This is a genomic window from Kribbella sp. NPDC051936, assembly GCF_040680955.1.
Classification (GTDB): domain Bacteria; phylum Actinomycetota; class Actinomycetes; order Propionibacteriales; family Kribbellaceae; genus Kribbella.
The window spans coordinates 1-57,671 of record NZ_JBFAXS010000004.1 but is presented as its reverse complement, the minus strand read 5'-3'; the positions used below and the strand labels follow the sequence as shown (position 1 = coordinate 57,671).

The window sequence follows — 57,671 nt, the reverse complement described above, 5'->3', positions numbered from 1 at the left end:
ATGCGTGACAACGGATTGACGGCGACGTCGTACACGTCGCTCGGGGGGATCGACCCGCTGGTCGCCGAGCCGGTCCTGGACGCGCTCGCCGCGGCCGGCATCGCGGCGTACTGCGAGAACCAGAACGAGGCCCGCACGCCCGAGGAGGCCGAGGACGCGCCGGCCCGGATCCCGGTCGGGTACGACGAGATCTTCGTCGACGCCGAGGCGGTGGACCGGGCCCGCCCGGTGATCGACCGCAGCACCGAGGACGCCGAGTGGCGGTCGCTGGTGGAGCAGTTCAGCAAGCCGTCCGCGCCGGGGCACGACGGCGGCGAGGACCCGGTGCCGCGCTGGCCGGTCAGCGAGGACGTCGACGACAAGTACGAGCCGCTGATCGACGTACCGGCCGGTCTCACCGTCGAGGAGAAGGCCGAGGACGACGAGGAGCCGCCGGCCAAGAAGGCCGACGACCCGCACGACCACTACGTCCCGCCGGAGCCGCCGCGCGGCCCGCGGCTGGACTGGATCAGCCGGCTCGCCTGGCTGGGGCTGCTCGGCGGGCCGCTGCTGCTGATCGCGGCCGCCCTGCTGGACTTCGGCACCGGCCGGATCACCACGCTCGCGGTCGCCGGGTTCATCGGCGGGTTCCTGACGCTGGTGTTCCGGATGAAGGACCGGCTCCCTCCCGGCGACGGCGGCGACGACGGGGCCGTCGTCTGAGCTAGAGTGCGGATCGTCGGACAATCCGACACATCCGATTCGATTTGGGGAGGGCGCCCCGTGCAGGTCACCGAGACCGTCGAGATCACCGGCCACCTGATGGACACCGGGCTGCTGTCCCGGGTCCTCGACGACATCCGCGGGTACGGCGGCGAGTACACACTCGACAAGTTCGACCTCGGCTACGACAAGGACGACCCGTCCACCGTCCGGATGACGGTCGGCGCCGAGGACGAGGAGGCGCTGCAGCGGCTGCTGATGCGGATCCAGACCAAGGGCGCGAACCTGGTGAACCCGGGCGAACCGGAGATCACCGAGGTGGCGCAGGACGGCGTCTTCCCGGACGGCTTCTACTCGACCACCAACCTGCCGACCAACGTGCGGCTGGGCGGGCACTGGGTCGAGGTCCGCAACCCGGAGATGGACTGCGGGCTGCTCGTCGAGGGCGACCCGGAGCCCAATGCCGTGCGCACCATCCCGATGTCGGAGGTGCGGGCCGGGATGAAGATCATCACCAGCGCGCAGGGCGTCCGGGTGATCCCGCCGATCAGCGAGTCCACCGAGGGCGGGTTCGGCTTCATGGAGTCGGACGTGTCCAGCGAGAAGCCGCAGCGGGTGCTGGTCCGGCAGGTCGCCGACGGGATGCGCGAAGCCAAGGCGAACGGCCTGAAGGTGCTCTGGGTCGGCGGGCCGGGCATCGTCCACACCGGGGCCGCGCCGGCCATGGTGGCCCTGGTCGAGGCCGGCTTCGTCGACGTGCTGTTCGCCGGGAACGCGCTGGCCACGCACGACATCGAGTCGTCGCTGTACGGTACGTCGCTCGGCGTCGACCTGGACCGCGGCCGCGGGGTCGAGCACGGGCACGAACACCACATCCGGGCGATCAACACGATCCGCAAGGCCGGCTCGATCGCGGCAGCCGTCGAGCAGGGCGTGCTGACGTCGGGCGTGATGCACGCCCTGGTGAAGAAGGGCAACCGGTTCGTGCTGGTCGGGTCGGTGCGCGACGACGGCCCGCTGCCGGACGTCTACACCGACGTCCTCGAGGGCCAGCGCGCGATGCGGGCCGAACTGCCGGGCGTCGGGTACTGCCTGATGGCCGCCACCATGCTGCATTCCGTTGCTACTGGCAACATTCTGCCCGCGTCGGTCCCGCTGACCTGCGTCGACATCAACCCGGCCACCGTCACCAAACTGGCCGACCGGGGATCGTCGCACGCCCGCGGCATCGTCACCGACGTCGGCCTGTTCGTCGAGCACCTGGCGCGTGAGCTGTCTCCCACCTACGCCGACGGCAAGTGACCCCGCCGGAGTAGAGGCTGGAGTCATGAACCAGGACTTCGAAACGTTCCTGCGACGGTTCGAGGAGGCCAACACCGCGTTCGTGAACGGCGATCCGTCGCTGTGGTTGCCGTTGGTGTCACGCAGCGAGCAGAGCTCGATCTTCGGCGGTTTCGGCGGCCAGGAGGTCGGCTGGTCCGAGATCGGGCCCCGGTACGAGTGGGCGTCCTCGCAGTTCCGCGACACCGGCGGGACGGTCGACTTCGAGTACCTCGACACCTACGTCGGCGCGGATACGGCGTACACGGTCGCGATCGAGCGCTGCACCGTCCACCACGCCACCCAGCCCGCCCCGGTCCCGCACGAACTGCGCGCCACGATGATCTTCCGCCTCGAGGACAACGAGTGGAAGATCACGCACCGGCACGCCGATCCACTGAGCCCCAGGACCTCCCCCCCGGGGCCGTAAGGATGTTTGGATGACGGCATGACCGAACTCGTGCACCTGGACGTCGCCGGCGGTGTGGCCACGATCACGTTGGACTCGCCGCACAACAAGAACGCGCTGTCGCAGCAGTTGACCGGTGAGTTGCTGGAGGGGTTGGCGGCGGCGGGGGCGGACGATGCCGTGCGGGTGATCGTGGTTCGGTCGGCGCTGGACGTGTTCTGCTCGGGCGCGGATCTGTCGGAGGCGACGACGGTCGGGATGGGCGTCGGGGCGCAGCGGATGGTCGACGTCCAGCGGGCGATCGTGGCGAACCCGAAGCCGGTTGTCGCGCGGGTGGCCGGGCCGGTGCGAGCCGGCGGGATCGGGATCGTGGCGGCCGCGGACATCAGCGTGGCCGGGGAGAGCGCGACGTTCGCGCTCACCGAGGTCCGGCTGGGCCTCGCGGCAGCGACGATCTCGCTGACGGTCCTCCCCCGGCTCACGGACCGCGCCGCGGCGTACACGTTCCTCACCGGCAACGGCTTCGACGCGCTCGAGGCCGCGCGGCTCGGGCTGCTCACCCTGACCGTGCCGGACGCCGACCTGGACAGCGCCGTCGACACCGTGCTGACGTCGCTGCTGAAGGGCGTCCCGCAGGGCCTGCGCGAGACCAAGAAGCTCGTCAATCGCGAGCTCCTCGCCGACATCGATGCCCGCGGCAAAGACCTCGCCGAACTCTCCGCTTCCCTGTTCGGCTCCCCCGCCGCCCAGGAAGCCATGCTCGCCTTCCTGAACCGCAAGAAGAGCTGACTACCCGACGCTGATCTCGATCAGCATCGGGAGGTGGTCGGAGGCGGCGGCCAGGTCCTCGGCCGACGCGGGTAGCGGGAGGATGCGGCCCTGGAGTGTTGGTGACAGGTGGGCGCCGTCGATGCGTTTGTGGGGGTTGGTGGAGCTGAAGGTGGGACCGGCGTCGGCGCCGAGGTCGGTGAGGCCCTCTTCGGTGAGGCGTTTCCAGACCGGGCCGTCGGGTTCCTCGTTGAGGTCGCCTGCCAGCAGGTACGGCGTGCCGAAGGTCCGGCAACGGCGCAGGATCTGCTCGAGTTCACGCCGGCGGCCGAGGATGTGCAGGCCGAGATGGCAGCAGACGACCGCGAGCCGGGTGGCGCCGACGAGGATGTAGCCGCCGACGGCTCCGCCGGGGAGCTGGGTGGCGATGAAGTTCAGCCGGCGGCGGACGAACGGCCGCCAGATCCGCCACTGCAGCGGCTCGGCGAACTCGATGCCGTCGGCAATCAGGATCGCGTTCCGGGCGGACGCCGCGACGTACCGCAGGCCGAACGTCGCGGCCATCGCCCGCCGTTTGCGCCGCGTCCCGAACCAGGTCGGCGCCTCCTGGACCAGCATCACGTCCGGCGCGCACGCCCGCACCACCCGCGCCAGCGCCGCACGGTCGTCACCCCAGCGGTGCACGTTGTACGACAGCACCCGGAGGGAGCCGTCGGTCATGCGTCGGGGTCGGCGTGGTGCAGGTCGTGGTCGGACGCGGCGGCACGCATCCCGGTACGGCGTCCCGCGGACTTGCGGGCGGCCCGTTCCAGCCGCGTCGAGCGTCCACGCGCCGCGGCCGTCTTCGCGGTCACGGCCGTGGTCTTCACCCGCACCCGGCGCAGCCAGGTGGCCTCTTCACGGGCCAGGTCGGCCGCGCCGACGAGACCCGCTTCCGGACCGAGCACCGCGCGGACGATCCGGGCCTCCGGGCGGAACCCGCGACCGGTCAGCGTCCGCTTGAACGCCTCCCGCGCCGGCGCCAGCAGCAGCTCGCCCGCGTCGGACACGCCGCCGCCGATCACGAACGTGCCCGGGTCCAGCGCGGCGGCCAGGTTCGCAAGGCCGACACCGAGCCAGCGGCCGACCTCCTCGAGCAGCTCGACCGCGACCGGGTCGCCGTCCTTGGCCAGCTCGGTCACCATCGGGCCGTTGATCTTGCTCGGGTCGCCGCCGGCGGCCCGGAGCAGGTTGTGCGCGACCGGCGAACCGGACAGCGCCAGCTCCCGGGCCTCCCGGGTGAGCGCGTTGCCGGACGCGTACTGCTCCCAGCAGCCGCGGTTCCCGCACTCGCAGCGGTGGCCGCCGGGGACCACCTGCATGTGCCCGAACTCGCCCGCGATCCCGAACTTCCCGCGCTGCAAGGCGCCGTCGTTCAGGATCGCGCCGCCGATGCCGGTGCCGAGCGTGACGCAGACCAGGTGGCTCTCGCCCTGGCCGCCGCCGAACCGCCACTCCGACCAGGCGGCCGCGTTGGCGTCGTTCTCGACCACGACCGGCAGGCCGAGCCGGCGCTCCACCGCGTCCCGCAGCGGCTCGTGCCGCCAGGCGAGGTGCGGCGCGAACAGCACCGACGACCGGGTGCCGTCGACGAAGCCGGCGGCGCCGATGCCGACCGCGATCACGTCGTGCCGCGACTCCAGGTCGTGGACGATCTCGGCGATCGCGTCCTCGGTCTCCTTGGGGTCCTTGGTCGGCGTGTCGCGGCGCAACCGGTCCAGGATGTTGCCTTCGGGGTCGACCACTCCGGCGGCCACTTTGGTCCCGCCGATGTCGATCCCGATCGTCAAAGCCTGCGTCAAAGCCAAGGTTCGACCCTTCTCGCGACCCCCGCCGGACAGCCTCCAGTATCCCAGGTCAGGACAATCATCGGGACGTCACCGGCACCGCGGCCGGCTGCCGGGCCAGGTCGGCGGCACCGATCAGGCCGGCGTCGTTGCCCAGCTCGGCGAGGGTGAAGGGTGCGTGCGGGCGGTTCGCCTTGGCGGGCAGCACCCTCTCGAACGCCTGCACCGCGGACTTCATGATCAGGTCCTTCGCCGCGCTCACACCGCCGCCGACCACGACCAGGGTGGGGTCGAAGATGGTCGCCAGGCTGGCCACTCCCTCACCGAGCCAGCGGCCGAGGTCCTCGAGCAGCTCGACGGCGCACGGGTCGCCCTGCATCGCCGCGTCGGTGATCATCGGGCCGGTCAGCTCGGCCGGGTCGGCGATGCCGCACACGCTCAGCATCTGCACCGCCGCCAGCGAACCCGACTCGGCCTGGGCCCTGCCCTCACGCACCAGCGCCTTGCCGGAGGCGTACTGCTCCAGGCAGCCGCGGGAACCGCAGCCGCACCGGTGTCCACCGGGGACGACGCGCATGTGGCCGAGCTCGGCCGCCACGCCGTTGGCGCCGCGGAGCAGCTCACCGTCCACCACGACGCCGCCGCCGATCCCGGTGCCGACCGTGATGCAGACCATGTGCTCGACGTCCTTCGCGGCGCCGAACGCGAACTCGCCCCAGGCGGCCGCGTTCGCGTCGTTCTCGACCACGACCGGGATGTTCAGCTCCGCGGCGACCCGCGCGCCGAGCGGCTCGTCGCGCCAGGCCAGGTTCGGCGCGAACAGCACGGTCGATCGGTCCGACGAGACGAACCCGGCGGCGCCGATCCCGACCGCCTCCACGGCGTGCGCCGCGATCAGCTCGGCGGCCGCGTCGCAGATCGCCGCCGCGGTCGCGTCGGTCGAGTCGGCCGGGGTGTCGCGTTGCGTCCGCGCGATGATGGCGCCGGTCTCGTCGACCAGGCCGGCGGCGATCTTCGTACCGCCGACATCGATGCCGATCGTCAGTCCCATGGTTCGGGGTCCTCACTCACGTCGATCCGGTCCACCCGGGACCGGGTCGCTTCTTGGGCCGGTTCCTCCTCCGCTGCGGAGGACCGCGACGCTGCGTCCTCCCGCGCCTGCCGGGCCGCGTCCGCGGCGGCCTCCAGCAGAGATCTCAACGAGCCCAGCACGTGCGCGGCAGCCGTCGACAGCTGCTCGACCGTCTCCGGGCTGGTGTTCCGCACCCGGTGGATCAGCTGACACACGGGACACCACACACAGTCCGGCCCCAGCTTGTGCTCGTGCTCGTGCTCGGCGGCATTCTCGTCAGCGGGCGGGGCGTCCTTGGCAGCGTTCTGCAGGACGGCGAACAGCTTCGCCGCCTCCTCGGCGACCGAGCCGATAGGTTCTTTGCTCACCGCGCGGCCTCGTGCCGGCTCAGCTGCTCGTGGTACTCGGCGGTCAGGCCCTGGGCCAGCTCCTGCGCCGACTCCAGCGGACCGGATCCGCTCGGCATCTCGGGCGCGGCCGGCCGGGCGGTCTCCCGCGGCGAGAACCGCACCTGCAGCCGGCCTTCGTCGAGGCGGGCGCCCGCGACCACGCCGCGCGCCAGGGCGGCCGGCAGCGGCAGCACGCGGCGGTACGACCCGACGGTGATGATCAGCTCGTCGCAGTGCCGCGCCAGCTCCAGCTCGTCGGCGGATGCCAACGGCAACGGCATCGTCAGCGTGTACGTCCGGCCGTCGGTGTCGATGTGCCGGTCCACCCACAGCGACGTGTCGGCGGTGGCCCGCGCGAACGGGTCGTCCCCGCCGTACATCTCGACCGCGAACGCGGCCAGCTCCTCGACGCCGACCGGCTCACAGACCCGGTACGGCGACTCCCAGATCGGCAGCGGGCGGAACGAGTCCGCGACCTCCTCGAGGATCCCGCGCTGCGCGGCGACCCACTGCCGGCGCCAGCTGTCGGCGCCGGCGGCCGGGAACACCCGGTTCGCCACGACGCCGTCGACGCGGTACCCGTACAGCGACAGCCGGGTCAGGGAGCGCCGGGCCTCGGCGACCACGACCGCCTCGGGCGTCAGGACCAGCCGCACCGAGGCGTCCGGGCCGGCCAGCAGCGTGCGGATGTCCGACAGGTCGGCCTGCAGCCGCCGCAGCGCGTCGAAGACGGTGTCGTCCGGCACCGGGATGCTCGAGCCGCGGTTCAGGAACGGGCGGAAGGTGCGCATCATCTTGCGCTCGGCGTTGAAGATCCGCTCGAGGTACCAGTTCAGGGCCTCCGGCAACGCCAGCAGCCGCAGCGTCTCGGCGGTCGGCGCGCAGTCCACGACGATCACGTCCCAGCGGCCGGACCGGACGTGGTCGCGCACCTCGAGCAGCGCGAGCACCTCCGCGGCGCCGGGCAGCACGGTCAGCTCCTCGGCCTCGATCGGGTCCACCCCGACCGTGTGCAGCACCGACCGCAGGTAGCTCTGGATGTCGCCCCAGGAGCGCTCGAACTTGCGCTGCGCGTCGATCTGCTGGACGAACAGCAGGTCGTCGATCTCGGTCGGCTCCGGCCCGACCTCGGAGTCGAACGCGTCCGACAGCGAGTGCGCGGCGTCCGTCGACAGCACCAGCGTGCGCAGCCCGCGCAGCGCCGCGAGCGTGGCCGTCCCCGCGGCGGACGTGGTCTTGCCCACGCCGCCCTTACCCGTATACAGCAGAACCCGAGTCACTGGCTTACGACTCGACGCGCTTCTTCAAGCCCTTCAGGGCCGTGTCGATGATGACCTTCTCGGCCTTGCGCTTGAGCATCCCGATCATCGGGATCGCCACGTCCACCGCCAGCCGGTAGGTCACCTCAGTCCCCTCTGCACCCAGGTCCTTCAGGACGTAGGCGCCGTCCATACCCTTCACCATCTTCGCCTCGACCAGCGTCCAGGTCACCTCGTTGCGGGACCAGACGTAAGCCAGCGTGTACTCGTCGGAGATCGCGCCGGCGTCCACCTTGAAGCGCACCTTGTTCGGCCGGCCGGCCTCGTCGGTGGACAGCACCTCGGTCTCCCGCATCGAGTCGGCCCATTCCGGGTACGCCGCGAAGTCCGCGATCACCGCCATGATCTCTTTGGGGGTCGCGTTCACCTGGATGGTCGAGGTGGTCTGTTCCGCCATCGATTCACCTCTTCGCCGGTCGGGTCTGGTGCGAGGGACCGGCCGGTGGGCCGATGTCCTCACCGGAGACTATCGCGGGATCGGCCCCGGGACGGCGTTCGCCCGCCGCGCGGCCCGCTTCGGCTTCGTCCTTGAACGCCCACAGCCGCTTCCGGTACGCCGCGACGTACCGCTCCTTCAAACGTTCGGCCGCGCGGCCGCGGACCGGTTTCGCGGGGTCGACCCGCAGGTACCAGTGCACGACGACCCCGTCGCGGACCGCCTCCAGCCACCACTCCGCCGTACCAATCGCGGCACCGGTGACGGCCCACCGGACACCCTCCAGGCCGCGCCGCTCGGACGGCGTCAGAGTCAGGTCCGGCCACCACTCGCGCCAGAGGGTGTCCGAACCGAGCCGCTCGGCGACGTAGGCTGGATCAGCAACGACCAGGTCGTCGCAACTGATGTCGAGCAACGGCATGGCTAGAAGCTAGTCCATAGTTCCGTGGGTCACATAAACCTGGCTACTTGTGGGTAGGTGACTGTAGCGTGCGCCGGAAGTCGACAATTCGTGACCGACTGAGGAGACGCGGATGCGTGAGTACACCGTTCCTGCTGTGACAGAAGCGCCCAGCGGGAGCCTGAGCGACCCGGTGTGGGCGAACGCGTCCTCGCATCCCGACACCGCCGTGTTCAGCCGCCGCACCGGCACGACCTGGACCGACATCACCGCGGCCGAGTTCGCGCGGCAGGTGACGAGTGTCGCGAAGGGCCTGATCGCCGCCGGCGTGAAGCACGGCGAGCGGGTCGCCCTGCTCAGCCCGACGCGGTACGAGTGGACGCTGGTCGACTACGCGATCTGGAGCATCGGCGCGGTCACCGTGCCGATCTACGAGACCTCGTCGCCGTCGCAGGTCCAGTGGATCCTGACCGACTCCGAGGCGGTCGTCGCCGTCGTCGAGAACGCGACCCACGGCGCCGTGGTCGAGTCCGCCCGGGCGGAGGCGCCGGCGCTGCAGGAGGTCTGGCAGATCGAGGCCGGCGCCGTCGACCAGCTCACCGCGCTCGGCCAGGAGATCTCCGACGCCGAGTTCGACAAGCGCCGCTCCGCGGTCACGCCGGACGACCTGGCCACGCTGATCTACACCTCCGGCACGACGGGCCGCCCGAAGGGCTGCAAGATCAGCCACTCGAACTTCATGGACGAGCTCAACCCGGCGGTGAAGATCCTCGACAACCTGTTCGACACCACCGGCGCGAGCACGCTGCTGTTCCTGCCGCTGGCGCACGTGTTCGCCCGGATCATCCAGGTCGGCTGCGTGATGAAGCGGGTCAAGGTCGGGCACAGCGCCGACGTGAAGAACCTCGTCGACGACCTGGGCGCGTTCCGGCCGACGTTCATCCTGAGCGTGCCGCGGGTGTTCGAGAAGGTGTTCAACTCGGCCAGCCAGAAGGCGCACGCCGACGGCAAGGGCAAGATCTTCGACGCCGCCGCGGAGACCGCGATCGCGTACTCGCAGACCCAGGACAAGGGCGGCGCGTCGTTCGGCCTCAAGGCCAAGCACCTGCTCTTCGACCGGCTCGTCTTCGGCAAGCTGCGGGCGGTGCTCGGCGGCCAGGTGCAGTACGCCGTGTCCGGCGGCGCCCCGCTCGGCGACCGGCTCGGCCATTTCTTCCGCGGCATCGGCGTACCGGTCCTGGAGGGCTACGGCCTCACCGAGACCACCGCCGCGGTGTCGGTGAACCTGCCCGACGACATCCGGATCGGCACCGTCGGCCGCCCGCTGCCCGGCGTGACCGTCGCCGTCGCGGACGACGGCGAACTGCTCTTCAAGGGCGGCCAGGTGATGCAGGGGTACTGGAAGAACGACGAGGCGACCGCGGCCGCGATCGACGCGGACGGCTGGTTCCACACCGGCGACCTCGGCGAGTTCGACGTCGACGGGTTCATCAAGATCACCGGCCGGAAGAAGGAGATCCTGGTGACGGCCGGCGGCAAGAACGTCGCGCCGACGCTGCTCGAGGACCAGATCCGGCTGCACCCGCTGGTCAGCCAGTGCATGGTGGTCGGCGACGGCAAGCCGTTCATCGCCGCGCTGATCACGATCGACCCGGAGACCATCGTGCCGTGGGCGACCGAGCGCGGGAAGCCGACCGACCCGGCCGAGCTGACCCGGGACGCCGAGCTGATCGCCGAGGTCCAGAAGGCGATCGACGACGCGAACGCCTCGGTCTCGCACGCGGAGGCGATCAAGAAGTTCTCGATCCTGCCGATCGACTGGACCCAGGAGTCCGGCGAGTTGTCGCTGAAGCTGTCGCTGCGCCGCCATATCGTGATGGAGAAGTACGGCACGGACGTCGAGGCCCTCTACGCGAAGTAGGTAAGAGGAGAGAGCGGCAGGAGCATTCAGCACTCCCGGAATCCAAAACCGCCAAGGAGTCAGGAGCGGCTCAACCGAGGCTGTTACCGTACGCCGCCCTAGCACCACCCGACCCCGCGAGCAGCCCAGGTCCGCGTTGACGGCAGCCTCGTTCCGCCTTGTCACCACGAGCGGGGACGACGGCCACACACGCAGATCCGTGTGGCCGGTAAGAGACGAAGGGCGCGAAGTTGCGTCCAGCAGAGTGCTGTAAGGCGTGGTGGTCGGCCCGGGCATAGACGTGGGCGCGGTCACCGCGTGATGGGCCGGGTGAACTCCCGCAACGGCTACCGCCACCGCGAGCTCGAGACCCGGGTCGGCACGCGGGACGTCGCGGTGCCCAAGCTGCGCGAGGGTTCGTACTTCCCGGACTGGGCTGCTGGAACGGCGCCGGCGCGCCGAGGCGGCGCTGACATCGGTGGTGGCGACGTGTTACCTGCTCGGGGTCTCGACCCGGCGGATGGACCGGCTGGTGCAATCGCTGGGCATCACCGGCCTGTCCAGGTCGCAGGTGTCGGTCATGGCCAGGGATCTCGACGAGCTGGTCCGCGACTTCCGGGAACGACCCCTCAACGAAGGGCCCTACACGTTCCTGGCCGCGGACGCGTTGACGATGAAGGTCCGCGAAGGCGGCCGGGTGATCAAGATCGCGGACATGGTCGCCACCGCGGTGAACACCGGCGGGTTCCGCGAGATCCTCGGAGTCGCCACCTCCACCGCCGAATCCGGCGCCGGCTGGAACACGTTCTTCAAAGACCCGGTCGCCCGTGGCCTCAACGGCGTCGCACTCGTCACCTCCGACGCCCACGCCGGCCTGGTCGACGCGATCGGCGCAAACCTGCCCGGCGCCTCCTGGCAACGCTGCCGCACCCACTACACCGCCAACCTCATGGCCACCTGCCCCAAACACGCCTGGGGCGGAGTGAAAGCGATGCTGCACTCGGTGTTCGACCAGATCGACGCCGCCGCGGTGCACACCCAGTACGACAAACTGCTCGACCAGACCAAACACACCCTGCCCGAGGTGCACACCCACCTCGACGACGCCCGCGCCGACGTCCTTGCCTTCACGCGTTCCCGCGTGATGTCTGGCGACAGATCTGGTCCAACAACCCCAACGAACGGCTCAACCGCGAAATCCGCCGCCGCGCCGACGTCGTCGGCATCTTCCCCGATCGCCCCTCGATCATCCGGCTCGTCGGCGCCGTCCTCGCCGAACAACACGACGAATGGGCCGACGGCCGCCGCTACCTCGGCCCCGATACCCTCCACCGCAGCCGCTCACCCTCATCACCAGCAGCCCTGCCTAGGAGGACACCACCACAGCCACCATCAGCGCCTAACCACACAACAACGAAGGACCAGACGCCGTACACCACTCCACAGGACTTGACCGGCGGCTGGAAGGATTCCGCCGTCTCCTGACCCGCCGCTGCAGCACAACTGCCTCCTGCCCGCAGGCCGCAGGTAGGAGGTTGTTGTGCTGTCCGGCTTGAACCGGTCTCAGCCGGTAGCTGCGAAGGCGGCCGCTTGCTGCAGGGCAGCCGCGTCGGCCCGCCACCGCGAGCGATCGGCGATGGTCTCCTCGCCATCGGGTAGCTGGACCTCCGGCGATGCCGTACGCGGTGGCTGGGCGTCCGGTGGTGCCGTGCGCGGTGGTTGGGCGCGCGGGGGTGCGGTGCGTCGGGCTGTGGTGGGGGTGGGTGCGGGTTCGGCCCAGCTGGGGCGGGCGACGTGGACGACGCCGTCGAGGATGGTGATGTGCCAGTGGCCCCTGTGCAGGTCGGTGTGGTGGCGGCGGCACAGCAGGGCCAGGTTCGAGACTTTGGTGTCGCCGCCGTCGATCCAGGAGATCAGGTGGTGGGCGTCGCACATGACCGGCGGGGCTCCGCAGACCACGCAGCCGCGGTCGCGGGCGTCCAGGGCGCGGCGCATCGCCCCGGTGACCAGCCGCACGCGGCGGCCGACGTCGAGCGGTTCGGAGTTCGAGCCGAGCACCAGCGGGATGATGTTCGCGTCGCAGGCCAGGCGCCGGATCGTGGCCGCGGACAGCCCGCCGCTGTAGACGGTGCGCCCGAGCGCGTCCGCGGTGGCGGACCTGAGGTCTTCGAGGTCGATCGTGACGGTGATGTTGGCCTTCGCGCCGAACCTGGCCACCCGACCACCCGTGCCCGCGGTGCCGGCTGTGTCCTCTGCGCCCGCGGCGCCTTCAGCGGCGGAAGCCGCGGCGCCCGCGGTGCCTGCCATGTCCCCTGTACCCGCGGTGCTCGCGGCGCCCTCGGTGCCCGTGGCGGGGCTGGTGGTGGGGCCGGTGGTGTCCCAGACGGCGGCGGCGATGCTCAAGGCATCCGACAGCGCGTCGGCCTGGCGCTTGTCGCGTGGGCGCGGGTCGTGTTCGCCGTCGACGGTCTTGTGCGGGCGGGCCCCGGCGTGGACGACGGCGCGCAGGAGTTCGGCGTTCTCGTTGGCCAGGAAGCCCTTGAACTTCACGCCGTTGTCCGCGGCCGAGAGCGTCAGGGATTCGCGGGCGTAGGCCTTGTGTTCTTCGGGTTCGGGGCCGTCGGAGTCGAGCAGGTCGGCGATCTCCTTGGCGGCGGTGCGCAGTTCGCCCGGTGAGAGGTGGCCGGCCAGGCCGACCAGTTGCTCCGCGGCGGCGTCCAGGTGTTCCACCGGGACCCGCGACCGAACGCGGTCGAGTCCGAACACGATCGCGGCCGCCTGCGCCGGTCGCAGCAGCCAGCCACCACCAGCGCCTCCGGACGTCCCGCCGGGTTCCTCGCCGGGTTCCTCGCAGGAGGCAGTGTTCTTGAGGGCGGCGGCCACGGCCGGGTAGTGCGGGGCGGTCTGGGCGAGGCGGAGGGTGCGGCGGGCGGCCGGTGGGTCCAGGCGGTACCGGAAACGCAGCAGTTCGGCGGTGTCGCGGGCGCCGAGCTCAGCGGCGTACCCGGTGGACTCGATCGCCGCGACCACGCTCAGCCGGTAGGCCTCCAGACGGGCGAGCTCGGCCTCCAGCGTGTCGAGGGTGGACAGCAGTTCGCCGCCACTCATCGACCACACCGGCCGCTCGCCCAGAAGTTCCATGGCATCGACTCTAGACGGCGCCACCGACAGTTTCTGAGCCGGAATCCCCTTATTTTGTGGGCTATTCGGGGGCCCACACCAGCAAACATCCCAGCACACCCCAGCAAACCCAGGGCTGCTTCATGTACCAATTGATGACCGTCGAACCCAGCCACACACGGCAATCCGACTGAGGGCTGGATGCACGGCCGGTGCCAGTCGGCAAGTCGGCACAGATCCCGACCTGCCACGGCAGAAGATCGCAGGCCGCCAGGTGCGCCGCTCTCGGACCGCTGCAGCTGCCACCCGCTGGGCACGGGGTCTCGGATGTGACGGTCGATCTGCTCGCGCTTTCTGCCCGGCAACTGGCGTGCACATCGCGGGGAAGGTGTCGTCGGGCACTGTGGCGAACTTGATGGTCCGGTCTTGCCGAGCTCTTGCTGGAGCAGGTCCGCCGGCTGTCCGCGGGGTTGCTGGTCAGCAACACCGTTCTCATGGTCTTGCCAGCTACGCATGTCTCCCGGCCCGCGCGCGCCGGGTGCGGCCAGGCAAACCGCACCTACGTGCCGAGGCGACCATGCGCCAAGCCACTCGGTTTTCTCTGGAGAGCTGGGTGTCTGGCTGGTCCGCGTCTGCCGGTGGAGGCGTGTGTGCGCCGGGAACCCTCGCCAAGTGGTTCCCCGCTATCAGCCGGATGGCTGATGGCGGGAGTATCCCGTTGGGCGATGTGAGCGGTGTATGCCGTCCGCGAAGCTCGATGCATGACCAGTGCTTCCCCGATCGTCGAAGTCAGTGAGCTGCGCAAGGTGTACGGCGGGCGCGCCGTCGTCGACGGGGTGTCGTTCGGTGTCGACGAGGGCGAGATCTTCGGCATCCTCGGGCCGAACGGCGCCGGCAAGACCACGACCGTCGAGTGCGTCGAGGGGCTGCGGGTCCCTGACGGCGGGCGGATCCGGATCGCCGGGCTCGACCCGGTCGCCGACCATGCTGCCGTCACCCAGGTGCTCGGCGCGCAGCTGCAGGAGAGCGAGCTGCAGGCCAAGCTCACGGTCCGCGAGGCCCTCGAGCTGTACGCCGCGCTGTACCCGCGCCCGGCCGACTGGCGCCCGCTCACCGAGCGCCTCGGCCTGGCGAGCCTGCTGAGCAACCGGTTCGGCGTGCTCAGTGGTGGCCAGAAGCAACGACTGTTCATCGCGCTCGCGCTGATCGGGAATCCGCGCGTCGTCGTGCTGGACGAGCTGACCACCGGCCTCGACCCGCGCGCCCGCCGGGAGACCTGGGAGATCGTCGAGGACGTCCGCGAGCGCGGCGTCACGGTTCTGCTGGTCACGCACTTCATGGAGGAGGCCCAGCGCCTCTGCGACCGGATCGCGCTGATCGACAAGGGCCGGATCACCGCGCTCGACACCCCGCAGGGACTGATCAGCCGGACGGCGGGATCCACGATCATCTCGTTCACGCCGTCGGCGCCGCTCGACGACGAGGACCTCACCGCGCTGCCGGCGGTCGCGAGCATCGAGCACAAGGACGCCCGCATCACCCTCGCCGGCTCCGACGAGACCGTGACCGCGCTGCTGTCGCTGCTCGCCCGCCGCCGCATCACCGCCCACCAGCTCCGCGTCACCGACGCGACGCTCGACGACGCCTTCCTCGACCTGACAGGAGCCACCAGGTGACCACGAGCACAACCGCCCCGGTCCGCCGTCAATCGCCACGCACCGCCGTGCTGCGGACCGAGGCGCGGCTGTTCCGCCGGGAGGCCGGCGCGCTGTTCTGGACGCTCGGCTTCCCGCCGCTGCTGCTGGTGATCCTCGGGTCGATCCGCAGCTTCCGGAAGTTCGACCCCGGTCTCGGGATGCGGGTCATCGACGTGTACGTGCCGACCCTCGTCCTGGTCGCGCTGATCGTCACCGGTCTGCAGGCGATGCCGCCGGTGCTCACCGGCTACCGCGAACGCGGCATCCTGCGCCGGATGTCCTTGACACCGGTCCGCCCGTCCGAGCTGCTGATCGCCCAGATGGGGCTGAACGGCGCTGCGGGTGTGCTGTCGGCGTTGGTCTGCCTGGCGATCGGACGACTGGCGTTCGACGTCCAGCTGCCGAAGCAGGCCTTCGGGTATGCGCTGGCGTTCCTGCTCACCGTCACCACCGCGCTCGCGCTCGGCGCGTTGATCTCGGCGCTCGCTCCGACCGCGCGGCTCGCGACCGGTATCGGCACGTTGGTGTTCTTCCCGAGCCTCTTCTCGGCGGGTCTGTGGGCACCGGTCCAGTCGATGCCGCACACCTTGCGCGAGATCGTCGTCCTGCTGCCGTTCGGAGCCGCGTCCCAGGCGCTCGAGCAGGCCGCGGCCGGGCATTGGCCGGACTGGTCCCACCTGGGCGTGCTGATCGCGTGGGCGGCAGTCCTGTCCGCGGCGGCCGTCCGCTGGTTCCGCTGGGAGTAGGGCCGGGTCGTGCACACTGGATCCGTGACAACGACGGACAGCGACCTCGACCGGCACGAGGCGGCGTTCCACCGTTGGGCTCCGTACTTCCTGCTCGGCCTCAGCTTCCTGCTGGCGCTGGCGACGGCGGGCGAGATCATGCCGTCGGGCCGGGACCAGATCGCGGCGTACGCGCTGGTCGGCGCCGCGGTGATCCTGCAGTTGTGGTGGAGCTGGAGCCACCGCCTGCACCGCGGCCCGAATGCCGTGTCCGTGACGTACTACGTGATCCGCTGGGCGATCGCCGCCGCGTTGACGACCCTGAGCGGCTTCTTCGCGTTCTACGTGGCGGCGGGCTACTACGACACCGACGAAGTGATCCCGGGCCGGAGGCGGAAACGGCTCGCACTGTTCGTCACCACGATCCCGATCGCCAGTGCGCAGACCGGGCGCTTCCCGCCGGAAGGACGCACGGGCTGGCTCGCCTTCGCCGGCCTGCTGGTCGCGAACAACGCGCTGCTCACCGTCGTGAAGCACTTCGCCGACCGCCAGGAGGCGCGGTCCCGGGCGCGCGCCGACACGATCGAGCAGCTCCAGCAGGCGCACGAGGAGAACGCCGCGCTGCAGGCCCAGCTGCTCGTCCAGGCCCGCGAGGCGGGGATCGCCGACGAGCGCCGCCGGCTGGCCGCGGAGATCCACGACACCATCGCGCAGGGCCTGACCGGCATCATCGCCCAGCTCCAGGTGGTCGCGAACACCACCGATCCGGCCACCGTCACCGAGCACGTCGGCCGCGCGACCGAGCTGGCCCGGCACAGTCTCGGCGAAGCCCGTCGTTCGGTGCAGAACCTGGCGCCCGCCGGTCTGTCGCACGACGGTCTCCCCGAGGCGCTCCGCAAGGCCGTCGACCAGTGGGCCGAGCGGACCGGCGTACCCGCGGAGCTCACGGTGACCGGTGCGGCGCAGCATCTGCACGGGGAGGTCTCCGCGACCATCCTGCGCATCACCCAGGAAGCCCTCGCGAACGTGGCCAAGCACGCCGCCGCGCTCCGCGTCGGGGTCACGCTCAGCTTCATGGACGACGAGGTGACAGTGGACATTCGTGACGACGGCAACGGTTTCGACCCGCTGGCGCTGACCCCCCGGACGGGCACCGGCGGCTTCGGACTCGACGGCATGCGGGCCCGCGCCGAACGCATCGCGGGCTCGCTGACGGTCGAGTCCGAGCCCGGCTTCGGTACGGCGGTCTCGGCGCGTCTCCCGCTGGTGCTCCATGGCTGACATCTCGCTGCTCCTCGTCGACGACCACCCCGTCGTGCGGAACGGGCTGCGCGGCATGTTCGAGTCGGCGCCCGGCTTCACCGTGCTCGCCGAGGCCGCCAACGGCGTCGAGGCGGTCGACCTGGCCGCCGAGCTGGACCCGGACGTCGTCCTGATGGACCTGCGGATGCCGGGCGGCAGTGGGCTCGACGCGATCACCGAGCTGACCCGCCGCGGCATCCGCGCCAAGGTGCTCGTCCTGACGACCTGGGACACCGACACCGACACGCTGCCCGCGATCGAGGCCGGCGCGACCGGCTACCTGCTCAAGGACGCGCCGCAGGACGAGCTGTTCAACGCCGTCCGGCAGGCGGCGGCCGGTCGCACGGTGCTCTCCCCCGCCGTCGCCTCCCGGCTGGTCTCGGCCGTCCGGTCGCCGGCACCGAGCCCGCTGGCCGCCCGCGAACGGCAGGTCCTCGAGCTGGTCGCGAAGGGCACGTCGAACCGCGACATCGCGCGCGAACTGTTCATCAGCGAGGCCACGGTGAAGACCCACCTCAGCCACGTCTTCACCAAACTCGGGGTCGCCGACCGCGCGGCGGCCGTGGCCAAGGGCTACGAACAAGGCATTCTCGGTCGCGACTGAGAATGCGCCGAAGTCTGGCCCGGGAAGGAATCTGGGCTTAACCTCGGGCACAGGCAGGCGCCGCGGGGGTGCCGGCCGTACGCCGGTCCCGGGGGGGTTCGGTCACAGGGGTGAGGGCCTGATTCGTTCGTCGGGGGTCTCCTGACGCTGCCTCCTGCCGTGACGGCGTTCTTCCGTCTCACTGGAGGCCCGCGCATGAGGTCACCGTTCCACCGACGAAGTCCGCGAAGTGTCATGGCCGGAGTGTCCGCCGGTCTGCTCGTCGCCGCCTTGCTGCCCGCGATGACGGCGGCGGCAGACCCGTCCCCGACCGCGCCGAACGGCCGGCCCTGGAAGGCCACGCCGCTGACCGTCGCGAGCATCGTCAACGGCGCGAAGTCGCCCAGCGGGCAGCTCGCGAAGAGCGATCCCGCGCTGGTGAACAGCACGTCCGCCAAGCAGGTCCGCGTGGTCGTCAAGCTCGACTACGACTCGCTGGCGGCGTACCGCGGCGGGATCAAGGGCCTGCCCGGTACCAGCCCGTCGGTCACCGGCAAGCGCCTCGACGTGAAGAGCGCGAACGCGACCAAGTACCTGAAGCACGTGTCCACGATGGAGAACGACTTCCTCGCCGCGATGCAGACACGGGTGCCGACCGCGAAGGCCGGCCAGCGGCTGCGCACGGTGTACGGCGGGATCTCGGTCAGCGTGCCGGCGAACCGGGCCCGTGACCTGCTGAAGCTGCCCGGCGTGGCCGCGGTCCAGCAGGACAACCCGCAGGAGATGCTCACCGACTCCAGCGGCTCGTTCATCGGCGCCCCGACGATCTACAACCAGCTCGGCGGCTCGGCGAACTCCGGCAAGGGCATCATCGTCGGCGTCCTGGACAGTGGCGCCTGGCCGGAACACCCGTCGTTCGCCGACCCGGGTACCCTGCCCGCGCCGCCGCCGAAGGCCGACGGCACGCCGCGCACCTGCAACTTCGGGGACAACCCGCTGACGCCCGCGACCGACGTGTTCGTCTGCAACAACAAGCTGATCGGCGGCCGGCCGTTCCTCGACACCTACAACGCGGTGATCGGCGGAGACGTCTATCCCAGCAGTGCGCGTGACTCCAACGGGCACGGCACACACACGGCCTCGACGTCGGCCGGCGGCCCGGTCGCGAACGCCAACCCGCTCGGGATCGACCGCGGCGCACTCGCCGGCATCGCACCGGCCGCGGCCGTGTCGGTCTACAAGGTCTGCGGCGCCGAGGGCTGTTTCCCGTCCGATTCCGTGCAGGCCGTCGCCCAGGCGATCCTGGACGGCGTCCGGGTGATCAACTTCTCGATCTCCGGCGGCAGCGATCCGTACAGCGACCCGGTCGAACTCGCGTTCCTGGACGCGTACGCGGCCGGCGTCTTCGTGTCCGCCTCGGCCGGCAACTCCGGTCCGGGCGCGAACACCACCGACCACCGCGGCCCGTGGGTCACCACGGTCGCGGCGTCGACGCAGAGCCGCACGTTCCGCTCGACCGTCACACTGTCCGGCGGCGGCGCGACGGCCACGGTGTCCGGCGCGTCGATCACGTCCGGCGTCGGCACGCCGGCACCGGTCGTCCTCGCGTCCGCTCCGCCGTACAACGACGCGCTGTGCACCACTCCGGCTCCGCCGGGCCTGTTCTCCGGCAAGATCGTTGTCTGCGAACGCGGCCCGAACCGGGTCCTCAAGGGCTTCAACGTCAGGCAGGGCGGCGCCGTCGGCATGCTGCTGTACAACTCGTTCCCGTTCGACGTGTTCACCGACAACCACTGGCTGCCGACCGTCGCACTCGAGAAGCCGGACGGCGATGCGCTGCTGGCGTTCCTCGGGGCGCATCCGGGCACCACGGCCTCGTTCACCCAGGGCGCCAAGACCGCCTGGCAGGGCGACGTGATGACGTATTTCTCGTCGCGCGGCCCCGGCGGCGACTTCCTCAAGCCCGACGTCACCGCGCCGGGTCTGCACATCATGGCCGGCCAGACGCCGACTCCCGAGTCCCCGGCCGAAGGGCCGCCCGGCAACCTGTACCAGGTGATCGCCGGTACGTCGATGTCGTCACCGCACGTCGCCGGTTCCGCCGCACTGGTCCTCGCCCTGCACCCGTCGTGGACGCCCGGCCAGGTCAAGTCGGCGCTGGAGACCACCGCGAAGACGTCGGTCACCAAGCCGGACCGCACCACCCCGGCCGACCCGTTCGACTACGGCGGCGGGCGGATCGACCTCACCAAGGCCGGTGACCCCGGTCTGACGCTGGACGAGACCGCGGCGAACTATGCGCTCTCGGCCACCGACCCGCTGAACCGGATCGATCTCAACCTGCCGTCGGTGAACGCGCCGACGATGCCGGGGCTGATCACCGCCACGCGGACGGTCACCAACGTGACCAACCAGACGCTGACCTTCTCCGCCAGTGGTACGACGGTCAACGGTGCGAACATCAGCGTCCTGCCGCCGGTGTTCCAGGTGAAGCCGGGCAAGTCGCAGAAGCTGACGATCGCCATCACCGCGCCCGACGTACCCGACGGGCAGTACTTCGGTCAGGTCAACCTGAAGCAGGTCGGCGGCAGCCGTCAGTTGCACCTGCCGGTGGCGTTCTTCCGCCAGGAGGGCATCGTGCCGGTCGACCAGACCTGTACGCCGTCCACCATCGCGCGGAACACCGGGCAGTCGACGTGCACGGTCACCGTGCAGAACAACAGCCTGAAGAGCACCGACGTGACGGCGGTCAGCACGCTGAGTTCGCAACTGCGGCTGAACAGCGTCACCGGCGCGACCCAGGTTGGCACGCAGGTCGCGACGAAGACCGCGACCCTGGCCGGGCGCCAGCCCGACAGTCCGGCCATCGCGCCCGGGTCCTTGTTCGGTTACATCCCACTCGACGCGTTCGGGACCGCGCCCACTCCGATCGGCGACGAACAGGCAGTGAACTTCAACGTCCCGGCGTTCGTGTACGCCGGCCAGACGTACACGAAGATCGGCGTGACCTCGAACGGCTATTCGGTCGTCGGTGGTACGTCGACCGGTGACGACGTCCAGTTCGTCCCGCAGACGCTGCCCGACCCGGCCCGGCCGAACAACGTGCTCGCGTCGTTCTGGACCGACCTCGACGGCACCGGAGCGCCAGGCGTCTACGCCACCGTCCTGACCGACGGGGTGAGCAGCTGGATCGTCCTCGAATGGCGGGTCAACCTGTTCGGCACCTCGAGTACCAAGGTGTTCCAGCAGTGGATCGGCATCAACGGCACCGAGGACATCACCTACGCCTACGACCCGGGCAACCTGCCGGGTGATCCCGGTCCGGCGTACGGGCTGACGGTCGGTGCGGAGAACTTCGAGGGCACGGCCGGCGGCCAGATCTCCGGTCCGCCGGTGACCGACTACCGGATCACGAGTACGCCGGGTGCGCCCGGCGGGTCGATGACGTACTCGATGAACATCAAGGGTGTGCAGAAGGGGACCGGCACGGTGACGACCGGCACCTCGACGCCACTCGTCAAGGGCGTCACGATCGAGGTCGACAAGATCGTCGTCAACTGATCGTGAGGCGTCCGGGCCGGGCCGCGCAGGTCCGGCCCGGGCGCTCCCGCCCGCGCGGGTTAGCCGCCGGGTACCGGTATGCATGAACAAACCCCGCGCGATCAGGTCCGCTCGCCGCCCGGCAGAGGTGAGCGGACCGTTTGTCTGCAGCTGGAGCTCTGTCGGCGACTGTGCGGTGATCCGGGTGGCGGGCAGGGTCGACGTCTGCACCGTGACCACGTTCGCCGACGAGTTGCGGCATGTGATCACCACGAAGCTGCCGCGGCTCGTGGTCGACCTGCGGCGCGTCACCGCGATGGAGGCGAGCGCCCTCGAGGTCCTCGCCGACGCCCACGAGCTGGCGGTCCGGCACGGCGGCTGGCTCCGGACGTCCGGTGCCGGCCAGTGGCTGGGCGACCTCATCCGGGCCACCACCACCAGCCGCCCTCTGGACCACTACCCCACACTCGCAGAGGCCCTCCCGTCCTACCGCCCCGCCGCCCCCGGTCCGGCGAGCCTGTGATGGTCGGCACGTCCGGAATCACCTGATGTGCTGATGCCGGACGTTCGGTAGGTCAGGTCTTCGAGCCGGACAGTGCGATGCCTTGCACGATCTGACGCTGGGCGATGATGAAGATGAGCAGCATCGGCAGCGCCGCCATGGTCGTGGCCGCCATCAGGCTCGTCCAGTCGGAGGAGTAGGCGCCCTTGAACTGGTTGACCACGAGCGGAATCGTGAAGTTCCGATCGCTGTTCAGGAAGATCAGCGGAGAGAAGAACGAGTTCCACTGTCCGAGGAACACGAAGATGCCGAGGGCCACGAGCGGGGTCCGCAGCAGCGGCAGGATAATGGTCGTGAAGATCCGGACCCGCCCCGCGCCGTCGATCGAGGCGGCTTCCTCCAGCTCCAGCGGAATGCCGCGGACATATTGGCGCAGGAGGAAGACACCGAAGGCGTTGAACAACGCCGGCGGGACGATCAGCGCCAGGTGGGTGTCGATCCAGCGGAGCTGCCCCATGATGACGTACAGCGGGATCACGGTCAGCTGGAACGGCACCATCAGGGTGGCCAGGAAGATGCCGAAGATCAGGTTCCGCCCCGGGAAACGGATCCGCGCGAAGGCGTAGGCAGCCATCGAGCAGGTGATCAGGGTGAAGATCGTGACCAGGCCGGCGATGTAGACACTGTTGAAGTACGCCCGCGCGAAGTCGGCGCCCTGCCAGGCGGTGACGAAGTTCTGCGGCTGCCAGAGCTTCGGCAGCAGCTTCGGCGGCTGGGCGAAGATCTCGTCGAGCGGCTTCAGGGCCGAGAACAACATCCACAGGAACGGCACGAACATCGCCAGGGAGCCCGCGATCAGCAGCAGGTGCAGCGGAATCCAGGACGGCTTGAACCGCCCCGCGCGCAAGCCATGAGAAGCATTCTTCCGACGCGCCGCCTCGAGGTCCCGGGCGGCGATCTCGCTTGATGAGGAAGTCATTCGGTGTAGTGCACCCATTTCTTCTGAGCAAGAAACTGGAGGCCGGTCAGCGCCAGCAGGATGAGGAACAGGTACACCGCGATGGCCGCGGCGAACCCGAACTTGAACTGGCGGAAGGCGAAGTTCACGATGTCGTACACGATCGTGTGGGCGTTCGCCGGTGCTGTGGTGTCGAAGAAGAAGTAGATGTAGTCGAACACCTGGAAGGACCCGATGATCGAGGTGATCGACAGGAACAGGATGGTCGGCGACAGCAGCGGCACGGTGATCCTGCGCAGCTTCTGCCATTCCGACGCGCCGTCGATGTCGGCGGCCTCCATCAGGGTGGGCGAGATGTTCTGCAGGCCGGCGACGAACATCACGATCATGTAGCCGAGGCCCTGCCAGATCGACACCACGACGATCGCCGGGATCGCCGTCCGCGGATTCTGCAGCCAGTCCGGCGGGTTGGGCAGCCCGAGCGACTTCAGCAGGGAGTTGACGGGACTGATCTCGGGGTTCAGCAGCCAGAGCCAGATGGCGCCCACCGCGACGGTCGACGTGACCTGCGGCGCGAAGAAAAAGATCCGGTAGAACGGCGTCAGCCGCCCCGCCTTCTGGATGAAGAACGCGAAGAAAAAGCCGGTGATCAACAGTCCGGGGACCTGGAGGGCGGTGAACCACGCGGTGTTCAGCCAGGACTGCCGCAACTGGGCGTCCTGCCAGACACCGATGAAGTTCTGCAGGCCGACGAACGTACGCGAACCCAGACCGTCCCAGCTCGAGAACGACAGGACGATGGCGAAGATCAGGGGGCCCACCATGAAGGCGATCAGGCCGATGAGCTGGGGGGTGAGAAAGGCGTACCCCCACAGCGCTTCGGTCCGCCGTCGGCGCTTCACATCCGCTGCGAGCGCCATGTCTCACTTCCCGTTGTTGATGAACTTGCAGATCTTGTCGGCCCAGACCTTCGCGCTGTCGCCGGCCTTGATCGACTTGTCCATCTCGGTGCCGAGGTTGGCTCCGACCTCCGCCTTGGACGCGATGGCCGACGGGATCGCGTAGCCCTTCTTGGCGGCCTCCGTGAACCAGGCACAGTGTTCGGGCTGCTTGTTCTCCATCACGACCTCGTCCAGCCCCGCGATGGCCGGCACCGCGTTGCCTCCGCCGGAGAGCCGGGCCTTCTGGCCGTCCTTGGAGACGAACCGGGTGGCGAAGTACATCGCGGCTTCGGGATCCTTGGCGTTGGCGTTCACGGCCATGGCGGCGGTGTAGACGATCGCCGGAGGGACGGTCTTCCCGTCGGCGGACGGGAACGGTGCGATGTCGTAGCCGAACTTCAGCTTCTTGAGGTTCGGCAGGATCCAGCGTCCGACCTGGCAGCTGGCGAGTTGCTGGCTGTAGAACAGGGCGTCGATGGCCTGCCCCTTCGGCAGTGACCCGCCGTAGGTGATCTTGCCTCCTGCCATCCCCTCCCAGAGCCACTCGAGGGTCTCCATCGACTTCGCGTCCTCGTTGAAGATCATCTTGTTGCCCTCGACGACCTTGCCGCCGAACGCGGTCATCCAGCTCAGCATGGGGCCGAAGCCGCCCTCCAGGATCATGCCCCGCTTGCCGGTGGCCTTGATCTTGGTCAGGAAGTCGTCGACGGCGTCCCGGTTCCAGCCGCCGGACTCGTGCAGCTGCGCGGGGTTCTGGGTGATGCCGGCGGCCTCGCACATGTCCTTGTTGAACCAGAACACGATCGGGTTGCAGTCGACGACCAGTCCATAGGTGCCCGGACTGCCGTCGGCCGGCTTGCACCAGCCCATCAGGTTCGGGTACAAGTCGTCGATCTTGACGGGCGCGTCCGCCTTCGCCGTGAACTCGGTGAAATCGGCGACCTTCTTGTTCTGGATGAGCCGCTGCATGCCTGAGTCCTGCACGTAGAAGACGTCCGGAGCGCTGCTGCCGGCGAGCTGGGTCAGCAGCTTGGCGCCGTAGTCGCCGACGACCACCTGGAAGGTGACCTTGGTACCGTGCGCGGCCTCGTAGTCCTTCGAGATCTGGCGGAACCGCTCGGCCTCGCCCGGATTGGCCCACGAGGCCCAGGTCACGGTGCCGCCTTTGCCGCCGGCACCGCCGGCACCGCCGGCGCCGTCCTTGCCTCCGGCGCTCGAAGTGCCCCCCGCGCTCCCGCCGGCGCAGGCCGTGAGCACCGCGCTCGAGCCCACTCCGGCGAGGGCCGCGGCGGCCAGGAGACCACGCCGTGTGATTGGTCGCCCCAAGGGGTTTTCGTTGGTCGGCATCACAGTTCTCCTTCTCATGGTTCGGATTTCGGCAGACGGCCACACCGGCGAGTTCGGAGCTGAGAGCCGGCCCGGCGGCACCTCGAAGAAGGTGGATATTAGCGGTAAAACATAGGGATGCCGTGCAATTCCGTCAATACTTCGAAACGCCTTGTTTTACCGCTATAGTCCGGCGCGTGACGACCTTTGAGATCCGCTCCCGCGACCGTCGCATCGTGCGCAGCGCGAGCCTGACCGGCCCCGGCACGCTGACGGAGCGCGCGGCGGACGAGCCCGATGTCCTGCGGTACGACGTCAGTGCCGACGTCGCTGCCGACGGTCCGGTGACGCTGCGCTGGACCTGGCCGGCCGAGGACGCGGTGACGCTCTGGCAGGCGGCCCAGGGATCACGGCGCAACCTCCCGACCGACTGGGGCTCGCACCGCGACGTCCGGTCCGTCCGCTCCGCACCCGTCGCGACGCTTGTCGACGCGCAGGACCGCAGCCTGTTGACAATCTCCTTGTCGTCGAACGTCCGAGGGTGCGACTTCGCTGTCGGAGTGAGCGAGGAGACCGCGGAACAGCTGATCGAGCTGACCGTGACGGACCTCGAGGGCGAAGGCTTCGCCCTACGGATCGATCCGCGGGCCCAGCACTTCGCCGAGGCGTTGCGTGCCGTGACGGCCGAGTGGACGGCCGAGCTGGGTGACCGGATCGCCGACGTACCGCCGGTCGCTCGACAGGCGATGTACTCGACCTGGTACAGCGACCACCAGCACGTCTCGGCCGAGTCCGTCGAGCGGCACGCCCGCGCCGGAACGGCGTACGGCACCAAGGCGATCATCGTCGACGACGGCTGGCAGACCGACGACACTCGGCGCGGGTACGCATACTGCGGCGATTGGGAGCCGACCAGCCCCAAGTTTCCGGACATGGCCGAGCATGTGCGCCGCGTGCACACGCTCGGCCAGCAGTACGTGCTGTGGATCGCGCCGGCGCTGATCGGTGTGCAATCGAAGGCCTGGCGCAAGCTGAAGGACCGCACACTCGGCTTCGCCGACGGCGAGGTGACCGCCGTCCTCGACCCCCGTTGTCCCGAGGTACGCGAACACCTCCTGGAGTGCTGCGTTCGTCCGGTGCGTGACTGGGGCGTCGACGGGCTGAAGATCGACTTCATCGATTCTTGGGCGCGGAGCAGCGTCCCTCCGCCCCCGGGCAGTGACTGCTCCTCCGTCGACGAAGGCGTGGAGCGGTTCTTGCAGGCCGTCACCGACGAGCTACGGAAACTGCGGCCCGACGTGCTGATCGAGTTCCGTCAGGACTACGTGCACCCGAGGCTCTGGCGGTTCGGCACGTTCTTGCGCGCCGGGGACTGCGCGCTCGACGCGGTGGAGAACCGTGTCCGGACGATCGACTGTCGCCTGCTCGCCGGTGACCGCGCGGTGCACTCCGACATGCTGATGTGGCACCCGTCGGCACCGGCGGAGAACGTCGCGCAGCACTTCATCGGTGCGTTGTTCAGTACGCCGCAGGTGTCGATGGAACTGGACGCGCTGCCGCCCGGGCACCAGCAGGTGGTCCGGTACTGGCTCGGCTTCATGCGCGATCACGCCGACGCGTTGCAGCACGGCGTACTGCTGCCGTCACGGCCAGATGCCCGCTACACGCAGGTTCGCGCGATCGGTGCCACCGAGACCGTGGTTGCCGTGTACACGAATCCTGTCGTACGGCTCCAGGAGTCCTGCACCGTCGTGGTGAACGGTGGCGCCGAGCGGGGACTGTACGTCGAAGGTGCGTGCAACCGGCTTGCCGACCTCGTAGTCTCGGACTGTTCGGGCCACGAGGTGCACCGAGAGACGACGACGCCGCCTGCGGTGTGGGGTATCGACGTTCCGGTCGGTGGATCGGCCCGGATCGTGTACGACTGAGGGGGAAGGGTTGGCTGCAGACAAGCCGCGGCGTACGACTGTCGCGGACGTCGCCCGATTGGCCGGGGTGTCGGCGATGACGGTGTCGAACGTGCTCAACGCGCCACACCGCGTAGCGGCACCGACAGTGCGGACCGTGCGTGCCGCGATCCAGGAACTCGGGTACATCCCGAACCACGCTGCCCGCGCGTTGTCGTCGGGACGCAGCCAGGTGATCGGCCTGCCGATGTCCTTCGAGGACGACCTCGTGGACGACGACAACCCAGGCCTGGGCGGGTTTCTGCACAGCCTGCTCGGGGGTCTGGTCAAGGCTGCCGCGGTCCCGGGCTACGGCGTCCACGTCGTCGAGGCCCCGGCCGACAGCGCGACCGAGATCGTGCTGTACGAGAAGCTGATCGCGGCGCGCCAGGTCGACGCGATCGTCGTCCTGGAGACGATGCCGCAGGACGCCCGCATCGAGTTCCTCAGCCGGCGGCGGTTCCCGTTCGTGGCGTTCGGGAGGACGGGACCGGAGCATCGGCAGTGCTGGGTCGACGTCGACAACGAGACGTCGATGGCCGGTATCGCGGCGCATCTGCGCTCGACCGGGCGGGAGCGCGCCGTGTACCTGGCGACCGACAGCCCGTTGCCGTGGGTGCATCAGCGACAGGACGGCTTCGTCCGGGAGTTCCCGTCCGCGGTCGTGCGCTCGTTCGGTTCGCTCGACGCGGTGGCGGCGTACGTCGAGGAGACCGATCCACCGGACGCCTTCGTCGCGGACAACGACGCGTTCGCGGTGGTCGCGATGCGGACCCTGCAACAGCGCGGCATCACGGTCGGTCAGGACGTCGCGGTCACCGGCTTCAACGACTTCCCCTTCGCGAGCATGCTCGACACCCCGCTCACGACCGCACGGATCCCGCTGCGCGACATCGCCACCTCCCTGTTCGACCGCGCCCTGCGCGAGATCGCCGGCGAACCCGACGAGCCCGGCCGCCTGGTCACCGCACCCCTCGTGGTCCGCTCAAGCGCCTGACGCTACGGGCGGCCCGGCGGAATACCTGACCGCCGCCTCGACGAACCGCGCCAGCTCGGCCGACCGGCTGCCCGCCGGCCAGACGACGAACATCCGGTACGGCTCGATACCGGTCACCGGGCGATAGGTCACGTCCGGGCGGATGTTGCGCTCGGCCATGGACCGCGGCACCAGCGCGACCGCCTGCCCGAAGGCGACCACCTCGAGCAACTGCGACGAGTCCTGCACGACCGGCCCGTCCACCGCATCGTCCGGCCGCGCCGCCCAGTAGTTGCGCTCAGCAACATCAGCGCGGCTCCACCGCGGCGCCGGAATCCCCGCCAGGTCGTCCGCGGCCAGCACGTCCCGCCCGGCCAGCTCGTGCCCGGCAGGCAATGCCGCCACCCGGGGCTCCTCGTACAACTCCTCGCACTCCAGTCCGAGGTCGTCGAACGGCCGACTGACCAGCGCCACATCGGCCCTCCCGTCCCGCACCATGCCGGCCTGCTCGCCGAACCCGCTCACCACCACCTCGATCCCCGGCAGTTCGGAGCGCAGCTCACCGACGAGCAGGTGCAGCAGCTCGGTGGCGACACCGGGTTTCGCTGTCACCACGAGCCCTTGCGAGGGCTGCCCGGCCCGCTGCGTCCGCCGTACGGCGGAGTCGAGCGCGTCGATGACCGGCCCGGACTCCTTGAACAACGTCTCCCCCGCGGTCGTCAGCGCAAGCCGCGGCCCGGAGCGGTCGAACAGGTCGACGCCGAGCCGGTGCTCGAGTTGGCGCATCGCGCGCGACAGCGGCGGCTGCGCGATGCCGAGCCGCTCGGCGGCGCGGGTGATGTTCAGGTCCTCGGCGACCGCGCGGAAGTACCGCAGCTCGCGGATCTCTGGCTCGGGCATACCTCCAGGGTATGGCGGGCCACCTGATCGGTGTTGGCCCGCTGGGGTGCGCCCGCGCTGCACTGGGGACATGAATCAGAACGAAGTCGCCCTGGTCACGGGCGGGAACAAAGGCATCGGCCGCGAGATCGTCAGGCAGCTCGCGCTGCGTGGGCTCACGGTGTACCTGGCGGCACGGAACCCCGCGCTCGGGGCGAGCGCCGCGGAGCAGTTGGCCGGCGAGGGTCTCGACGTACGGTTCGTGCAGCTGGACGTCACCGACGGGGAATCGGTCGCGGCTGCGGCCAAGCATGTCGAGGCCGACTCCGGCCGGCTCGACGCGCTGGTCAACAACGCCGGCATCGTCTCCGAATGGGGTACGGCGGTCGCGGACATCACGGCCGAGCAGGTCCGCACGGCGTACGACGTGAACGTGTTCGGCGTGGTCGCGGTGATCAACGCGTTCGTACCGCTGCTGCGCCGGTCGCCGAACGCGCGGATCGTCAACATGTCGAGCGGGCTCGGCTCAACCACCCTGCTCTCCGAACTGGACGGCCGCCTCGCGACGCAGGGCCTGCTCGCCTACAGCTCGTCGAAGGCCGCCCTCAACGCACTGACCCTGGTCTACGCGAGCGCGCTGCGCGCCGACAACATCAAGGTGAACGCGGCCACCCCGGGCCTCGTGCCGACCGACCTGAACACCCAAGCCTCGGTACCGCGCGGCGAGCGCACCGTGGCCGACGGCGCAGCCGTCCCGGTTGCCCTCGCGACACTGCCCGCGGACGGCCCGACCGGCGCCTTCAGAGGACCTGGGTCGCTGTCCGACGTGGCTCCGTGGTGAGGGCCTGACGGGCGATCAGCAGGGTGATCGTCGTGCCGAGGACGCCGGCCAGCGCGATCGTGAGGCTGGGGGCGAGGAAGGAACCGACGACGCCGCCGAGGGCGATGCTGACGCCCTGGATCGCCATCAGGCCGCTGGTCTGAACGGTGAACAACCGGCCGCGGTACGACGGTTCGGTGTGCTGCAGGATCAGCGGATCGACGCCCTGGTTGAACGCGTACCCGGTGCCGGAGATCGCGAGCAGCAGCGCGGCGACCGGGATCGGCGGCACGGCGAGGAACGCGATCGCGGGCAGCTGGGCGACCAGCAGGAACGGGATGACGAGCCGTCGCCGCACGGAAGGGGTGAACCGTGCGACGACGAGCTCGCCGAGCACGCTGCCGACGGCGTACCCGGTGAACAGCGCACCGGCGGCCGCGGCGGCGACGCCGACCTGAGCGGTGTAGGCGACGGCGAGCCCGTCCGGGAGGGACGAGAACGCCGGCGCCACCCAGGTCAGCAGGATCAGGTTGCGGAGACTCCGGTTCGCGAACAACAGCCGTAGCCCGGTCCACGAGTCGCGAACCGTGCCGCTCGTCCGCTCCCCCGGCGGCGTGGACGGCGTCCCGGTGCCGATCAGGATTGCCGACACGACGAACGCCGTCACTTCGACGACCAGCAGCCACTTCGCGCCGATCGCCGCCACCGCGACGCCGCCGACCGCGAGCCCGGTGAGAACGGCGGTCTGACCGATTGCCCGAAGCAACGACCTGCCGATCGGGAACAGGTCCTGCGGCAGCAGGTGCGCCAGGCTGGCGGCCCGCGCCCCGGCGAAGACCGGAGCGATCATCCCGGTGCCGACCAGCAGGCCGAGCAGCCCACCGACCGGCATCCCCGGCAGCAGCATGCAGGCCACGCAGGTCGCGCTCAGCAGGTCGCAGGCGACAAGCACCCGCCGCGCCGGGAAGCGGTCCGCGACCGAGGACAGGAGCAGCCCGCCCACGGCGTACGGAAGGAACGAACACACCAGCACGAGGGCCGACAGCAACGGCGAGCCGGTCCGCTCGAAGATCAGGATCGACAGCGCGACCTGCGCACCGACCGTGCCGAGCATCGTGACGGTGTGCGCGGCGTACACGGCACGCAGGCCGGGCAGGCTGAGTACAGCTCCGTAGGACCTCACGCCGTGAGAGTGCCCGAGCCCGTGACGACCGGCGTAGAGTTTTGGTTGTGGCCGAAAGTTCTGGTTCATGACCGTCCTGCGGTTCACGCAGGCGGACGCGCTGCGCTGCCGGTTCGGTGCGTCGCCGCTGTGGGAGACGATGTCGGCGGTGCGGGTCCTGAACGGATCGAAGCACCGGCCGCTGTACGGCGACTGGATCGCGGCGAAGCGGGACGCCGCACGCACCCTCGACCTGCGGCTGCTGAAGGCCGTGCAGCCACGGGTCGGGTTCACGCCGGACTTCCTGACTCCACCACCCAAGGCGTCCCGCGCGAAGTTCGGCACCGAGATCGCCCGGGTGCGCAGCACGCCGCTCGACACGGTGCGGACCGAACTGATCCGGTCCCGCGACGAGTTGAAGAACCCCGCCGCGGCTGAGATCGACATGATGCTGGCGGACCTCAGCGGCAGCCGCGAACGGCTTGCCAACGAGATCGAAGCCGCGTGGGAGGCCCTGATCAGGCCGGACTGGCCGCTGATCAGCCGCGTCCTCGAGGACGACATCGCCTACCGCGGCCAGCAACTGACCGACGGCGGCCTGGCCGGCCTGTTCGACGACCTGCACCCGACCCTCGCCTGGGAGGACGACCGCCTGGTCGCCACCCGGTACCGCTCCGAGGACCGCGATCTCACCGGGCAGGGCCTGCTCCTGGTGCCCGGGGTCTTCGCCTGGCCGTATCTGGTGATCGTCGCCGACCCGGCCTACCACCCGACCCTCGTCTACCCCGCCCGCGGCGCCGCGCGGCTCTGGTCCGACGCACCCGCTCCCCCGGATCCGCTGGCGCGCCTCCTCGGCCGCACGCGCGCCACGCTCCTCGTCGCGCTCGACCCGCCCGCCACGACCAGCGCCCTCGCCGCTCAGTACAACCTGGCGCTCGCCACAGTCGCCGAGCACCTGTCGGCGCTGTACGACGCGGGGCTCGCGACACGTCGCCGTACCGGGCACCAGGTGCACTACCGGCGTACCGAGGTGGGACAGGCCGTGGTCGACGCCTCCGTCGGCTGAGCGCTGATCGGCGTCAGAATGCTGGGGTGAAGAAGGCGTCGTATCCGCGCACCCGCCACACCCGGCGCTGGCCGGCCTCGCTGGCAGTGCTGGCCGTGCTCGTCCTGCAACTGCTGGTGCCGGCGCAGATCAACGCGTTGCCGCGCTGGCTGATGCCGGCTCTCGGCTTCCTCCTGCTGCTGCCGCTGGTCTGGATGAACCCGTTCCACCTGCGCCGGGACGAGCCCTGGCTGCGGTGGGTGGAACTCACCCTGCTCGGCGTCCTGGTGGCCGTGAACGCGTTCTACCTGGCCGGGATGATCTTCTTCCTGAACAACGGCGACGCCAACGAGGGCAAGGTGCTGGTGAAGAGCGCCGTCCTGATCTGGGTGACGAACGTGGTCGCGTTCGCGGTCTGGTACTGGGAGATCGACCGCGGCGGCCCGTTCGCGCGGGCGCCGGAGCACGAGCGCGAGACCGAGCGGGCGGATCTGCTGTTCCCGCAGATGACCGTCGACCTGCCCGGCTGGAAGGGCTGGCTGCCCGGATTCACCGACTACCTGTTCGTCTCGTTCACCGCGGCGACCGCGTTCAGCCCGACCGACACGATGCCGCTGACGGCCCGGACCAAGATGCTGATGGGCGTCCAGTCGGCGATCTCCCTGCTGACCGTCGCCATCATCGCGGCCCGCGCCGTGAACGTCCTGTGAGATCCCACTCGACAGGCATGTAATGGGCATGAGAGCGTTATGCCCATGTACAGCACGAAGTCGGTGGGGTTGGGGTTCGCGGTCTTCTCCGCGATCACGTTCGGCGGATCGGGGCCGTTCGCCAAGGCCTTGATCGGGGCCGGCTTCACGCCACAGCAGGCGGCCTGGTTACGGATCCTCGGCGCCGCCGCCGTACTCGTCCCGCTCGTGCTGATCTTCCGCGGCCGCGGCGGCCTGCGCGCCGCGCGGGCGTCCTGGAAGGCACTGGTGCTGTACGGCCTGACCGGGATCGCCGGATGCCAGACGCTGTTCTTCCTCGCCGCCAGCCGGCTGCCGGTGGGCGTGGCGCTGATGCTCGAGTTCTCCGGTCCGGTGCTGGTGGTCGCGTGGCTGAAGTTCGGCCAGAAGGTCGCCGTCCCGCGCTCGGCCGCGATCGGTGTCAGCATCGCGGTCGTCGGTCTCGCGACCGTGGCCGAGATCTGGTCCGGGTTGCGGATCGACCTGATCGGCCTGATCGCCGGTCTCGGCGCGGCCGCCTGTCAGGCGACGTACTTCATCCTGATCGACAAGCTCACCGGCGCCGCGGACCCGCTCGTGATGACGGCCGCGGGCAGCGTGGTCGGCGCCGTCGTCCTGACGCTGATCGCGGCGCCGTGGGGTACGCCGTGGCACGTGCTCGTGGACACGATCGCGATCGGCGACCGGCACGCTCCCGGCTGGGTGATGGCCGCCTGGCTGATCCTGGTCAGCACGGTCGTCGCCTACCTGGCCGGCGCGGCCGCGGTCCAGCGGCTGTCGGCGGCGATCGCGGGTGCGGTCGCGTACGTCGAGGTGGTCGCCGCCTGCATCTTCGCGCTGATCCTGCTCGGCGAGACGCTGCGGCCGAACCAGATCGCCGGCGGCGTGATCGTGCTGATCGGCGCGTTCGTGGCCCAGTCGTCGGTCGGGAAGGTCGCGTCACCGGAGATTCCCGACGCTCCCCAGACCGACGTACTGGATCCGGCAGCCATCTAACGCAACGAGTCGACGAGTTCCCGCGGCAGCCCGTGGGTCTCGTGCAGGTACTCGTAGTCGGTGTCGTCGAGCGACTTGTGGAACCGCTCGTGGCTGAGGACCTTGCGGCCGCGGTCGAGCAGGTTGCTGAACCGGATCTCCTCGTCGATCAGGATCCGCCGGATCAGCGTCACCGTCTCGCCCTGGTGGAAGTGGTTCAGGGTGTGCTCGAACAGCTCGATCGGCAGGTCGGACAGTGACCGCGACTCGTCGGTCTGCCAGAGGATGGTCAGCATCCGGCGGATCAGCCGGCGCAGCACGTACCCGCGGCCGGTGTTCGACGGGTGCACGCCGTCGCCGACGATCACGATGCTCGACCGCAGGTGGTCGATGACGATCCGCTGCGAGCGCTCGTCCAGCGTCCAGAGCTTCGGGACGATCCGCAGCCACGGCTCGAACAACGAGGTCTCGTAGACCGAGGTCTTGCCCTCCAGCAGCATCGTCAGCCGCTCGAGGCCGAGGCCGGTGTCGATGTTCTGCTGCGACAGCGGTTCCAGCGAACCGTCGTCGTGGCGGCGGTAGCGCATCATCACGTGGTTCCAGACCTCGACCCAGCGGTCGTCGGTGGTCGGCGTCCCCTCCGGCTCGCCCTCACCGGTCCAGACGAAGATCTCCGAGTCCGGGCCGCACGGACCGGTCGGGCCGTTCGACCACCAGTTGTCGTCGGTGGTCAGCTCGATCGGCAGGCCGAGTTGCTGCCAGGTGCGCAGCGATTCCTGGTCGAGCGGCACTCCGTCGTCACTGTCGTCGCCGCCGAAGACGGTCACGTACAGCTGCCGGGGGTCGAGCCCGTAGCCGGTGGTCAGCAGTTCGTACCCCCATTCCAGGGTCTGGCTGCTGCCGTAGTCGCCGAGCGACCACGAGCCGAGCATCTCGAACACCGTCAGGTGGGTCGGATCCCCCACCTCGTCGAGATCGGTGGTGCGCAGGCATCGCTGGACGCCGGTGAGTCTGCGCCCCAGTGGATGTGGTTCGCCCTCCAGGTACGGCGTGAGCGGATGCATCCCCGAGGTCGTGAAGAGCACGGGATCGCCGAGCCGCGGGATGAGCGTGGACCCCGTCGTCGGGACGTGGTCGCGGTCGATGAAGAAGTCGATGAAGGTCCTGGTGATGCTCATGGTTCTCGTCCTTGTCGATACAGGACCGGAACCGGACCACCGGGGCTACAGAAACAACAACACCGGCGAACCGTTTCCGGTCGCCGGTGGAAGTTTCAGGATGTCAGGCCGCGGCAGCCGGAGAGCGGAAAGCTCGTACGGCTGCGGCAAGTCGGAACATCCGGTGCATGCCGGCCAGAGTACACGACCCCCACCACACCCTGTCCACCGATTCCCCCGCCCCCGCGTGTCACACGGCCAGCAGCTCCCGCAGCACGGCGCCCGACCGCGACCACGCCCACTCGTCCTCGACCCACTTGCGGCCCGCTGCGCCCAGAACGGCACAGTGCTGGGGGTTCGTCAGCAGTTCGCTCAGGCGCGCACCGACGGCGGCCGGGTTGTACGGATCGACCAAGTACCCCGTCGTACCGTGCAGGACCGTGTCGGAAGCCCCGCCGGAATCCCCCACCACCACCGGCTTGCCGGTCGCCGAAGCTTCCAGCGTGACGATCCCCAGCGCCTCCGGCTCCAGCCCGAACCGCCGTGTCCGGCAAGGCATCGCGAACACGTCCGCCGCATCGACGTACGGCGGGACCTCGGCCCACGGAACCGGCCCCGTGAACACCACCGCGTCGGACACCCCGGTGCTCACCGCCAACTCCTCCAGATAGTCCCGGTCCGGCCCACCGCCGACCAGCAGCAGCGTGGCCCCGGGCGCCGACTCGCGAACCCGCGGCCACGCCCGGATCAACGTGTCCTGGCCCTTGCGGCGAATCAGTCGCGACACACACGCGACCACCGGAACGCCGTCCAGACCGAGCCCTTTGCGGACCTGTTCGCCACCGCAGCCAGGAACGAACCGGGTGGAATCGACCCCCGGCGTCAGCCTTCGCACCCGCCCGGCGGCGGCCGGAGAAAGGGCAGGGACAATCTGCTCCTCACACCACGACGACACCGTCGTGACCGTGTCGGCGGCGTCCCCGATCCTGCGCAACGCCCGCCGGGCTCCGGGTACGCCGGCCCACCACGTCTCGTGCCCATGCGTCATCGCGACGATCTTCCGCGCGCCGGCCCGGCGCAGCGCCGTCCCCATCAACCCGAGCGGTGCGGCCGCCCCGAACAGAACCCGGTCGGCGCCGTACTCCTGCATCAGCTGCACGGCCCGCTTCGTGACGCGGGCCGTCGGCAACAACATCGACGACCGGTCCCGGACGACCGAAAACGGCAGCGTGGAGTCGTACGCCGCGTCGCCCGGCTCGCGCGACGTGTAGACGACGACGTCGGGCAGCTCGTCGCACAGCGAACGGACGAACGTCTCGATCCCGCCTTGCCGCGGCGGGAAGTCGTTGGTGACGACGAGAACCGTCATCGCGTCGCCAGCGGCGGGACCGTTCCGCCGTTCCCGGCCGCCCAGGCCCGGCCCATCGCGATCCGCTCCGGCGCGGTCGGATGGCTGGCGAACATCCAGTACCGCCAGCGGCTGGGCTCCAGACCGGAGATGTTCCGCACGGCGAGGTCGTGCTGCATCGCCACGAAGTCGCGCGGGTCGTTCGTCAGCCGGAGCGAGTGGTAGTCGGCGCGCGCCTCGATCTTGCGGCTCACCAGGTTCTGCACCGGGCTCGCCAGCGTCGTACCGGCCACGATCAGCGCGACCAGGACCGCCGTACGGCGCGGGTCCGCCGGCCGGGATCCGAGCAACAGGTACAGCAGCGTGACGCCGAACGCCGTACCGAGCACGCCGATCAAGGTGCCGTGCAGGACGTCGTCCTCCGCAGCGTGGCCGAGCTCGTGCGCCACGACGAGCCGCACCTGCGCGGGCGGCGTGTCCTTCAGGAGCGTGTCGTAGACGACCAGCCGCCGGGTCGAACCGAACCCGGACACGTACGCGTTGAGCGCCGTGGTCCGCTTCGACGCGTCCGCGACCAGCACGTCCTTCACCGGTACGCCGTCCTCGGCCGCGAGCTTCAGGAAGTCGTTGCGCAGGGCACCGGCCGGCATCGACGTGAACGTGTTGAACCGCGGCTCGACCAGCACCGGATACGCGAACGACACACCGAGCACGAGCAAGGCCGCGACGATTGCTCCGGGCAACCACCAGCCCTGCGGGCGGCGCTTCGCGAAGCCGATCAGGACGACCGCGAGCACCGCGATGCCGAGCGACGTGATCGCCCAGTTCACGCCGCGGTCCCACACCCACAGCCGCCAGTTCTCGACCGCCAGGCCGTACTTCAGGCTGACCCGCTGGGCGAGCACATCGGTCGGAAGGGTGAGCAGGTTGCTGATGAGGGCGATCCCGGCGACCGTGACCGGTACGGCGAGGAACCACAGGCGGATCCGCAGCCCGTCGTACAGCCGGCGGCCCAACGGACTGAAGCCGATCACCAGCGGGACCACGACCGAGATGATCCAGGACGCCGTCGACCAGCGGAGGATCTCGTGGCGGAACGCGTTCTGGCGGGCGATCTCCGCGGACGTGAAGTCCAGCGCGGCGTCCGGTGCGGACAGATCGATCAGGTGCCAGGGCGTGGTGACGGCGATCGTGAAGACCAGTGCGAGCGCGAGCAGACCGCCCGCGGCGCGAGGCGCCCACGGACGGGACGTTGCTCTAGGCACCGGCGAGCCGTTCGAGGTACTTCTGCCACTCGGCGACGAACTCGGCTTCGGTCATCCCCAGCACCGACTTGAACGCGTCCGCCAGCCCGGCCGACGTCTTCGACGCGTGCACGGCCCGGTAGAACCTGACCAGCTTGTCCTGCCCCTCACGCTCGGCGATCAGCCGGCAGGCCAGCCACGCCGACTCGTACGCCTGCGGCAGCTCGGTCGCCGACGCGGCGAACGCCTCCGGGGACGGCAGCGAGGCCGGCACATGCCCCGCCCGCACCGCCTTGAACAGCTCCTTCGCCGCCGACTCGTCCTGCACCGGCACGGCGGTGAACGCGACGTAGTCCGCGAACCCCTCGGCCAGCCACAACGGCACCGGCGACGCCGTCGCGGTCGACGCGACGTGGGTGGTCTCGTGCGTGAGCACGATCCGCCGGCCCTGCTTGCCGAGCTCCTCGAACAGCTTCGGATTGGCCACGATCCGCACCGGCGCGCCGATGGCCGGCGTGTCCAGCTCGGCCATCGTGACGGCCGCGATCTGGGTGTAGGTGTTCGGCTGCGCGCCGAGAACGTTCTCCATCTGGGCCTGTTTGGCCGGCAGGTAGACGACCACCTTCTGCCGCCAGCCCTTGCCCCACACCTTCGTCACCGACTCGACCGCCTTGTCGGCGACCGGCACGTAGCTGCGCGCCTCCGACTCCGAGTCGAGGCTGATCACCAGGCTGTGCTCGCCCTTGGCCAGCTCGATCGGGCCGAGCGCCCAGACCGGGCGGCGCTGTCCCGCCACGAACCGCTCCGAGAACGAGGCCGCGTACGTCTTGCCGTCGCGGGTCACGAAGGTCACCGGGAGCGTCTCACGGGCGGGTTTGACGTCGTACCCGGCGAGTTGCCAGGAGACCTCGACCTGCGCGAGCCAGGATTGCGTCCCGCCGAGCTCCGCCTGCCGGTCCGGGGTCAGCGCGGCCGCGTCGTCGCTCACGTAGCGCAGCTGGAACGTGCCGAGCGGGAGCGTGGTCAGGTTGCTGTAGATCGTCCGCGCGCTGGTCCGGAACTGCGTGGCCTTGGGGTCGATCGTGTTCAGGAACTCGGTGCGGTCCTCGTTCGCGACCGCGTCGGTCATCTTCTGCAGGACCGCCTCACCGGCGACCGCCCGCTGCACACCGGCCTGGGCCTGGTCGGGTGTGGTCGGCGTCGACTGCGGCGCCTGGCCCGCTCCCGGCGCGTTCGGATCGGCCGGGGCGTCGGCGATGTGCTGCAGGCCGGCATACCCGGCCCCGGCGACCAGGCAGACGGCGACGCCGAGCGCGACCTTCTTCAGGATCGGTGCGAACGGCGGCCGCTGCGGACCGTCGGCGCGCGACTCCGGCCGGTGGTCGATCGGCTCCCGAGGGTCACCGGACGACGGGATCACCGGCAGTGGAACCGTATCGCCCTGTTCGTCGATCACCTCGGCCCTTCGCTGCTCACCTGCCCCGACCAGGCGGAACACTACGTGCCTCCTCCGACACTACGGCACCGCCGTGAAAAGCCGCGGCTCCGGGGGACCCCCGGAGCCGCAGAGTATGTCAAGGTCGCAGGTCAGCCCGGACGGACCGCGGTGTTGTACGGGTTCTCGTCGAGCGGGGCGATCTCCACGCTCTTGCCCGGGCGCGGAGCGTGCACGATCCGGCCGTTGCCGAGGTAGATGCCGACGTGGCTGATCGGGCTGAAGAAGAAGACCAGGTCGCCCGGCATCAGGTCGGACTTGCTGACCCGGCGGCCCTCGCTGGCCTGCGCCTTCGACGAGTGCGACAGCGAGACGCCGGCCTTGCCCCAGGCGTACATGGTCAGGCCGGAGCAGTCGAAGGAGTTCGGGCCCGAGGCACCCCACACGTACGAGTCGCCGAGCTGGGCGAGCGCGGCGTTGACCGCGATCTTCGCGCGGCCGCTGGCCGGGACGTTCGGCAGGTTCTTGTCGTCACCGGTGCGGTCGCCGTCGCGGGTCGGGCGCTGCTTGCGCGCCTCCTCCGCCTCCTTGGCGTTCTCTTCCTCGATCCGCTTGCGCTCGGCGTCGCTGAGCTTGTCGAGCACCTTCTGCGCCGCGTCGAGCTTGCCCTGGAGCTGGTTCTTGAACGCGTCCTGCTTCGCCTGCACGGCCTGCAGCGCGGCCAGCTCGGTCTGCTCGCTGGCCTGCAGGTCGGTGAGCTTGCCCTGCGCGACCTGGTAACGACGCAGCGCCGAGTTCTGCTGGCCGGCGAAGGCCTGGGCGGTGGACGCCTGGCTGAGGAACTGGTCCGGGTTGCTCGACAGCAGCAGCTGCGCGGTCGTGGAGATGCCCGACGTCTGGTACCCGGCGACCGCGAGGGAGCCGATCTGCCGCTTCACCGCGTCCACCTGGGCCTGCTGCTTGGCGATACCCGCCTGCAGGGCCTTCACCCGGGCGCTCGAGGCGGTGATCTGCCCACGCAGGTCGTTCGCCGACTCGCCGGCCTCCTCGGCCTGGTGCTGCAGCGCCGCGATCTGCTTCTTCGCCTCGGCCAGAGTGGGCTTGGGGTCGGCGTCAGCCGCTCCCTGGATGAAGATCACTCCCGCGGCGACAGCGGTGCTGGTGATGGCGGCGAGGGCGATTCCCTTGGTGCGGTTGATGCGTCCGATGGACACAGCCCGGTCGGTCCCTTCCTCTGCTCGCGCCGTCCCCGTTGATCAGGCCCTCCGCACGGACTCTCGGTCCGCGGATCCGCCGGATCACTCCCTCGGCTTGCCGTTGCCCGGTCGGCCGGAGCGGCCGACGCCCTGAGGCAACGAGAGGTAACAGTAGTGACCGTTTCGTGACCAGTGCAATTCGCCCCTCGGGTTTGATCGAAAATTAACGCAGAGGTGGGCGGCGCGCAGCAGGCGCCATCTCTCCCGTCACCTCTCAGGCCAGTGCTGGCCAAACGATCGTTTCGCTTTGTCCCGTAAGGGGTTTACGTCCGCATCGTTCTGGCCCGCGCGCCGGGTCAGCCGGTCTGCTCCTTCGGCGCGTCGTTCGGGTCGACGCTGTTCACCGCGTGCACGAGGCGTAGCGGCGGGACCAGGCCGGACTCGGCGAGCGCGTCCAGGGCGGCCTTCTCGTCGTCGTCGATCCGCAGGCTGCCGGACCGTTCCTCCGAGAACCCCAGCACCACCGTGACGACGCAGTCCTGGCAGCCGGGACCCTTCATCACACAGGCGTCGCAGTCGATCAGCACAACATCCTCCAAGGGGGGAAGCACCCGGACTTGCATCCGGCTGAGAAGGACGCTAGAGACCCCCGCCGACAATTTCTGTCGTCAGGCACGGGCGATGCGTGATATCAGGCTGCTCGCGGTGAGGGCGCGGGCGCCGAGTTTGACGATGCTGTCGGCAACTTCGCGGTCGGTGGAGACGACCACCACCGGGCGGCCGGGCGGTTCCGCGCGGACCAGTTGCCTGATCACCTCGTCGGCGATCACGCCGGCCGGACTGAACCGCACCCGCACACCGCGGGGCGGGTTCAGCTGGACCGGACCCGACAGCTCGGCGCCGTCGAACACGACGGTGACCTCGATGCGCCGCTGTGCGACCAGTGCGCCCAGTGCAGTGACGAGCCGCTGACGCTGCGAATGCAACGGCGAGTTCGGCCAGGCGGTCTTCGTCACGTTGTAGCCGTCGATGATCAGATGCACCTGCGGCAACGCCAGCAACTCGTCGAAGAGCGCCGGATCGTCCTCGGGCGCCGTACGTCCGACCGGGGCCGCATCGGGCTCGGAGCCGGCCACCGTGTCCGCGGGACGGAGCTCTCCCCCCGGCGGCAGGGCCAGTTCACGGCGCAGGCCGCTCGCTGCCTCGAGCAACGTGTCCAGCAACAGCCGGGTACGTGTCGACGCGAGCTCCCGCTCCTGCCCCGCCGTACGACGGGCCGCGTGCTCGACCGCCTCCAACTCGGTGATGCGGGCGCGGAGCTTGCGCAGCTCACGCTCGACCTCGGCCCGCGCCGCGTCCACGCGTTCGTCGGCGCTTTCGGCTTCCCTGGTGCGTTGCTCGACCTCCGACTGCAGGCCGGTGATCCGCTGGCGGGCCTCGTTCAGCTTGCGCCGGAGCGTGACGTTCTCGGCCTTCAGCTCGTTGACCTGTTCACGAAGCCGTTCGCGCACCTGGCGGGTCTCGGTGCGCGCCTGGTCGAGTTGGTCGGTGAGCCGGTTCACCGCATCGCTGCCGGCCTGCGGGCTCTCCACGGGGACCTGGGCGGCCGCGGCGATGTGCTGCTCCCAGTCGTCGGGGCGCAGCAGATAGGCGAGCGCGGCGACCTCGACCGGATCCGCGGCCGGGACCGGCACGCCGTCTGCCACCGCGTCGCCGAGCTCCGGGTGCTCCCGCCGTACCTCGAAGGCCGTCAGCCGGCGGAAGTGGCCGTCGGTCTCGAGGATCGGCCCGAGCACCGAGGCCGACAGCTTGGCCCGTTTCGCCGGGGCGAAGCTGGCGAACCGGCGCAGCGGGGCCGGGATGTCGGTCGCGGGCAGCTGACCGAGGGCGTGCGCGGCGAGGGTCAGGACGCGTTGCCGGACCGGTTCAGGCAAAGTCGTAGCGGCGGAGCTCGCGGCGGTGCCGGCCTCAGTCACCGGTCCGCAGTCCGGCTGGAACGACGACCTGGCAGCTGCTGCTGGACCAGTGACGCAGACCACAGCGAGCGGGCGCCGGGCCCGGTTCCGCGGTGATCGCCTGTGTACGCATACCGAGAGCCTAGTCGACTCTCCTGCGTGTCACCTGCGGAATTGTCGGTGGCGGCTCCTAGCGTCGTGGCCATGACGAGCCCAGGGCATCCGCCGGCCCCGGATCCGCTGCTGCCGATCCGCGGTGTGCAGCACAGTTTCGACGACCTCGGCACGCCGCTGCACGCCATCACGTTCTGCGTCGTGGACCTGGAGACGACGGGCAACCCGCCGGGCGAGGGCGGCATCACCGAGATCGGCGCGGTCAAGGTGCGCGCGGGCGAGGTGGTCGGCGAGTTCCAGACGCTGGTCAACCCGTCGGAGTCGATCCCGCCGTTCATCGCCGTGCTGACCGGCATCACCAACGGGATGGTCGCCGCGTCGCCGCGGATCGAGTCGGTGCTGCCGGCGTTCCTGGAGTTCGCGCGCGGCTGCGTGATGGTGGCGCACAACGCGCCGTTCGACATGGGCTTCCTGAAACACGAGAGCCTCGTGCACGGGTACGACTGGCCCGACTTCACCGTCGTCGACACCGCGCTGCTGGCCCGCCGGGTGATCACCCCCGACGAGGCGCCGAACTGCAAGCTCGGCACCCTCGCGAAGCTGTTCCGCACGACCACCACGCCGAACCACCGCGCACTGGCCGACGCCCGCGCGACCGTCGACGTGCTGCACGGGCTGTTCGAGCGGGTCGGGTCGTTGGGCGTGCAAACGCTGGAGGACCTGCAGACGTTCTCGTCCCGGGTCGCGCCGGCCGTCCGGGCCAAACGCCACCTGGCCGAGTCGTTGCCGCACGCACCGGGTGTGTACCTGTTCACCGACGACCGCGGCGAGGTGCTGTACGTCGGGAAGTCCAAGGACCTGCGCACCCGCGTCCGCTCGTACTTCACCGCCTCCGAGACCAGGAACCGGATCGGCGAGATGGTCGGTATCGCCACCGGCGTCCGAGGGATCGAGTGCGGGACGCCGCTGGAGGCGGAGATCCGGGAGCTGCGGCTGATCGCGGAACACAAGCCGCGGTACAACCGGCGGTCGAAGTTCCCGGAGCGGCAGCATTGGCTGAAGGTCACGGTCGAACCGTTTCCGCGGTTGTCGCTGGTCAAACAGGTGCGCGACGACGACGCCGGGTATCTCGGGCCGTTCAGCTCCCGCAAGACCGCCGAGCGAGCGATGGCCGCGCTGCACGAAGCGTTCCCGATCCGGCAGTGCACCGCGCGGATGTCGAAGCACCCCTCCCTGTCGCCGTGCGTGCTGGCGGAGATGGGCCGGTGCGTGGCGCCCTGCGACGGCCGGATCTCGATGGATTCGTACGGCGAGTTCGTCGCGGCGCTCCGGTCGGCGCTGACGGCGGACCCGACGCCGGTCGTCGACGCGCTCGACCGGCGCATCGACGTCCTGTCCGCGGACGAGCGGTTCGAGGACGCCGCCGTCCACCGGGACCGGTTGAGCGCGTTCGTGCGCAGCTCGGCGCGGATGCAGCGGATGGCGTCCATCACCGGCTGCGCCGAGATCTGTGCCGCCAGGCGGACCGACGACGGCGGCTGGGAGCTCCACGTGATCCGTCGCGGGCGGCTCGCGGCGGCCGGGTTCAGCCCGCGCGGCACCGACCCGCGGCCGCACCTGGAGATGCTGCGCGCCTCGGCCGAGACGGTGCTGCCCGGGATCGGGCCGGTCGCGGCGGCCTCGCCGGAGGAGATCGAGCTGATCCTGCGCTGGCTCGAGCTCCCCGGCATCCGCCTGGTCGAGATGGACGGCACCTGGACCTGCCCGGTGAGCGGCGCCGGCCGGCACCTCACCCGCCTCGACAACGCCCACTCCGACCACCACCAGCACCCCACCGAACGCCGCCGCCACCTCCGCCCGCTGGGCCCGGCCAGGGTGAGTTAGGCCTCGATGAACTGGTAGTCGGTGCTGATGCGGCCGTCCGGGGCGAGCTGGAGGAGATCGATGCCAATGGCAAGCGGCTCGCCGCCGCCGGCCGGGACCATCGCCCAGCGCAACTTCACCACATCGCGGAGCGCGGCCGCCTCGCCGTGCTTCACGAACTCGTACTGCCCGGGCGCGACGAACTCGTCGTACGCGCGAGTCACGCGGCTGAGCAGCTCCGCGTGTCCACGCGCCTCCAGAGTCGCGGTGACGCCGATCTCGGCGGCCCGCTTGACGATCTCCTCGGGCGGCTCCAGCAGGTGCACGCCACCGTCGGTCCACAGTGCTTCGACGGCCTCCTTGCGGGCGTCGGCGTCGGCTTCGTTCCAGAGTGCTACATAGCGATTCGCGAGTTCTTCGGCTGCGTTGTTGTTCATGACCACGACTTTGCCGGTGGCATCCATCGACCGGCAATTCCCTGCTGGGTATGGATTGTCGGCGGCATGCGCTAGAACTGCGGCATGGCATCCGAACTGTCCGTGGGACTACGGTCGTGGCGCGCCCGCCGGCGGGTGAGTCAGCTCGAGCTGGCCGTCCGCGCGGGGACCACGCAGCGACACGTGAGCTTCATCGAGAGCGGCCGGTCGGTGCCGGGACGCGACATGGTCATCCGGCTCGCCGAGTCGCTCCAGGTGCCGTTGCGGGAGCGCAACCAGCTGCTCGTGTCCGGCGGCTACGCCCCGGCGTACGACGAGACGCCGTACGACTCCCCCAGCCTCACCGCGATCCGGACCGCGCTGGCCCGGATCCTCGACGGGCACCGGCCGAGCCCGGCCGTGGTGGTGGATCGGCGTGGTGACCTGGTGCTCGCGAACAGGTCGTTCGACGCGCTCGTCGCCGGAGTCTCGCCGAACCTGCTGGTTGCGCCGGTGTCGGTGCCGAGGCTGTTCCTGCACCCCGACGGGCTGGCACCGCGGATCGTCAATCTCGCCGAGTGGTCGTGGCACGTGATCGACGGGCTCAGCCGCGAGGCCGCCCTGGTGCCGAACCTCGAGGCCGACGCGCTGATCGCCGAGCTGGTTTCGCTGATCCCGCCGCGTCCGGAAACGGGGCCGGACCACCTCGGGTTCGCCGTACCGCTGCGGCTGCGGTCGCCGGACGGGGAGCTGCGGTTGATCACGACGCTGACCAGGTTCGGGACGGCCGTCGACGTGACCGTGTCGGAGCTGCGGATGGAGGCGTTCCTGCCCGCGGACGAACCGACGGCGGCCGCCCTGCCGGGACTCGGCCGCGACTATGCTTCAGCAGGTTGACAAGGTGAGTGTTCTGGAGGAGAGGACGGCATGGTCACCGCGATCGTGTTCATCAAGGCCGACGTCGCACGGATCCCGGAGGTCGCCGAGCAGGTGGCGGCGATCGACGGCGTCAGCGAGGTGTACTCCGTGACCGGCGGGCTCGACCTGATCGCCCTCGTCCGGGTCGCGCGGCACGACGACCTCGCCACCGTCATCCCCGAGCACGTCAACCGGGTGCCGGGTGTGCTCAGCACCGAGACCCACATCGCCTTCCGCGCGTATTCCAGCCACGACCTGGAGGCCGCCTTCAGCCTGGGCCAGGAGGACGGTGTCTGAGACGTGGTCCCAACGGATCCGACTGACACGAGCTGAAGTTACGGTGTGCACATGAACGTCCGGGGTCAGGTCCATGCCGAGCAGGTCCGCGCAGTCGCGGCATCCCAGCGAGGACGCGGATGAGCAACCCACCCGTCGGCTGGTACCCCGACCCCACCGGCCAGCCCCACACCATCCGCTTCTGGGACGGCAAGAAGTGGACCAACAAAACCAAACACGAGAACGAGGCGGCCGAAGAGCCCACGGCGCCCGAGCCGGTTCCGGCTGATCCCGATCAGGCAGCATCCCACCCGGAAGCCACCACCGACCAGGTCGATCAGCACCCCCGGCCAGCCGAGCAGCAGCAACAGCCTTGGCCAACCCAGCAGCAGGAGGAGCCCGCTCAGCAGCAAACCTGGCCAACCCCGCAGGACGAGCCCTCCCAGCAGCAGTCCTGGCCGGCTCAGCCGCAGGAGCCAGCTCAGCAGCAGTACTGGCCAAGCCAGCACGCCGACGGCCAGCAACAGCCGTGGTCCGCCGAGCAGCAGCCGTGGTCAGCAGACGAGTTCAGCTCCTACGACCAGGCCAATGCCGAGCAGGCCCAGCAGCAGCCATGGCCCGGCCAGCAGCACCCCGCAGCGCAACAGCCCTGGCTTGCCCAGCAAGAGCCTGGAGCTCAGCACCAGGAACAGCCTTGGCCTGCCCAACAGCAGCCCGCAGCTCAGCAGCAGAACCAGCCCTGGCCCGCCCAACAGCAGCCGGACCAGCAGTCGACGGCCCACGACACCACGCCACAACAGCCCTGGTCCGCAGACCAACAGCCCTGGTCAGCCGACCAGTTCAGCTCCTACGACGAGCCCAACGCCGACCACCCCCAGCAGCAGCCATGGCCCGGCCAGCAGCAGCCTGCCGCTCACCACCAGGAACAGCCTTGGCCTGCCCAACAGCAGCCCGGCGCCCAGCAGCAGAACCAGCCCTGGCCCACCCAGCAACAACCGGACCAGCAGTCGACGGCCCACGACACGACGCAACAACAGCCCTGGTCCGCAGACCAGCAGCCGTGGTCGGCCGACCAGTTCAGCTCCTACGACCAGCCCGACGCCGAGCAGGCCCCGCCCGGCCAGCAGCACCCCGCAGCCCAGCAGAACCAGCCCTGGCCGCCCCAGCAGCAGGAGCCCGCACAGCAGCAGTCCTGGCCGAGCCAGCACGCCGACGGCCAGCAGCAGCCGTGGTCCGCAGACCAACAACCGTGGTCAGCCGACCAGTTCAGCTCCTACGACCAGCCGGATCCTGACTCCGAGCAGACTCAGCAGCAGCCGTGGTCTGCCCAGCAGGACTGGTCGCAGGAGCCGACCGTGCGAGGCTCCGGCACACCCGAGCAGACTCAGCAACAGTCGTGGTCGGCCAACCAGCAGCCGTGGTCAGCAGACCAGTTCACCTCGTACGACCAGCCCGAGCAGACCCCCTCTGAACAAGGCACGTCCAGCACCTGGGACATGCAGCAAGGCCCGGCGCAGCAACCGACGGACCACGCACCTGACGCCAACGAGCCGACGCGCCCAGTGCCCGTACAGCCTGCGGACGAACCGCAGCCCACGCCTGGCCTACGCTCAGTGCAGCACACCCCTGCCGAGACGACCGAACAAGCCGAAGGCGGCGGCTGGTGGCAACCGGCCGCAACACCGCAACTGTGGAGCACGACGCCGTCCACCAACGACGCAGGGACCGGCGGTACACGCCTGCGCGCAGTCGCGCCGGACGAAACCGCGCCCTCGCCCCAGTCAGCAGCTGCCCAGGCGACACAGACAGTCGAGCCAGCTCAGACCACCGAGGCGTCACGAGCAGAGGCAGCCGCACGTGCGCGCGCGACCTGGGGCGCTCCGGAGCTAGCCCCTGCTCCGCCGGAGCACTGGACCCGACGTGAGATCTCTCCCGAGCTCGAAGAAGAGTCCGCCCCACCCACCGACGTACAGCCAGGCGAACAAGCCACCGGCCGGACCCTCAAGCTCGCCCCAGCCCTTGCCGACGACGCAGCCGAGGCAACGCCGACATCTGCAGCCGATACCGGCACGCCAGATGCGGATGAACAGGCCGCGAACCAGCGGACAACGGACCAGCACGCCGTAGACCCGCACGCCGCAGACCCGCAGGCAGCGAACCAGCTGGCAACCGACCCGCATGCAGTGACCCAGCACGGTGCAGACCAGCGGCCTGCAGACCAGCAGGGTGCAGACCAGCGCGCTGACCAGCGGACAACGGACCAGCGGGCTGCGGACGAGCGGGCTGCGGACGAGCGGGCTGCTGAGCTGGCGGCTGATGACGCTGAGGCGGCCGGTCAGCTGCGGCCCGACTGGGGTAGCCAGTCCGGTGACGAGCAGGACGAGCAGGCAACCGACGTACCAGCGTGGGGTGTCGAGGCGTCGGCCGAAGAGGACGAGCAGAAAACAGAGAAGGCCAGTCCTCTCTGGACTGTTCCGGAGACGTCAGACACCCCGCAGGAGCAGCCTGTCCAGCTGTGGGGCGATCAGCCGAGCCAGACCTCGAGTGCGGGGCAGACCGCTCAGGCCAGGCAGGTTTGGGGTTCACAGCAGAGTACGGCGGGAGTTGATGCGCCCAGCGACAACGGTTGGGGCGGCTCGAACGGCGTACAGGAATCCTCGCCGTGGGGCCAGCAGCCAGCCGCCGGCCAGCAGGGTGGTGACCAAGTGTGGGGTGGCCAGTCCTGGCCCGTGCAGGAGGCCTCCGCTCAGCAGAACGCTCAGCCGCCCCAGCAACAGTGGGGTGCCGGCAACCAGCTAGCCGGCCAGCAGCAGGGCCAGCAGGCTTGGGCTGGTCAACAGACGCAACGAGCCTGGGGCGACGACGCGAGCGAGGCTTGGGGCGGTCAGACCGACCTGAGCGCCGGCGTCGGCAAGCGGGAGGGCGGCAAGGGCAGCAGGAAGTCCAATAGTTCCGGCGGAGGTGGTCCGTTCGGCGGGAAGATGCCGCTGATCATCGCCGGCGGGGTCGCGATGGTCCTGCTGATCGTGGCTGCGGTGGTTCTGCTGACGAAGCCCGACAAGGACACGGCGGACCCCGATCCGACCGGTACGACGACGCAGAGCTCCTCCCCCAGTCCGACGAACCAGTCCAGCACCAAACCAGGTCAGTCGAAGAACCCGTCGCTGCACGAAGGCGCCGGCCGGATCGCGTCGGACGCGATCTCGTTCCCGCGCCGGAATCCGCCGTGGTCGGACCGCAAGCGCCTGGTCGAGCAGCTGATCAACTCGAACGGGCAGCGCATCGTCCTCAAGGAGGACGTCGTCGAAGGCGACGACTGGAGCGCGGACATCTTCGTCGGCGGTCTGGGCACCGGGTCCGGCTTCAACGGCGACCCGAAGGCGACCGCGGCGTCGCTGTCGCTGAAGGTGCGCGAACGCATGTACGGGAACATCCCGGTCACGTACAAGACGGTCGCGAACGGCCCCGTCAAGCGGAGCGGCAAGGCCGGCTGGGTGTTCCAGCAGTCCGTGACCGCGACAACGACTGCGGTGACCGATCGAGTACTTACCCTGACGGTGGCCGTTTTCGACCTCGGTGACGGGACGGCGGTCGCCTACATCAGCGGCATCCCGAACAACCGCCCGGACCTGAAGAAGGCCGCGGACCAGGCCTACCTAGGAATTCAAGTTGGCTGACAACAACGAAACCCCGCCCCACGACACCCCCCAGGGCACGGACCCGCTCACGGGCACCCCCCAAGCACCGCCCTCCCCCACGCCCAGCAGCGAGGCACAAGGCGCCGGCCAGGTACCCGGTCTCGGTGAAGCGCCGCGTGCTGACCACCCGGCAAGTGCCAGCGAAGCGCCGGGCGCCGGGCAAACGCCGGGTATCGGCGAGTCGCTGGCCGCCGGCCAGCTACCAGGTCGCGGTGAGATGTCGGGTGCGGGTCAGGCGCCAGGTGAGGCACTTGGCGTAGGCGAAGTATCAAGCGTCGGCGAGCCACGTGGCGCGGGCCGGGCATCAGGTCTCGGTCAGGCGCCGGGTGCGGTTCAGGCGCCAGGGCTTGGTGAGGCGCTCGGCGCAGGCGGGGCGTCAGGCGCCGGCGACGCACGTGGCGCAGGCCAGGCATCAGGTCTCGGTCAGGCGCCTGGTTCGGGTCAGGCGCCAGGTCTTGGTGACGGACGTGGTGCTGGCCACGCGCAGCGTCACGGTGCGGCATCGGGTGGAGGCCAGGCGTCAGGTCACGGTACGGCGTGGGGCGCAGGTCAGGCGCCGGGTCTTGGGGAGGCATGGGGGCCAGGTCAGGCGCCCGTTTTGGGTGGATCTCAGGGGGCGGGTCAGGCACCGGGTGCGGGGCAGGGTGGGTCTTCGGATGCTCTGTTCGGGCAGTCGCCTGCTCCGGCGCCGCCTCCTCCGCCGCCGGTACGGCCGCAACACGCGGCCCCGCCGCAGCAGCACTGGACCAGCCAGCCCTCACAGCCTTCTACCCACCAGCAACCGACCACTCAGCAACCACCTGCGCCGCCACACCCCGGCACACAGACACCAAGCGCACAGCAGTTGGGCGGCCCGCGGCAAGGCGGGCAGCGGCCAGGCGGGCAGCAGCCAGGCGGCCAGCCCTTGGGATCTCAGCAGTCGGGCGGCCAGGCCGGCGGACCGCGTGCGGGGTCCCAGGCGGGCGGGCAGCACGCGGCGTCCCAGGCGGCGGGTTCACAGGCGGCGGGGTCTCAGCCAGCGGGGTCGCAACCGGCGGGGTCTCAGCCGGCGGGGTCTCAGCCGGCGGGGTCTCAGCCGGCGGGCGGTCAGCAGCACGGGATGCAGCCGGGTGCGGCGATGTGGGGCGTACAGCAGCCACAGCCGCCGGGTGGGCAGCAGGTGCGGCCTCAGCATGCGGCTCCGCCGGCGGGGGCGCAGTACGGCGGGCAGCGTCCGGTGCAGCAGTCGGGGCAGGGTGAAGCGGGCCGACCAGACGGTGGCTACGCGCAACCGCGTCCGCAATCCCACCCTGGGCAGCAGGCTCCTGCACAGACGGGCCAGGCCGGTGATCGGCAGGCCGGACAGATGTGGGGTGTGCAGCAGGGCGGTCAGCGGGCGGGTGGCTGGCAGGCGCAGGCTCCTGGACCTCAGGGCAGTGGGCCGCAGTTCGGCGAGCAGGCCGGGGCGCAGGGGTGGCAGGTCAGTTCGACGCGGGGCGGGCCTGCTGGGACTCAGGGCGGGCAGCAGGTCGGCGGGCAGGGCTCTCAGCACGCTGGACCGCAAGGCGGGCAGCTCGGTTCGGCGCAGGGCGGGCAGGCTGGTTCGGCCCAGGGTGGTCAGCAAGTCGGCGGGCAAGGCTCTCAGCAGCCTGGCGCGCAGGGCGGACAGGTCGGTCCAACGCAAGGCGTGCAGGGCGGAGGACCGCAGGGTGGTCAGCACGCCGCGCCGCAGGGCGGTCAGCAGGGCGGTCAGCAGGGCGGTCAGCAGGGCGGTCAGCAGGGCGGTGCGCAGGGTGGGCGGGCTTTGTTTACTGAGGTGGTTTCGCGGGCGGTTGGGCCCGGGGCTGCGGGGGGTTCACACTCGGGTGCGCAGGGGGCTGGTTCGGGTGATGGGCGCTCGGATGGGCAGGGTGCCGCGTACGAGGCTGGGCCGGGTGCTGGGCCGGGTGCTGGGCACGGAACCGGGCAGGGCGCCGCGCGTGGGGCTGGGCACGGGGCTGGGCAGGCCGCCACGCACGGGCTCGGCGCTGGGCACGGGGCCGGGCACAGCGCCGCGCAGGGGGCTGGGCATGGGGCTGGTGGGTTTGTGGGGGGTCATGGGGTTGGTGGTGGGTCGCGGGGGGCGGCTCGACATGGTGGTGGGGGGTCCGTCGGCCTAGGTGCCGGGGCTGGGCCTGGTGGGCGGGCTCGGGCTGTGGGGGCTGTGGTGTTGGTGGTGGCGGCTTTGGCTGCTACCGGGTTGAGTGTGGGGTGGGTGTGGAACAGGGCTGAGGCGATCAGTCCGGTTGCGTTGCCGACGACGGCGGAGAAGCCGATCGAGACGGTCAGTCCGTCGGTGAAGCCGACGAAGACGCCGACGCCGTACGGCAAGGTGCTCGGGACCGAGATGCTTGCGGCCAACAACGACACGATGCCGGTGATGAGTTCGGCATGGGGCAACAACTACGAGCGCACCGGTTTGTGGGGCGGCGCCGCGGTCTGGTTGACGGTGCACAACAACTACAACGGCAAGGGCTCGTCGTGGGGCAACTACGTGTCGTTCGGGCAACTCCCGCCGGACATCCCGTACCAGAATTCCGCGGCGGGTCGTAAGCAGGCCGCGATCCAGATCGGCGCCCGCGCACTCGTCAACTTGTACGACAAGAACGTGACGGTGGTGAAGGGCAGCAGCACTCACAAGGTGATCACGGTCAACGGCCACCCGGGCCACGAACTGACGGCCAGGGTCCCGGTGAGCGTGCCGAAGCTGACGGAGACGTACTCCACGATCATGATCGCGGTCATCGACCGCGGCGACGGCACCGCAGACGTCTCGATCGCCGACCTGGCCGGATCCACCCCAGCCTGGCAGAACGTCTGGCGCTACAAGGTCAGCCAGATCAAGGTCAACAAGTAGGAAGGTGCCGGCGGGGACAATCCCCGCCGGCATCAACAAGAACTAGCCGCGCACCTCGGCGCAGGTCGCGATCCAGCGGTCCAGCACGTCCTTCGCGGCCCCGGAGTCGATCGCCTCGGCCGCGCGGTCCATGCCGCTGCGGATCCGCTCCGTCACAGTGCCGGCCTCCGGCGTGTACGCCGCGAGCGCCGCGCCGGCGTTCAGCAGTACGACGTCCCGCACCGCCCCCGGCTCGCCGTCGACGAGGGCCCGCACGACCTTCGCGTTGTACGCCGCGTCCGCGCCCTTCAACGCGTCCGCGGCCACCGGCTCGATGCCCAGCTCCCGCGGGTCGAGCGTGACCGGTCCCTCGACCCGACCGCCGCCGACCGTCCATACCTGCGACGTCGTCCGCGTGGTCAGCTCGTCCAGCCCGTCGTCGCCGTGGAACACGAGCGCGTCGATGCCGCGCCGCGCGAGGACACCGGCCATCAGCCCGGCGATCCGGCCGTCGCCGACGCCGACCGCCTGCGCCGACGGGTTCCCCGGGTTCGCGAGCGGGCCGAGGAAGTTGAACGTGGTGGGCACCCCGAGCTCCCGCCGCGGTACGGCGGCATGCCGCAGCGCGGGGTGGAACGCCGGAGCGAAGCAGAACGTGATCCCGGCCCGCTCCCCCACCTCGGCCACCTGCGCCGCGGTCAGGTCGAGCGGAATGCCCAGCTCCTCGAGGACGTCCGCCGCGCCGCAGGCCGACGAGGCCGCGCGGTTGCCGTGCTTCAGCACCTTCGCGCCCGCCCCGGCCGCGACGATCGCGGACATCGTGCTGATGTTCACCGTGTGGGCTTGGTCACCACCGGTACCGACGACGTCCAGCGTCCGGCCGGGCACCGAGATCCGGGTGGCGAAGTCGCGCATCGTGGCGACCAGGCCCTCGACCTCGGTGACGGTCTCGCCCTTGGAGCGCAGCGCGATCACGAACCCGGCGAGCTGCGCGGGTGACGCGGCGCCGGACAGGATCTGCTCCATCGCCCACGCCGTGGCGGAGGCCTCCAGGTCCTCACGCCGCAGCAGTGGGTTCAGCACCTGCGGCCAGGTGTAAGCCCCCATGGTGCGTCAGGCGGTGGTGGCGGGGAGCTTGGCCAGCCGCTGCCGGAGCAGCTGCGCGGTGACCTCGGCCAGCTTGATCGGGTCGATCGGGTGCGAGACCGCGCCCTCGGCCCGCGACCAGGTCGCCAGCCAGGCGTCCTGCGGACGGCCGGTGATGACCAAAACCGGCGGGCACTGGAAGATCTCGTCCTTCAACTGCCGGGCGATCCCCATGCCGCCGGCCGGGACGGCCTCGCCGTCGAGGATGGCCAGGTCGATCCCGCCCTTGTCCATGGTCTTGATGACGGCCGGCTCGGTGGCGCACTCGACGTACTCGAGCTCGGGGATATCGGCCGCGGGCCGCTTGCCGAGGGCCAGCCGGACGGACTCCCGCGTCGTACGGTCGTCGCTGTAGACCAGGACCTTCAGCGGACGCTCTGAACTCATCGATCCATCCCAAGCTGTGTACTCGACAAACCTGACACCGCGAATGCTACCGGGGCGCCTGCTCGGCCCGACGAGCCTGTTCCTCCAGGCGGTCCAGGCGCCGGTCCTCGCGGCGTGCCTCGCGCTGCGACTCACGCACCCACTGGACGAACAGTACGGCGAAGAACACCACGCCGACGATGTCGCCCGAGCCCCACAGCAGGCCACCCGCGATGTACTGGTCGTGCAGCGGCGAGGGCGGCCAGGACCGGCCGAAACTGGTGTACCAGTCCTCGGCGATCAGCGTGTTCGCCGACATGATCGTGATGCCGAGGAAGGCGTGGAACGGCAGGGTGAGGAACACCAGGATCAGGCGGAACGGGTAGATCACCCGGCCGGGCACCGGGTCCAGTCCGAGCAGCGGCCAGAAGAACAGCGAGCCGACCAGGATGAAGTGCAGGTGCAGCAGGTCGTGCAGCACGGTCGAGTGCAGCGTCGCGTCGTACCAGCCGCTGAAATAGAGCGCCCACGGGCTCAGCACGAACAGCGTGAAGCCGATCAGTGGAAAGCAGAGCACCTTCGCGAACCGTGAGTGCAACACGGAGAGCAACCATTTCCGCGGCTGCTGCGGCAGGGTCCGCAACGCCAGCGTGACCGGCGCGCCGAGCGCCAGCGCGAGCGGCGTCAGCATCGACAGGATCATGTGCTGCACCATGTGCACGCTGATCAACACGGTGTCGTACGTGCCGAGCGCGGACTGGGTGGCGATCACGGCGCTTCCCAGCCCCACCCCGACGAACGAGAACGTCCGGCCGCGGGACCACTTGTCGCCGCGTTTGCGCAGCTTGTGGACGCCGTACAGGTACAGCGCGCCGAGCACGACGATCACGGCGAGTAACACCGGTTCGAAGGTCCATGCCGTCAGCAACCGGACCGGAGTCAGCGGCTCGATCCGGTCGCCGGGCGTGGCGTGAAGGGGAAGCACGCTTCCACAGTAGAAACAACGGTTCGGCGACATGCACGGGGGTGGTCGTGGCGCTGAACAGCGGGACCGACATAATGACCGCGTGGCCACTGCAACCGCGCTCCCAGCGTCTCGTGAACACGGACACCACGACCGTCCCAGCATGGTCAGTGTCGGCACGATCGTCTGGCTCTCGAGCGAACTGATGTTCTTCGCCGCCCTGTTCGCGGCGTACTTCACGATCCGGTCGGTGACGACCGCTGCCGCCGCTCCGGGGACGGAGACGCTGTGGCAGGTCATGACCGAGCGCCTGGATGTGCCGTTCGCCTCGGTGAACACGCTCATCCTGGTGGCGTCGTCGTTCACCTGCCAGTTCGGCGTGTTCGCTGCCGAGCACGGCCGGGTGGGCCGGACCGGCTCGCTGCTGAACCTCCGCTCCTGGGGCATGCGTGAGTGGTTCATCCTCACGTACATGATGGGCGCGGTCTTCGTCGCCGGTCAGGTGACCGAGTACACCGCACTGGTGCAGGAGGGCCTGACGATCTCGTCGAACGCCTACGGCTCGGTGTTCTACCTCGCCACCGGGTTCCACGCGCTGCACGTGACCGGCGGCCTCATCGCTTTCGTGTTCGTCCTGGCCAGGACGTACATGGCTCGTAAGTTCACCCACGAACAGGCCGTCTCGGCGATCGTCGTGTCGTACTACTGGCACTTCGTCGACGTGGTCTGGATCGCCCTGTTCGCGACCATCTACCTGCTCAAATGAGTGAGAAGAGACCTTCCTTGTCACCGGCGCGCTTTCTCTCCGCGCGACGACGGCACCGGTCCGCCGGCCTCGTCGTGCTCCTGTTCGGCCTCCTGGCAGTGGGCTCGGCGTACGCCGCCTTCGCCCCTGACAACGCGGTGGCGGACAACTCGGCCCAGTCCCAGCAGATCGAGGAGGGCAAGAAGCTCTTCGCGGTCGGCTGTGCCAGCTGCCACGGCCTGAACGCCGAGGGCGGCGGGAACGGCGAGGGCAAGATGGCCGGCCCGTCGCTGATCGGCGTCGGCGCCGCCGCGGTCGACTTCCAGGTCGGTACCGGCCGGATGCCGGCGATGCAGCCCGGCGCGCAGATCCCGCGGAAGGCCCCGGCGTACACGCAGGAGGAGATCGAGGCCCTGGCCGCGTACGTCGCCTCGCTCGCCCCCGGTCCCGCGGTGCCGGCGTCGGAGGCGTACGACGTGAGCAAGGCCACCGACGAGCAGGTCACCCGCGGTGGCGAGCTGTTCCGCACCAACTGCACGGCCTGCCACAACTTCGCCGGTCGCGGTGGCGCGCTGCCGAACGGCAAGTACGCACCGTCGCTGATGGGTGTCAGTGAGAAGCACATCTACGAAGCCATGCTGACCGGTCCGCAGCAGATGCCGGTCTTCTCCGACCAGGTCATGCAGCCGGAGGACAAGCGCGACATCATCGCGTACCTGAAGGCCCTGCAGACCCAGAAGGACCCGGGCGGGTTCGGACTGGGCCGGCTCGGCCCGGTGTCCGAGGGCCTCTGGGGCTGGTTCGTCGGAATCGGCCTGCTGGTGGGCGTAGCGGTCTGGATCGGCGCCAAGGGCGTCAAGGCCAAGGGAGCGAAGGCCAAGTGAGCGACGACAAGAACCTTCCGGTCAAGCCGGAGGACGAGCACGGCAGCGCCGTCGAGGTGGCGGAGCCGATTCCGGACCCGGGTCTGGAGCCGCACGAGCCGCGGATCACCGACATCGACCCGAAGGCGGCCGACCGCGTCGAGCGCCAGGTGTCGGCGATGTTCGGTCTGGCGACGCTGCTGGTGCTGGGCTCCTGCGTGGCGTACTTCGCGATCCCGCGGGACTCGATCATCCAGTTCGGCCCGCTGTCCGGCAACGCGAACAACATGGTCATCGGCCTGTGCATCGGGCTCGCGCTGTTCCTGATCGGGGCGGGCGCGATCCAGTGGGCCAAGAAGCTGATGGTCGACGAGGAGATCTCCGAGGACCGGCACCCGGCGCACTCGTCGCCGCAGCAGATCGCCGAGATCACCGAGGCGTTCCAGCAGGGCACGGCGGAGTCCGGCTTCACCCGGCGCAAGATGATCCGCAACTCGCTGATCGGCGCCCTCGCCGTCCTCGGCCTGCCGGCCGTCATCCTGCTCCGCGACCTCGGCCCGCTGCCGGGCCGGGCGCTCTACAACACGATCTGGGCGAAGGGCATCCGGGTCGTCAACGACGTCACCGACCGCCCGATCAGGCCGTCCGACATGGTCGTCGGCCAGCTGGTCAACGCGGCACCGGCCAACCTGGCGCCGCTGCAGGAGGAGAGCCCGGTCGCGTACCAGAACGCCAAGGCCAAGGCCGCGGTGATCGTGGTCCGGATCAAGCCCAGCGAGATCCGCACCCCACCGGGCCGGGAGAACTGGGGTGTCGACGGCATCCTGTGCTACTCGAAGATCTGCACCCACGTCGGCTGCCCGATCTCCCTGTACGAGCAGACCACGCACCATGTGCTCTGCCCGTGCCACCAGTCGACCTTCGACCTCGCGGACGGCGCCAAGGTCGTCTTCGGCCCTGCGGCCCGGCCGCTGCCTCAGCTACCGTTGGCAGTGGACAGTGAGGGCTACCTGGTTGCGCAGAGCGGCTTCACCGAGCCGGTCGGCCCGAGCTTCTTCGAACGAGGGTGACAACAGTGTCAACAAGCACAGAGTTCCCTGGACCGGTCAAGTGGGTCGACGATCGCCTCGGCATCGCGAAGATCGGCAAGAAGAACCTGCGGAAGATCTTCCCCGACCACTGGTCGTTCATGCTGGGCGAGATCGCGCTCTACAGCTTCATCATCCTGATCCTGACCGGCATCTTCCTGTCGTTCTGGTTCAAGCCCTCGATGGCCGAGGTCGAGTACCAGGGCTCGTACAGCCTGCTCAAGGGCCTGCACATGTCGGAGGCCTACGCCTCCACGCT

51 protein-coding genes and 2 pseudogenes (1 of these 53 running past the window's edge) are annotated in these 57,671 nt (G+C 69.9%); 28 read left to right on the top strand and 25 right to left on the bottom strand.

Features of this window, described 5'->3' with window-relative positions:
- Positions 1-8, top strand: the end of a protein-coding gene (locus AB0L64_RS14305; protein WP_363710579.1) for an alpha/beta fold hydrolase. The gene continues 799 nt to the left of window position 1, outside the view; only the last 8 of its 807 coding nucleotides appear in the window; the start codon falls outside the window, past its left edge; it ends in the stop codon at positions 6-8.
- Positions 1-702, top strand: coding sequence for a hypothetical protein (locus AB0L64_RS14300; protein ID WP_363710578.1), 702 nt, complete (start codon positions 1-3; stop codon positions 700-702). Before AB0L64_RS14305 ends, AB0L64_RS14300 begins: the two co-directional genes overlap by 8 nt.
- A 60-nt stretch (positions 703-762) precedes the next feature.
- The gene (locus AB0L64_RS14295; protein ID WP_363710577.1) at positions 763-2,004 is read left to right on the top strand and encodes a TIGR00300 family protein; all 1,242 of its coding nucleotides are present in this window, start codon (positions 763-765) and stop codon (positions 2,002-2,004) included.
- 25 nt (positions 2,005-2,029) lie between these two features.
- Positions 2,030-2,452, top strand: a complete 423-nt coding sequence (locus AB0L64_RS14290; protein ID WP_363710576.1) for a nuclear transport factor 2 family protein — start codon at positions 2,030-2,032, stop codon at positions 2,450-2,452.
- An 18-nt stretch (positions 2,453-2,470) separates the two neighbouring features.
- Positions 2,471-3,220, top strand: coding sequence for an enoyl-CoA hydratase-related protein (locus AB0L64_RS14285; RefSeq protein WP_363710575.1), 750 nt, complete (start codon positions 2,471-2,473; stop codon positions 3,218-3,220).
- Here the strand turns inward: AB0L64_RS14285 and AB0L64_RS14280 are convergent, their stop codons facing one another.
- The 7 genes from AB0L64_RS14280 to AB0L64_RS14250 are packed head-to-tail and all read right to left on the bottom strand — an operon-like array spanning position 3,221 to position 8,662.
- Positions 3,221-3,919 (bottom strand): endonuclease/exonuclease/phosphatase family protein, encoded by a 699-nt coding sequence (locus AB0L64_RS14280; protein WP_363710574.1) that lies wholly within the window; start codon positions 3,917-3,919, stop codon positions 3,221-3,223. It lies immediately after the preceding gene.
- Entirely contained in the window at positions 3,916-5,046 is a 1,131-nt protein-coding gene (locus tag AB0L64_RS14275) for an ROK family glucokinase (RefSeq protein WP_355689824.1), read from the bottom strand. The genes AB0L64_RS14280 and AB0L64_RS14275 overlap by 4 nt, the downstream gene beginning before the upstream one ends.
- Positions 5,047-5,104: 58 nt before the next feature.
- Complete coding sequence (locus AB0L64_RS14270; RefSeq protein WP_363710573.1) at positions 5,105-6,076, bottom strand: ROK family glucokinase; 972 nt, start codon at positions 6,074-6,076, stop codon at positions 5,105-5,107.
- Complete coding sequence (locus AB0L64_RS14265; RefSeq protein ID WP_363710572.1) at positions 6,067-6,465, bottom strand: hypothetical protein; 399 nt, start codon at positions 6,463-6,465, stop codon at positions 6,067-6,069. The genes AB0L64_RS14270 and AB0L64_RS14265 overlap by 10 nt, the downstream gene beginning before the upstream one ends.
- The gene (locus AB0L64_RS14260) at positions 6,462-7,766 is read right to left on the bottom strand and encodes an ArsA family ATPase (protein ID WP_363710571.1); all 1,305 of its coding nucleotides are present in this window, start codon (positions 7,764-7,766) and stop codon (positions 6,462-6,464) included. Before AB0L64_RS14260 ends, AB0L64_RS14265 begins: the two co-directional genes overlap by 4 nt.
- A 4-nt stretch (positions 7,767-7,770) precedes the next feature.
- Positions 7,771-8,202 carry an SRPBCC family protein gene (locus AB0L64_RS14255; protein WP_131342091.1) on the bottom strand — a complete coding sequence of 144 codons (432 nt, stop codon included), beginning with the start codon at positions 8,200-8,202 and terminating at the stop codon, positions 7,771-7,773.
- Positions 8,203-8,206: 4 nt separating this feature from the next.
- Positions 8,207-8,662, bottom strand: a complete 456-nt coding sequence (locus AB0L64_RS14250) for a polyketide cyclase / dehydrase and lipid transport (RefSeq protein ID WP_363710570.1) — start codon at positions 8,660-8,662, stop codon at positions 8,207-8,209.
- A 112-nt stretch (positions 8,663-8,774) separates the two neighbouring features.
- Between AB0L64_RS14250 and AB0L64_RS14245 the strand changes: the two genes are divergently transcribed.
- Positions 8,775-10,562: an AMP-dependent synthetase/ligase gene (locus tag AB0L64_RS14245; RefSeq protein ID WP_363710569.1), complete on the top strand. Its 1,788-nt coding sequence runs from the start codon at positions 8,775-8,777 to the stop codon at positions 10,560-10,562.
- Positions 10,563-10,862: 300 nt separating this feature from the next.
- A pseudogene (locus AB0L64_RS14240) lies at positions 10,863-11,858 on the top strand (IS256 family transposase); the annotation flags it as partial.
- A gap of 246 nt (positions 11,859-12,104) precedes the next feature.
- On the opposite strand, the gene AB0L64_RS14235 reads toward AB0L64_RS14240, so the two are convergent.
- Complete coding sequence (locus AB0L64_RS14235) at positions 12,105-13,682, bottom strand: DUF222 domain-containing protein (protein WP_363710568.1); 1,578 nt, start codon at positions 13,680-13,682, stop codon at positions 12,105-12,107.
- 740 nt (positions 13,683-14,422) lie between these two features.
- Here AB0L64_RS14235 and AB0L64_RS14230 point away from each other — a divergent pair.
- From AB0L64_RS14230 to AB0L64_RS14205, 6 genes are all read left to right on the top strand, one after another.
- Complete coding sequence (locus AB0L64_RS14230) at positions 14,423-15,337, top strand: ABC transporter ATP-binding protein (protein ID WP_363710567.1); 915 nt, start codon at positions 14,423-14,425, stop codon at positions 15,335-15,337.
- Positions 15,334-16,104 (top strand): ABC transporter permease, encoded by a 771-nt coding sequence (locus AB0L64_RS14225; RefSeq protein WP_363710566.1) that lies wholly within the window; start codon positions 15,334-15,336, stop codon positions 16,102-16,104. Before AB0L64_RS14230 ends, AB0L64_RS14225 begins: the two co-directional genes overlap by 4 nt.
- Positions 16,105-16,128: 24 nt before the next feature.
- Entirely contained in the window at positions 16,129-17,364 is a 1,236-nt protein-coding gene (locus AB0L64_RS14220; RefSeq protein ID WP_363710565.1) for a sensor histidine kinase, read from the top strand.
- Positions 17,357-17,989 (top strand): response regulator transcription factor, encoded by a 633-nt coding sequence (locus AB0L64_RS14215; RefSeq protein ID WP_359933302.1) that lies wholly within the window; start codon positions 17,357-17,359, stop codon positions 17,987-17,989. The genes AB0L64_RS14220 and AB0L64_RS14215 overlap by 8 nt, the downstream gene beginning before the upstream one ends.
- A 234-nt stretch (positions 17,990-18,223) precedes the next feature.
- Positions 18,224-21,529: a S8 family serine peptidase gene (locus AB0L64_RS14210; protein WP_363710564.1), complete on the top strand. Its 3,306-nt coding sequence runs from the start codon at positions 18,224-18,226 to the stop codon at positions 21,527-21,529.
- Positions 21,530-21,611: 82 nt separating this feature from the next.
- Complete coding sequence (locus AB0L64_RS14205) at positions 21,612-22,031, top strand: STAS domain-containing protein (protein WP_363710563.1); 420 nt, start codon at positions 21,612-21,614, stop codon at positions 22,029-22,031.
- A gap of 52 nt (positions 22,032-22,083) precedes the next feature.
- Here AB0L64_RS14205 and AB0L64_RS14200 read toward each other — a convergent pair whose 3' ends face one another.
- The 3 genes from AB0L64_RS14200 to AB0L64_RS14190 are packed head-to-tail and all read right to left on the bottom strand — an operon-like array spanning position 22,084 to position 25,256.
- Positions 22,084-22,989 carry a carbohydrate ABC transporter permease gene (locus AB0L64_RS14200; RefSeq protein ID WP_363710562.1) on the bottom strand — a complete coding sequence of 302 codons (906 nt, stop codon included), beginning with the start codon at positions 22,987-22,989 and terminating at the stop codon, positions 22,084-22,086.
- Complete coding sequence (locus AB0L64_RS14195) at positions 22,986-23,888, bottom strand: sugar ABC transporter permease (RefSeq protein WP_363710561.1); 903 nt, start codon at positions 23,886-23,888, stop codon at positions 22,986-22,988. Before AB0L64_RS14195 ends, AB0L64_RS14200 begins: the two co-directional genes overlap by 4 nt.
- Before the next feature lie 3 nt (positions 23,889-23,891).
- Positions 23,892-25,256 (bottom strand): extracellular solute-binding protein, encoded by a 1,365-nt coding sequence (locus tag AB0L64_RS14190; RefSeq protein WP_363710560.1) that lies wholly within the window; start codon positions 25,254-25,256, stop codon positions 23,892-23,894.
- A gap of 176 nt (positions 25,257-25,432) precedes the next feature.
- Here AB0L64_RS14190 and AB0L64_RS14185 point away from each other — a divergent pair, with 176 nt between their 5' ends.
- Both AB0L64_RS14185 and AB0L64_RS14180 read left to right on the top strand, forming a co-directional pair.
- Positions 25,433-27,163 (top strand): glycoside hydrolase family 36 protein, encoded by a 1,731-nt coding sequence (locus tag AB0L64_RS14185; protein ID WP_363710559.1) that lies wholly within the window; start codon positions 25,433-25,435, stop codon positions 27,161-27,163.
- Between the two features lie 10 nt (positions 27,164-27,173).
- On the top strand, positions 27,174-28,178 hold the full coding sequence (locus tag AB0L64_RS14180; RefSeq protein ID WP_363710558.1) for a LacI family DNA-binding transcriptional regulator: 1,005 nt from the start codon (positions 27,174-27,176) through the stop codon (positions 28,176-28,178).
- On the opposite strand, the gene AB0L64_RS14175 is transcribed toward AB0L64_RS14180, so the two are convergent.
- On the bottom strand, positions 28,167-29,057 hold the full coding sequence (locus AB0L64_RS14175; protein ID WP_363710557.1) for a LysR family transcriptional regulator: 891 nt from the start codon (positions 29,055-29,057) through the stop codon (positions 28,167-28,169). The two genes, AB0L64_RS14180 and AB0L64_RS14175, sit on opposite strands and share 12 nt — an antisense overlap.
- A 70-nt stretch (positions 29,058-29,127) precedes the next feature.
- Here AB0L64_RS14175 and AB0L64_RS14170 point away from each other — a divergent pair, with 70 nt between their 5' ends.
- Positions 29,128-29,877, top strand: a complete 750-nt coding sequence (locus AB0L64_RS14170; protein WP_363710556.1) for an SDR family oxidoreductase — start codon at positions 29,128-29,130, stop codon at positions 29,875-29,877.
- On the opposite strand, the gene AB0L64_RS14165 is transcribed toward AB0L64_RS14170, so the two are convergent.
- The gene (locus tag AB0L64_RS14165) at positions 29,837-31,039 is read right to left on the bottom strand and encodes an MFS transporter (protein ID WP_363710555.1); all 1,203 of its coding nucleotides are present in this window, start codon (positions 31,037-31,039) and stop codon (positions 29,837-29,839) included. The genes AB0L64_RS14170 and AB0L64_RS14165 overlap by 41 nt on opposite strands.
- Positions 31,040-31,106: 67 nt before the next feature.
- On the opposite strand from AB0L64_RS14165, the gene AB0L64_RS14160 reads away from it, so the two are divergent.
- From AB0L64_RS14160 to AB0L64_RS14150, 3 genes are read left to right on the top strand one after another with little or no spacing between them, the layout of a single operon-like run.
- Entirely contained in the window at positions 31,107-32,084 is a 978-nt protein-coding gene (locus tag AB0L64_RS14160) for a DUF5937 family protein (protein WP_363710554.1), read from the top strand.
- 26 nt (positions 32,085-32,110) lie between these two features.
- Entirely contained in the window at positions 32,111-32,773 is a 663-nt protein-coding gene (locus AB0L64_RS14155; protein ID WP_359933276.1) for a hypothetical protein, read from the top strand.
- Between the two features lie 45 nt (positions 32,774-32,818).
- Positions 32,819-33,787, top strand: coding sequence for an EamA family transporter (locus tag AB0L64_RS14150; RefSeq protein WP_363710553.1), 969 nt, complete (start codon positions 32,819-32,821; stop codon positions 33,785-33,787).
- Here AB0L64_RS14150 and AB0L64_RS14145 read toward each other — a convergent pair.
- The 7 genes from AB0L64_RS14145 to AB0L64_RS14115 form a co-directional block, all read right to left on the bottom strand.
- Positions 33,784-34,944 (bottom strand): alanine--tRNA ligase-related protein, encoded by a 1,161-nt coding sequence (locus tag AB0L64_RS14145; protein ID WP_363710552.1) that lies wholly within the window; start codon positions 34,942-34,944, stop codon positions 33,784-33,786. The genes AB0L64_RS14150 and AB0L64_RS14145 overlap by 4 nt on opposite strands.
- A 229-nt stretch (positions 34,945-35,173) precedes the next feature.
- Positions 35,174-36,292, bottom strand: a complete 1,119-nt coding sequence (locus AB0L64_RS14140; RefSeq protein WP_363710551.1) for a glycosyltransferase family 4 protein — start codon at positions 36,290-36,292, stop codon at positions 35,174-35,176.
- A complete protein-coding gene (locus AB0L64_RS14135) occupies positions 36,289-37,536 on the bottom strand; it encodes a M48 family metallopeptidase (RefSeq protein ID WP_363710550.1) in 1,248 nt (415 codons plus the stop codon). Before AB0L64_RS14135 ends, AB0L64_RS14140 begins: the two co-directional genes overlap by 4 nt.
- Positions 37,529-39,013: a hypothetical protein gene (locus tag AB0L64_RS14130; RefSeq protein WP_363710549.1), complete on the bottom strand. Its 1,485-nt coding sequence runs from the start codon at positions 39,011-39,013 to the stop codon at positions 37,529-37,531. The genes AB0L64_RS14135 and AB0L64_RS14130 overlap by 8 nt, the downstream gene beginning before the upstream one ends.
- An 89-nt stretch (positions 39,014-39,102) precedes the next feature.
- Positions 39,103-40,164 (bottom strand): NlpC/P60 family protein, encoded by a 1,062-nt coding sequence (locus tag AB0L64_RS14125; protein ID WP_363710548.1) that lies wholly within the window; start codon positions 40,162-40,164, stop codon positions 39,103-39,105.
- A gap of 338 nt (positions 40,165-40,502) precedes the next feature.
- On the bottom strand, positions 40,503-40,733 hold the full coding sequence (locus AB0L64_RS14120) for a hypothetical protein (RefSeq protein WP_355689771.1): 231 nt from the start codon (positions 40,731-40,733) through the stop codon (positions 40,503-40,505).
- Between the two features lie 81 nt (positions 40,734-40,814).
- The gene (locus AB0L64_RS14115; RefSeq protein WP_363710547.1) at positions 40,815-42,080 is read right to left on the bottom strand and encodes an NYN domain-containing protein; all 1,266 of its coding nucleotides are present in this window, start codon (positions 42,078-42,080) and stop codon (positions 40,815-40,817) included.
- A gap of 225 nt (positions 42,081-42,305) precedes the next feature.
- Here AB0L64_RS14115 and AB0L64_RS14110 point away from each other — a divergent pair, with 225 nt between their 5' ends.
- Positions 42,306-44,099, top strand: a complete 1,794-nt coding sequence (locus tag AB0L64_RS14110; RefSeq protein WP_363710546.1) for a DEDD exonuclease domain-containing protein — start codon at positions 42,306-42,308, stop codon at positions 44,097-44,099.
- On the opposite strand, the gene AB0L64_RS14105 is transcribed toward AB0L64_RS14110, so the two are convergent.
- On the bottom strand, positions 44,096-44,515 hold the full coding sequence (locus AB0L64_RS14105) for a hypothetical protein (protein WP_363710545.1): 420 nt from the start codon (positions 44,513-44,515) through the stop codon (positions 44,096-44,098). The genes AB0L64_RS14110 and AB0L64_RS14105 overlap by 4 nt on opposite strands.
- An 84-nt stretch (positions 44,516-44,599) precedes the next feature.
- On the opposite strand from AB0L64_RS14105, the gene AB0L64_RS14100 reads away from it, so the two are divergent.
- From AB0L64_RS14100 to AB0L64_RS14090, 3 genes are all read left to right on the top strand, one after another.
- Entirely contained in the window at positions 44,600-45,391 is a 792-nt protein-coding gene (locus AB0L64_RS14100) for a helix-turn-helix transcriptional regulator (protein ID WP_363710544.1), read from the top strand.
- Positions 45,392-45,421: 30 nt separating this feature from the next.
- Positions 45,422-45,709 carry an Lrp/AsnC ligand binding domain-containing protein gene (locus tag AB0L64_RS14095; RefSeq protein WP_355480274.1) on the top strand — a complete coding sequence of 96 codons (288 nt, stop codon included), beginning with the start codon at positions 45,422-45,424 and terminating at the stop codon, positions 45,707-45,709.
- 119 nt (positions 45,710-45,828) lie between these two features.
- The gene (locus tag AB0L64_RS14090) at positions 45,829-49,365 is read left to right on the top strand and encodes a hypothetical protein (protein WP_363710543.1); all 3,537 of its coding nucleotides are present in this window, start codon (positions 45,829-45,831) and stop codon (positions 49,363-49,365) included.
- Between the two features lie 1,015 nt (positions 49,366-50,380).
- Here AB0L64_RS14090 and AB0L64_RS14085 read toward each other — a convergent pair.
- A complete protein-coding gene (locus AB0L64_RS14085) occupies positions 50,381-51,085 on the bottom strand; it encodes a hypothetical protein (RefSeq protein WP_363710542.1) in 705 nt (234 codons plus the stop codon).
- A gap of 534 nt (positions 51,086-51,619) precedes the next feature.
- Here AB0L64_RS14085 and AB0L64_RS14080 point away from each other — a divergent pair.
- Complete coding sequence (locus tag AB0L64_RS14080) at positions 51,620-52,261, top strand: hypothetical protein (protein ID WP_363710541.1); 642 nt, start codon at positions 51,620-51,622, stop codon at positions 52,259-52,261.
- A gap of 42 nt (positions 52,262-52,303) precedes the next feature.
- Here the strand turns inward: AB0L64_RS14080 and trpD are convergent, their stop codons facing one another.
- The 3 genes from trpD to AB0L64_RS14065 are packed head-to-tail and all read right to left on the bottom strand — an operon-like array spanning position 52,304 to position 54,737.
- Entirely contained in the window at positions 52,304-53,347 is a 1,044-nt protein-coding gene (gene trpD / locus AB0L64_RS14075) for an anthranilate phosphoribosyltransferase (protein ID WP_363710540.1), read from the bottom strand.
- Positions 53,348-53,353: 6 nt separating this feature from the next.
- On the bottom strand, positions 53,354-53,773 hold the full coding sequence (locus AB0L64_RS14070; RefSeq protein WP_363710539.1) for a hypothetical protein: 420 nt from the start codon (positions 53,771-53,773) through the stop codon (positions 53,354-53,356).
- Positions 53,774-53,819: 46 nt separating this feature from the next.
- Complete coding sequence (locus tag AB0L64_RS14065) at positions 53,820-54,737, bottom strand: cytochrome c oxidase assembly protein (RefSeq protein WP_363710537.1); 918 nt, start codon at positions 54,735-54,737, stop codon at positions 53,820-53,822.
- Positions 54,738-54,819: 82 nt separating this feature from the next.
- Between AB0L64_RS14065 and AB0L64_RS14060 the strand changes: the two genes are divergently transcribed.
- The 4 genes and pseudogenes from AB0L64_RS14060 to AB0L64_RS14045 form a co-directional block, all read left to right on the top strand.
- A complete protein-coding gene (locus AB0L64_RS14060) occupies positions 54,820-55,482 on the top strand; it encodes a heme-copper oxidase subunit III (protein ID WP_363710536.1) in 663 nt (220 codons plus the stop codon).
- Positions 55,479-56,345: a cytochrome c gene (locus tag AB0L64_RS14055; RefSeq protein ID WP_363710535.1), complete on the top strand. Its 867-nt coding sequence runs from the start codon at positions 55,479-55,481 to the stop codon at positions 56,343-56,345. Before AB0L64_RS14060 ends, AB0L64_RS14055 begins: the two co-directional genes overlap by 4 nt.
- Complete coding sequence (locus tag AB0L64_RS14050) at positions 56,342-57,394, top strand: Rieske 2Fe-2S domain-containing protein (protein ID WP_363710534.1); 1,053 nt, start codon at positions 56,342-56,344, stop codon at positions 57,392-57,394. Before AB0L64_RS14055 ends, AB0L64_RS14050 begins: the two co-directional genes overlap by 4 nt.
- Positions 57,391-57,671: pseudogene (locus tag AB0L64_RS14045) on the top strand (ubiquinol-cytochrome c reductase cytochrome b subunit); the annotation flags it as partial. The gene AB0L64_RS14050 and the pseudogene AB0L64_RS14045, both read left to right, overlap by 4 nt.

Excerpts from the sequence above, each read along its gene's own strand:
- AB0L64_RS14300 (WP_363710578.1), top strand. The coding sequence starts at position 1 with ATGCGTGACAACGGATTGACGGCGACGTCGTACACGTCGCTCGGGGGG.
- AB0L64_RS14290 (WP_363710576.1), top strand. The coding sequence starts at position 2,030 with ATGAACCAGGACTTCGAAACGTTCCTGCGACGGTTCGAGGAGGCCAAC.
- AB0L64_RS14285 (WP_363710575.1), top strand. The coding sequence starts at position 2,471 with ATGACCGAACTCGTGCACCTGGACGTCGCCGGCGGTGTGGCCACGATC.
- AB0L64_RS14280 (WP_363710574.1), bottom strand. The coding sequence starts at position 3,919 with ATGACCGACGGCTCCCTCCGGGTGCTGTCGTACAACGTGCACCGCTGG.
- AB0L64_RS14270 (WP_363710573.1), bottom strand. The coding sequence starts at position 6,076 with ATGGGACTGACGATCGGCATCGATGTCGGCGGTACGAAGATCGCCGCC.
- AB0L64_RS14255 (WP_131342091.1), bottom strand. The coding sequence starts at position 8,202 with ATGGCGGAACAGACCACCTCGACCATCCAGGTGAACGCGACCCCCAAA.
- AB0L64_RS14250 (WP_363710570.1), bottom strand. The coding sequence starts at position 8,662 with ATGCCGTTGCTCGACATCAGTTGCGACGACCTGGTCGTTGCTGATCCA.
- AB0L64_RS14245 (WP_363710569.1), top strand. The coding sequence starts at position 8,775 with ATGCGTGAGTACACCGTTCCTGCTGTGACAGAAGCGCCCAGCGGGAGC.
- AB0L64_RS14235 (WP_363710568.1), bottom strand. The coding sequence starts at position 13,682 with ATGGAACTTCTGGGCGAGCGGCCGGTGTGGTCGATGAGTGGCGGCGAA.
- AB0L64_RS14230 (WP_363710567.1), top strand. The coding sequence starts at position 14,423 with ATGACCAGTGCTTCCCCGATCGTCGAAGTCAGTGAGCTGCGCAAGGTG.
- AB0L64_RS14215 (WP_359933302.1), top strand. The coding sequence starts at position 17,357 with ATGGCTGACATCTCGCTGCTCCTCGTCGACGACCACCCCGTCGTGCGG.
- AB0L64_RS14210 (WP_363710564.1), top strand. The coding sequence starts at position 18,224 with ATGGCCGGAGTGTCCGCCGGTCTGCTCGTCGCCGCCTTGCTGCCCGCG.
- AB0L64_RS14205 (WP_363710563.1), top strand. The coding sequence starts at position 21,612 with ATGAACAAACCCCGCGCGATCAGGTCCGCTCGCCGCCCGGCAGAGGTG.
- AB0L64_RS14200 (WP_363710562.1), bottom strand. The coding sequence starts at position 22,989 with ATGACTTCCTCATCAAGCGAGATCGCCGCCCGGGACCTCGAGGCGGCG.
- AB0L64_RS14195 (WP_363710561.1), bottom strand. The coding sequence starts at position 23,888 with ATGGCGCTCGCAGCGGATGTGAAGCGCCGACGGCGGACCGAAGCGCTG.
- AB0L64_RS14190 (WP_363710560.1), bottom strand. The coding sequence starts at position 25,256 with ATGCCGACCAACGAAAACCCCTTGGGGCGACCAATCACACGGCGTGGT.
- AB0L64_RS14175 (WP_363710557.1), bottom strand. The coding sequence starts at position 29,057 with ATGCCCGAGCCAGAGATCCGCGAGCTGCGGTACTTCCGCGCGGTCGCC.
- AB0L64_RS14170 (WP_363710556.1), top strand. The coding sequence starts at position 29,128 with ATGAATCAGAACGAAGTCGCCCTGGTCACGGGCGGGAACAAAGGCATC.
- AB0L64_RS14160 (WP_363710554.1), top strand. The coding sequence starts at position 31,107 with ATGACCGTCCTGCGGTTCACGCAGGCGGACGCGCTGCGCTGCCGGTTC.
- AB0L64_RS14150 (WP_363710553.1), top strand. The coding sequence starts at position 32,819 with ATGTACAGCACGAAGTCGGTGGGGTTGGGGTTCGCGGTCTTCTCCGCG.
- AB0L64_RS14145 (WP_363710552.1), bottom strand. The coding sequence starts at position 34,944 with ATGAGCATCACCAGGACCTTCATCGACTTCTTCATCGACCGCGACCAC.
- AB0L64_RS14140 (WP_363710551.1), bottom strand. The coding sequence starts at position 36,292 with ATGACGGTTCTCGTCGTCACCAACGACTTCCCGCCGCGGCAAGGCGGG.
- AB0L64_RS14110 (WP_363710546.1), top strand. The coding sequence starts at position 42,306 with ATGACGAGCCCAGGGCATCCGCCGGCCCCGGATCCGCTGCTGCCGATC.
- AB0L64_RS14105 (WP_363710545.1), bottom strand. The coding sequence starts at position 44,515 with ATGAACAACAACGCAGCCGAAGAACTCGCGAATCGCTATGTAGCACTC.
- AB0L64_RS14100 (WP_363710544.1), top strand. The coding sequence starts at position 44,600 with ATGGCATCCGAACTGTCCGTGGGACTACGGTCGTGGCGCGCCCGCCGG.
- AB0L64_RS14095 (WP_355480274.1), top strand. The coding sequence starts at position 45,422 with ATGGTCACCGCGATCGTGTTCATCAAGGCCGACGTCGCACGGATCCCG.
- AB0L64_RS14090 (WP_363710543.1), top strand. The coding sequence starts at position 45,829 with ATGAGCAACCCACCCGTCGGCTGGTACCCCGACCCCACCGGCCAGCCC.
- trpD (WP_363710540.1), bottom strand. The coding sequence starts at position 53,347 with ATGGGGGCTTACACCTGGCCGCAGGTGCTGAACCCACTGCTGCGGCGT.
- AB0L64_RS14070 (WP_363710539.1), bottom strand. The coding sequence starts at position 53,773 with ATGAGTTCAGAGCGTCCGCTGAAGGTCCTGGTCTACAGCGACGACCGT.
- AB0L64_RS14055 (WP_363710535.1), top strand. The coding sequence starts at position 55,479 with ATGAGTGAGAAGAGACCTTCCTTGTCACCGGCGCGCTTTCTCTCCGCG.